The organism is Gallibacterium salpingitidis (assembly GCF_001678495.1).
Classification (GTDB): Bacteria; Pseudomonadota; Gammaproteobacteria; order Enterobacterales; family Pasteurellaceae; genus Gallibacterium; species Gallibacterium salpingitidis.
Genome location: NZ_JTJL01000001.1, coordinates 1 through 57,671 on the forward strand (window position 1 = coordinate 1; position 57,671 = coordinate 57,671).

Annotated in this window: 55 protein-coding genes and 1 tRNA gene (1 of these 56 running past the window's edge); 26 read left to right on the plus strand and 30 right to left on the minus strand. The window is 38.0% G+C overall.

Features of this window, described 5'->3' with window-relative positions; genetic code table 11:
* The 3 genes from QS62_RS00005 to QS62_RS00015 form a co-directional block, all read right to left on the minus strand.
* Window positions 1-1,674: filamentous hemagglutinin N-terminal domain-containing protein (locus QS62_RS00005; RefSeq protein WP_156550022.1), on the minus strand; the 1,674-nt coding region annotated here is incomplete at its 3' end.
* Between the two features lie 11 nt (window positions 1,675-1,685).
* Window positions 1,686-3,419 (minus strand): ShlB/FhaC/HecB family hemolysin secretion/activation protein, encoded by a 1,734-nt coding sequence (locus tag QS62_RS00010; protein WP_066103967.1) that lies wholly within the window; start codon window positions 3,417-3,419, stop codon window positions 1,686-1,688.
* Between the two features lie 189 nt (window positions 3,420-3,608).
* On the minus strand, window positions 3,609-4,088 hold the full coding sequence (locus tag QS62_RS00015; protein ID WP_066103970.1) for a carboxymuconolactone decarboxylase family protein: 480 nt from the start codon (window positions 4,086-4,088) through the stop codon (window positions 3,609-3,611).
* Between the two features lie 106 nt (window positions 4,089-4,194).
* On the opposite strand from QS62_RS00015, the gene QS62_RS00020 reads away from it, so the two are divergent.
* Window positions 4,195-5,118: a LysR family transcriptional regulator gene (locus tag QS62_RS00020; RefSeq protein WP_066103972.1), complete on the plus strand. Its 924-nt coding sequence runs from the start codon at window positions 4,195-4,197 to the stop codon at window positions 5,116-5,118.
* A 27-nt stretch (window positions 5,119-5,145) separates the two neighbouring features.
* Here QS62_RS00020 and aroE read toward each other — a convergent pair whose 3' ends face one another.
* The 5 genes from aroE to QS62_RS00045 form a co-directional block, all read right to left on the minus strand.
* Window positions 5,146-5,970 carry a shikimate dehydrogenase gene (gene aroE / locus QS62_RS00025; RefSeq protein ID WP_066103975.1) on the minus strand — a complete coding sequence of 275 codons (825 nt, stop codon included), beginning with the start codon at window positions 5,968-5,970 and terminating at the stop codon, window positions 5,146-5,148.
* Between the two features lie 8 nt (window positions 5,971-5,978).
* Window positions 5,979-6,533: an L-threonylcarbamoyladenylate synthase type 1 TsaC gene (gene tsaC / locus QS62_RS00030; RefSeq protein WP_231923653.1), complete on the minus strand. Its 555-nt coding sequence runs from the start codon at window positions 6,531-6,533 to the stop codon at window positions 5,979-5,981.
* The gene (locus tag QS62_RS00035; RefSeq protein ID WP_066103980.1) at window positions 6,526-7,080 is read right to left on the minus strand and encodes a DNA topoisomerase family protein; all 555 of its coding nucleotides are present in this window, start codon (window positions 7,078-7,080) and stop codon (window positions 6,526-6,528) included. The genes tsaC and QS62_RS00035 overlap by 8 nt, the downstream gene beginning before the upstream one ends.
* Before the next feature lie 2 nt (window positions 7,081-7,082).
* Window positions 7,083-7,484, minus strand: coding sequence for a ribonuclease E inhibitor RraB (gene rraB / locus QS62_RS00040; protein WP_066103986.1), 402 nt, complete (start codon window positions 7,482-7,484; stop codon window positions 7,083-7,085).
* A gap of 71 nt (window positions 7,485-7,555) precedes the next feature.
* Window positions 7,556-7,909 carry a DUF4870 family protein gene (locus tag QS62_RS00045; RefSeq protein WP_066103989.1) on the minus strand — a complete coding sequence of 118 codons (354 nt, stop codon included), beginning with the start codon at window positions 7,907-7,909 and terminating at the stop codon, window positions 7,556-7,558.
* 245 nt (window positions 7,910-8,154) lie between these two features.
* Here QS62_RS00045 and adhE point away from each other — a divergent pair, with 245 nt between their 5' ends.
* Window positions 8,155-10,770 carry a bifunctional acetaldehyde-CoA/alcohol dehydrogenase gene (gene adhE / locus QS62_RS00050; protein WP_066103992.1) on the plus strand — a complete coding sequence of 872 codons (2,616 nt, stop codon included), beginning with the start codon at window positions 8,155-8,157 and terminating at the stop codon, window positions 10,768-10,770.
* A 106-nt stretch (window positions 10,771-10,876) separates the two neighbouring features.
* Here adhE and phoR read toward each other — a convergent pair whose 3' ends face one another.
* From phoR to uvrD, 8 genes are all read right to left on the minus strand, one after another.
* Window positions 10,877-12,181, minus strand: a complete 1,305-nt coding sequence (phoR, locus tag QS62_RS00055; protein WP_066103995.1) for a phosphate regulon sensor histidine kinase PhoR — start codon at window positions 12,179-12,181, stop codon at window positions 10,877-10,879.
* 3 nt (window positions 12,182-12,184) lie between these two features.
* Window positions 12,185-12,874, minus strand: a complete 690-nt coding sequence (gene phoB / locus QS62_RS00060; protein WP_066103997.1) for a phosphate regulon transcriptional regulator PhoB — start codon at window positions 12,872-12,874, stop codon at window positions 12,185-12,187.
* Window positions 12,875-12,902: 28 nt separating this feature from the next.
* Window positions 12,903-13,679, minus strand: a complete 777-nt coding sequence (gene pstB / locus QS62_RS00065) for a phosphate ABC transporter ATP-binding protein PstB (RefSeq protein WP_066104001.1) — start codon at window positions 13,677-13,679, stop codon at window positions 12,903-12,905.
* A 6-nt stretch (window positions 13,680-13,685) separates the two neighbouring features.
* Window positions 13,686-14,543 (minus strand): phosphate ABC transporter permease PstA, encoded by an 858-nt coding sequence (gene pstA / locus QS62_RS00070; protein ID WP_066104005.1) that lies wholly within the window; start codon window positions 14,541-14,543, stop codon window positions 13,686-13,688.
* Window positions 14,543-15,493, minus strand: coding sequence for a phosphate ABC transporter permease subunit PstC (gene pstC / locus QS62_RS00075; protein WP_066104008.1), 951 nt, complete (start codon window positions 15,491-15,493; stop codon window positions 14,543-14,545). Before pstC ends, pstA begins: the two co-directional genes overlap by 1 nt.
* Window positions 15,494-15,566: 73 nt before the next feature.
* Window positions 15,567-16,607 (minus strand): phosphate ABC transporter substrate-binding protein PstS, encoded by a 1,041-nt coding sequence (gene pstS, locus QS62_RS00080; RefSeq protein WP_066104011.1) that lies wholly within the window; start codon window positions 16,605-16,607, stop codon window positions 15,567-15,569.
* Between the two features lie 170 nt (window positions 16,608-16,777).
* The gene (gene rpoH, locus QS62_RS00085) at window positions 16,778-17,623 is read right to left on the minus strand and encodes an RNA polymerase sigma factor RpoH (RefSeq protein WP_066104014.1); all 846 of its coding nucleotides are present in this window, start codon (window positions 17,621-17,623) and stop codon (window positions 16,778-16,780) included.
* Between the two features lie 131 nt (window positions 17,624-17,754).
* Complete coding sequence (gene uvrD, locus QS62_RS00095) at window positions 17,755-19,923, minus strand: DNA helicase II (RefSeq protein ID WP_066104019.1); 2,169 nt, start codon at window positions 19,921-19,923, stop codon at window positions 17,755-17,757.
* Window positions 19,924-20,126: 203 nt separating this feature from the next.
* Here uvrD and QS62_RS00100 point away from each other — a divergent pair, with 203 nt between their 5' ends.
* From QS62_RS00100 to QS62_RS00110, 3 genes are all read left to right on the plus strand, one after another.
* Entirely contained in the window at window positions 20,127-20,939 is an 813-nt protein-coding gene (locus QS62_RS00100; protein WP_066104022.1) for a shikimate 5-dehydrogenase, read from the plus strand.
* A 69-nt stretch (window positions 20,940-21,008) separates the two neighbouring features.
* Window positions 21,009-21,962: an FAD:protein FMN transferase gene (locus QS62_RS00105; protein ID WP_066104025.1), complete on the plus strand. Its 954-nt coding sequence runs from the start codon at window positions 21,009-21,011 to the stop codon at window positions 21,960-21,962.
* 270 nt (window positions 21,963-22,232) lie between these two features.
* The gene (locus QS62_RS00110) at window positions 22,233-27,080 is read left to right on the plus strand and encodes an autotransporter outer membrane beta-barrel domain-containing protein (protein WP_066104029.1); all 4,848 of its coding nucleotides are present in this window, start codon (window positions 22,233-22,235) and stop codon (window positions 27,078-27,080) included.
* A gap of 39 nt (window positions 27,081-27,119) precedes the next feature.
* Here the strand turns inward: QS62_RS00110 and QS62_RS00115 are convergent, their stop codons facing one another.
* The gene (locus QS62_RS00115; protein ID WP_066104032.1) at window positions 27,120-28,121 is read right to left on the minus strand and encodes a LacI family DNA-binding transcriptional regulator; all 1,002 of its coding nucleotides are present in this window, start codon (window positions 28,119-28,121) and stop codon (window positions 27,120-27,122) included.
* A gap of 163 nt (window positions 28,122-28,284) precedes the next feature.
* Between QS62_RS00115 and QS62_RS00120 the strand changes: the two genes are divergently transcribed.
* The 5 genes from QS62_RS00120 to QS62_RS00140 all read left to right on the plus strand — a co-directional run bounded on the left by QS62_RS00120 (window position 28,285) and on the right by QS62_RS00140 (window position 33,024).
* A complete protein-coding gene (locus QS62_RS00120; RefSeq protein WP_066104034.1) occupies window positions 28,285-29,307 on the plus strand; it encodes a zinc-binding dehydrogenase in 1,023 nt (340 codons plus the stop codon).
* A gap of 2 nt (window positions 29,308-29,309) precedes the next feature.
* Window positions 29,310-30,074 carry a gluconate 5-dehydrogenase gene (gene idnO, locus QS62_RS00125; RefSeq protein ID WP_066104037.1) on the plus strand — a complete coding sequence of 255 codons (765 nt, stop codon included), beginning with the start codon at window positions 29,310-29,312 and terminating at the stop codon, window positions 30,072-30,074.
* A gap of 191 nt (window positions 30,075-30,265) precedes the next feature.
* Window positions 30,266-31,099 (plus strand): sulfate ABC transporter permease subunit CysT, encoded by an 834-nt coding sequence (cysT, locus tag QS62_RS00130; RefSeq protein WP_066104040.1) that lies wholly within the window; start codon window positions 30,266-30,268, stop codon window positions 31,097-31,099.
* Between the two features lie 8 nt (window positions 31,100-31,107).
* A complete protein-coding gene (cysW, locus tag QS62_RS00135) occupies window positions 31,108-31,944 on the plus strand; it encodes a sulfate ABC transporter permease subunit CysW (RefSeq protein WP_197496251.1) in 837 nt (278 codons plus the stop codon).
* A gap of 9 nt (window positions 31,945-31,953) precedes the next feature.
* Window positions 31,954-33,024, plus strand: a complete 1,071-nt coding sequence (locus QS62_RS00140) for a sulfate/molybdate ABC transporter ATP-binding protein (protein WP_066104046.1) — start codon at window positions 31,954-31,956, stop codon at window positions 33,022-33,024.
* Window positions 33,025-33,039: 15 nt separating this feature from the next.
* On the opposite strand, the gene QS62_RS00145 is transcribed toward QS62_RS00140, so the two are convergent.
* From QS62_RS00145 to QS62_RS00155, 3 genes are all read right to left on the minus strand, one after another.
* On the minus strand, window positions 33,040-33,951 hold the full coding sequence (locus tag QS62_RS00145; RefSeq protein WP_066104048.1) for a DMT family transporter: 912 nt from the start codon (window positions 33,949-33,951) through the stop codon (window positions 33,040-33,042).
* Between the two features lie 22 nt (window positions 33,952-33,973).
* Window positions 33,974-34,762: a M48 family metallopeptidase gene (locus QS62_RS00150; RefSeq protein WP_066104051.1), complete on the minus strand. Its 789-nt coding sequence runs from the start codon at window positions 34,760-34,762 to the stop codon at window positions 33,974-33,976.
* A 111-nt stretch (window positions 34,763-34,873) separates the two neighbouring features.
* Entirely contained in the window at window positions 34,874-35,773 is a 900-nt protein-coding gene (locus QS62_RS00155; RefSeq protein WP_066104054.1) for a cupin domain-containing protein, read from the minus strand.
* Window positions 35,774-35,896: 123 nt separating this feature from the next.
* On the opposite strand from QS62_RS00155, the gene QS62_RS00160 reads away from it, so the two are divergent.
* The 3 genes from QS62_RS00160 to QS62_RS00170 all read left to right on the plus strand — a co-directional run bounded on the left by QS62_RS00160 (window position 35,897) and on the right by QS62_RS00170 (window position 38,577).
* The gene (locus tag QS62_RS00160) at window positions 35,897-36,229 is read left to right on the plus strand and encodes a carboxymuconolactone decarboxylase family protein (protein WP_066104058.1); all 333 of its coding nucleotides are present in this window, start codon (window positions 35,897-35,899) and stop codon (window positions 36,227-36,229) included.
* A gap of 121 nt (window positions 36,230-36,350) precedes the next feature.
* Window positions 36,351-37,241: a LysR family transcriptional regulator gene (locus tag QS62_RS00165; RefSeq protein ID WP_066104061.1), complete on the plus strand. Its 891-nt coding sequence runs from the start codon at window positions 36,351-36,353 to the stop codon at window positions 37,239-37,241.
* Window positions 37,242-37,377: 136 nt separating this feature from the next.
* Complete coding sequence (locus tag QS62_RS00170; protein WP_066104064.1) at window positions 37,378-38,577, plus strand: multidrug effflux MFS transporter; 1,200 nt, start codon at window positions 37,378-37,380, stop codon at window positions 38,575-38,577.
* A 112-nt stretch (window positions 38,578-38,689) separates the two neighbouring features.
* Here the strand turns inward: QS62_RS00170 and QS62_RS00175 are convergent, their stop codons facing one another.
* The 7 genes from QS62_RS00175 to argE all read right to left on the minus strand — a co-directional run bounded on the left by QS62_RS00175 (window position 38,690) and on the right by argE (window position 44,316).
* Window positions 38,690-40,258, minus strand: coding sequence for a multicopper oxidase family protein (locus QS62_RS00175; protein WP_066104067.1), 1,569 nt, complete (start codon window positions 40,256-40,258; stop codon window positions 38,690-38,692).
* An 11-nt stretch (window positions 40,259-40,269) separates the two neighbouring features.
* Entirely contained in the window at window positions 40,270-40,731 is a 462-nt protein-coding gene (locus QS62_RS00180) for a DUF411 domain-containing protein (protein ID WP_066104070.1), read from the minus strand.
* A gap of 160 nt (window positions 40,732-40,891) precedes the next feature.
* A complete protein-coding gene (locus QS62_RS00185; protein ID WP_066104073.1) occupies window positions 40,892-41,212 on the minus strand; it encodes a TfoX/Sxy family protein in 321 nt (106 codons plus the stop codon).
* 121 nt (window positions 41,213-41,333) lie between these two features.
* The gene (gene ppa, locus QS62_RS00190) at window positions 41,334-41,861 is read right to left on the minus strand and encodes an inorganic diphosphatase (protein ID WP_066104076.1); all 528 of its coding nucleotides are present in this window, start codon (window positions 41,859-41,861) and stop codon (window positions 41,334-41,336) included.
* Window positions 41,862-41,949: 88 nt separating this feature from the next.
* The gene (locus tag QS62_RS00195; protein ID WP_066104079.1) at window positions 41,950-42,576 is read right to left on the minus strand and encodes a LysE/ArgO family amino acid transporter; all 627 of its coding nucleotides are present in this window, start codon (window positions 42,574-42,576) and stop codon (window positions 41,950-41,952) included.
* 2 nt (window positions 42,577-42,578) lie between these two features.
* The gene (trmL, locus tag QS62_RS00200) at window positions 42,579-43,058 is read right to left on the minus strand and encodes a tRNA (uridine(34)/cytosine(34)/5-carboxymethylaminomethyluridine(34)-2'-O)-methyltransferase TrmL (protein ID WP_066104082.1); all 480 of its coding nucleotides are present in this window, start codon (window positions 43,056-43,058) and stop codon (window positions 42,579-42,581) included.
* 109 nt (window positions 43,059-43,167) lie between these two features.
* Window positions 43,168-44,316 (minus strand): acetylornithine deacetylase, encoded by a 1,149-nt coding sequence (gene argE / locus QS62_RS00205; RefSeq protein WP_066104085.1) that lies wholly within the window; start codon window positions 44,314-44,316, stop codon window positions 43,168-43,170.
* Between the two features lie 79 nt (window positions 44,317-44,395).
* Here argE and argC point away from each other — a divergent pair, with 79 nt between their 5' ends.
* The 3 genes from argC (at window position 44,396) to argH (ending at window position 47,617) form a co-directional block, all read left to right on the plus strand.
* Complete coding sequence (argC, locus tag QS62_RS00210; protein ID WP_066104088.1) at window positions 44,396-45,403, plus strand: N-acetyl-gamma-glutamyl-phosphate reductase; 1,008 nt, start codon at window positions 44,396-44,398, stop codon at window positions 45,401-45,403.
* A 1-nt stretch (window position 45,404) separates the two neighbouring features.
* Entirely contained in the window at window positions 45,405-46,178 is a 774-nt protein-coding gene (gene argB / locus QS62_RS00215) for an acetylglutamate kinase (protein WP_066104091.1), read from the plus strand.
* A 65-nt stretch (window positions 46,179-46,243) separates the two neighbouring features.
* Window positions 46,244-47,617, plus strand: a complete 1,374-nt coding sequence (argH, locus tag QS62_RS00220; protein WP_066104094.1) for an argininosuccinate lyase — start codon at window positions 46,244-46,246, stop codon at window positions 47,615-47,617.
* Window positions 47,618-47,691: 74 nt separating this feature from the next.
* Here the strand turns inward: argH and QS62_RS00225 are convergent, their stop codons facing one another.
* Window positions 47,692-48,597 carry a LysR family transcriptional regulator gene (locus QS62_RS00225; RefSeq protein ID WP_066104098.1) on the minus strand — a complete coding sequence of 302 codons (906 nt, stop codon included), beginning with the start codon at window positions 48,595-48,597 and terminating at the stop codon, window positions 47,692-47,694.
* Between the two features lie 131 nt (window positions 48,598-48,728).
* On the opposite strand from QS62_RS00225, the gene QS62_RS00230 reads away from it, so the two are divergent.
* From QS62_RS00230 to QS62_RS00275, 10 genes are all read left to right on the plus strand, one after another.
* Entirely contained in the window at window positions 48,729-49,253 is a 525-nt protein-coding gene (locus QS62_RS00230) for an SRPBCC family protein (RefSeq protein WP_066104101.1), read from the plus strand.
* 3 nt (window positions 49,254-49,256) lie between these two features.
* Complete coding sequence (locus tag QS62_RS00235; RefSeq protein ID WP_066104103.1) at window positions 49,257-49,583, plus strand: YgiW/YdeI family stress tolerance OB fold protein; 327 nt, start codon at window positions 49,257-49,259, stop codon at window positions 49,581-49,583.
* Between the two features lie 306 nt (window positions 49,584-49,889).
* A complete protein-coding gene (locus tag QS62_RS00240; protein WP_066104106.1) occupies window positions 49,890-50,837 on the plus strand; it encodes a tagatose 1,6-diphosphate aldolase in 948 nt (315 codons plus the stop codon).
* Between the two features lie 10 nt (window positions 50,838-50,847).
* Complete coding sequence (gene gatZ / locus QS62_RS00245; RefSeq protein ID WP_066104109.1) at window positions 50,848-52,119, plus strand: tagatose-bisphosphate aldolase subunit GatZ; 1,272 nt, start codon at window positions 50,848-50,850, stop codon at window positions 52,117-52,119.
* Window positions 52,116-52,562: a PTS galactitol transporter subunit IIA gene (gene gatA / locus QS62_RS00250; protein WP_066104112.1), complete on the plus strand. Its 447-nt coding sequence runs from the start codon at window positions 52,116-52,118 to the stop codon at window positions 52,560-52,562. Before gatZ ends, gatA begins: the two co-directional genes overlap by 4 nt.
* A 9-nt stretch (window positions 52,563-52,571) precedes the next feature.
* Window positions 52,572-52,856 carry a PTS galactitol transporter subunit IIB gene (gene gatB / locus QS62_RS00255; RefSeq protein WP_066104116.1) on the plus strand — a complete coding sequence of 95 codons (285 nt, stop codon included), beginning with the start codon at window positions 52,572-52,574 and terminating at the stop codon, window positions 52,854-52,856.
* Window positions 52,857-52,898: 42 nt separating this feature from the next.
* Window positions 52,899-54,263 (plus strand): PTS galactitol transporter subunit IIC, encoded by a 1,365-nt coding sequence (locus tag QS62_RS00260; protein WP_066104119.1) that lies wholly within the window; start codon window positions 52,899-52,901, stop codon window positions 54,261-54,263.
* 11 nt (window positions 54,264-54,274) lie between these two features.
* Complete coding sequence (locus QS62_RS00265) at window positions 54,275-55,318, plus strand: alcohol dehydrogenase catalytic domain-containing protein (protein WP_066104121.1); 1,044 nt, start codon at window positions 54,275-54,277, stop codon at window positions 55,316-55,318.
* Between the two features lie 82 nt (window positions 55,319-55,400).
* The gene (locus QS62_RS00270; protein WP_066104122.1) at window positions 55,401-56,186 is read left to right on the plus strand and encodes a DeoR/GlpR family DNA-binding transcription regulator; all 786 of its coding nucleotides are present in this window, start codon (window positions 55,401-55,403) and stop codon (window positions 56,184-56,186) included.
* A gap of 160 nt (window positions 56,187-56,346) precedes the next feature.
* A complete protein-coding gene (locus QS62_RS00275) occupies window positions 56,347-56,895 on the plus strand; it encodes a flavodoxin family protein (protein WP_066104123.1) in 549 nt (182 codons plus the stop codon).
* Between the two features lie 103 nt (window positions 56,896-56,998).
* On the opposite strand, the gene QS62_RS00280 is transcribed toward QS62_RS00275, so the two are convergent.
* The gene (locus tag QS62_RS00280; protein WP_066104126.1) at window positions 56,999-57,526 is read right to left on the minus strand and encodes a metallophosphoesterase; all 528 of its coding nucleotides are present in this window, start codon (window positions 57,524-57,526) and stop codon (window positions 56,999-57,001) included.
* A gap of 59 nt (window positions 57,527-57,585) precedes the next feature.
* Window positions 57,586-57,671: transfer RNA gene (locus QS62_RS11955), tRNA-Sec, on the minus strand; it runs 9 nt beyond the window's last position.

Genomic DNA, 57,671 nt, shown 5'->3' on the forward strand with positions numbered 1-57,671 from the left:
GCCTTGTTGATTATTAAAGTGAGCACCTTGGTAATTTAAATCACCGAGTGTACGTAACACACCTTGCTGATTATTTAATCCTTGCGCCAATAGAAAATCTAAACGATTGGTACCGGTTTGTTGCCAATAACCTTGTTGATTGTTGAGATAATTGGCTTGGATAAGAAAATGATTAGCCAATAATTTTGCATTAGGTGTCGCAAGTGTCGTTGGTGTACGCAATGTTGCCGTTTTATCAATAAAGATTTCACTATTGGCTAACGTAATATCATCTTGTTTAGCGAGTAATGTCAGACGATTTGCACTGGTTTGGCTTTGGGATAAATCAATCTCTGCCGCTTCAATATGGATATGATCAGAGGCAAGATTTTGTCCATGTGCAGCGGTATGTTGTTCGGCAACAAGGTGGAGAGTTTGTCCTTGATCATTATGTGGATTAATCGTTTTCTCTTCTGTTGTTGCGGTTGGCGTAAAACGTACACCTGCTGCCAGTACAGAGGTCGTTGAAGCATCAATATTCTTCGCCTGATAAGCGATATTACCTTCTGCCAAACTCTCACCGGATTGGTTGATGGTTTCTTTGGCTTTTAGGGTGATATTGCCTTTACTTTGGGCTTTTCCTTTGGCAAGCAAACTACCTTGTTGTTGAATCCCTTTCTGTTTACTGGTAGCTTGCAGATTTCCTTGTTGAGTATAAACTGTTCCTGTGTTTCCGATTTGATGTTGGCTTTGCAGAGTAATATCTTGAGGAGCGCCAATATACCCAGTATTAATCAATTCTCCTGTAGTAGTAATTTTTACTTCACCAGCTGCCGCACCAATATGTCCTGCATTGCGTACCCCTAGACCATCTGTGTTGTCAATGAGTCTAATTTGTCCAGCATACATACCACCTAAATGACTTACATCGACTGAATAATGTGTTTCTGTTGTAGATTTATTGCGATCACCAATATATACGACGCCATTTTGGGTTGTAGCGTGAGGAATGATTTGATTTTCTCCCGTAATGACGGTTAATTCTTTTGCCCAAACACCAGCATCAATTTGCACATTTTTCGCAATAATATCGGTATAGTCTGAACGTGAACTATCTAAACCTTTTCCTGTAATAGCAATCTTGCCGTTATTGACTCGATAATGCGTGATTTCTTGCTGTTGAATGTGAGGTTTACCAGTGGTTAATGTTGTGCGATTAGCATTAATAATGCCGCAGCTATCACAATGAATACCATTAGGATTAGCGATTATCACTTCCGCTTTTTGTCCTGCAACTTCAATATAACCTTTTAGTTCGCTAGGACGTAAGCTATTCACTTCATTAAGAATAATTTTGGCTTCGCCAGCTAATAAATTAGGGTTGGCTTGCACCCAACCAGCAAGTTGAGTTTCACTGTTTTTACGACCGTTATTTAAGATTGCCCCTTTTTGACCAACATCGAATTGACGATATTGATTATGAGATAATCCTTTACTGTTGGGAGTTTGAATATTGACTTGTGGAATCCCATTTGCTGTGTTCACTACTGTAGGACGCTGTGCAATAGGGGCATTTTTATCTGGCAATATAGCAAGTTGTTCAGCTGTGGCTGTTGAGATAAAGAAATAACCAAGTAAACCAAATAAATTTGTAGCTAAAGGTGTTAAGCGATAAGGGAAGTTGGTGTTAAACATAAGATCCTCCGCTAAAACTGATAACTAAGATTAAAGCCTGTGGTAATACGGGATGTTTGAAAACCTTGCGGTTTATTGATTGGTGCTCCAGCAAAAACGTCGTAATTGAAACCGAACAAATTTCCTTTTAAGCCAATAGCACCGCCAGTGAGTTGTTTACCTAAAAGATCTTCGGTGCTGCGTCCATCAACACGACCATGATCAAGTGCGAAATACAGTTGATGTCCTCGATTAGCAATATTCCAGGCTAATTCATTGCGCCAAAACCAACCGCGTTCGCCCGATAAGGTTAATTCCCCATCGAAACCACGAACAGTATAACGACCACCAATACTAAATTTATCTTGTTGAATTAACGGAGTTTTATTCCATTGTGCTTGCCATTCACTGTGTAGTTGCCAAGGTTGTTTACCAAGCATAAATGGATAGGTAAATTGAATTTTTGCATTAAAGATTTTGGGACGAGAGGTACCTTCATTAAATAATTCTTCTGGTGCAGCTAAAGCACGATCTGCACCAGTACCTTGTTTATAGCCAAGTTGAAATTGCCAAATTGCATTACCTAAATATTCGGTATGGTTTAAATGAGCTTGCCAACCTGCCATACGTCTGCGTTGAATAGCTAATTCGTCGCCATCGACATAGTTAAAAGATCGTCTTGACCAGAAACCTGCAGTAAGTGTGGTTTTACGTTGTGCATCTCGATAGAGTAAACGACTTAAATTCGCCTGCCATTGAATACTCTTACCTGAAAACTCTATTTTTTCAAAAGCACCTGGTATGGTTTGGTGGTAATTAAAGGTTGAATGGGAAAGGGTGAATAACCAGTTTTTCCAAGGTAAAGCATAATAAAAACTAAGATTCTGGCTGCCATGATCCTCTTTATTATCATCGTTATTGGTTTTGATGCTACGAGTGACACTACCATAAAGTAGATCATTCCAAGAAAATAGATTTTCTGCCGATAACGCTGCACTTGCTTGAAAACGACCAGTAGCTTTGCTGCCAGCATCATCTAAAGAGAGTGTGAAGGAAAAAGGATTACCTTGTTGAAATGCAATGACGACATCAGTACCACCAATTTGTTCTGGATGAGCAAATAACTCAATATTAGCTTTCACCGAAGAATTACGCCGTAAATTTTCTAAGCCAGTTTCCAAATCACGTAAATTTAACAGATCTCCCTGTTTCATTGGCATAGCAAACCAGATTGTAGCATTAGTGGCTTTTGGAAATTCGCTTTGATCTTGTAACTGTAATCTGCTAATTCGACCTAATACGACAGTGACAGTTAATTTGCCTTGGCGTAAATCTTGTGGTTGAACCAACACTCTAGTGGTAATAAAACCGCGATCAATGAGTTTATTTTGCCATTGTGTCAGTAATTGATTGAGAATTTGTTCTGTTAGGCAGATTGGTAATGTGGTGCTATTTTTGAGTAACGTAGAAAATCGGCTTGGTGAAATTTCTGGTTTAGTTGATGAAGGTTGCGCATCATAGTCAATAACATCAATGTGTTGAATTGGAAAACAAGGCGTATTCGATATAGCTGTATTTGTATCATTAACAGTAAGGTGTTCTGTCGATAAGCGTACTGCTGGTGTTTCAGTGAGTTGCTCAAATTTCTGTTGCTGCTCTAATTGTTGACGTTGGAACTGTTGATCTGCATGTACAACGGACTGTGCAGCAATACCAGTTAATGGAAAAAAAGATACTATCAGTGAAAGAGTCAATCTGTTGTGCATCGTCACCACCTAACGAACAAAATAGAGTGGCTCGATTGTAGGTTGATATATTGAATCCCCAAGAGATTGGATGAAAAATTGCGAGTTGTGTCGTAAAAATAAAAAATTTTTAAATATTAGTTAAATATAAAAGGAATACGATAATACAGGCTATGTATTCCTTTTATCGTTTTAGTATTTAGTACAATTTTATGATAATTGAGCTTTATCTAAACCAAATAAGTTATCCATTGATCCAGCTTTAGGCAGGCTTAATAACATTAAACGATTCCAAGTATTAATTAGAGAAATCTTGAATGTTAATTCAGAAATTTCAACGTCAGAAAAATGTTGGCTGACATAAGCATATAACTCATCATTGACACCTAATCCATCAATTTGCGTTAGCGTTTCTGTAAGTGCTAATGCTGCTTTTTCTCGATCGCTAAAAAGATGTGATTTACGCCAAGTGGTTAAGTGATATAAACGTAATTCACGTTCTCCATCAATTTTAGCTTCTTTAACATGCATATCCAAACAAAATGCACATTGGTTAAGTTGCGATGCTCGAATATCTATTAAATGTTGCAATGATTTTTCTATTGAAATTTTTGCTGTTTGTTCAGAAAAATTTGTAATTGCTTGAGCTAATTGAGGTACTGTTGCAAAGTGATTTACACGTTTTTTCATTTAAGATCTCCTTAATTATTTGTTCTTGATGATTTATTGTAATAAGCATAATACCTATTTAAAATGATTAAATTGGAATAGGATTTTCAACAAAAAGTTAAAAAAGATGATGAATGAACAGTTATTAAAAAATCTGCCATGTTTTGTTCAAGTGGCTAAATTAGGAAGTTTTTCCGCAGCAGCAAGAGCAATGAATATTACTCCTGCTGCTGTCAGTAAGAATGTTTCTATTTTAGAGAATTTGTTAAAAGTGAGATTATTTAATCGTACGACAAGAAATTTGAATTTAACGCAAGAAGGTTTTCGTTTACTGCAAGAAGCAGATAGTGCAATAACTTTACTAGAAAATGTTTTTGATCATTTAAAGTTTCAACCTGATTCACCAATGGGAACAGTTAGAATTTCTGTTGCAAATGTTGTAGGAAAACATTTGGTTTTACCTTTGTTGCCAGAATTGCATCAACGTTATCCTAATATTCAATATGATTTGGATTTTGAGGATAGATTAGTTGATGTTGTTAAGGAAGGATATGATTTAGTAATCCGCGGTGCTAAAGTTGCTGATTCTTCACTAATTTTACGTCCTTTGATGCCATTAGATATTCGTCTTGCAGCTTCTCCAGAATATTTGAATCTCTATGGGGAGCCAAAAACATTAGATGAATTAAATCAACATCGTCATATTTTTAGACGTTTTGCTAATGGGCAAATCGTTCCTTGGCGATTTCGTTGTGCTGATGGTTCTTTTAAGTTGTATTATCCATCTAATCAATTATTAACAGTTTCTGATCCGGAGGCTGTTATGATTGCTTTACTCAATAATATGGGGATCGGTGAAGTACCGAATTATTTATTAGAACCAGCATTAAAAGCAGGAAGGTTAAAGATTATTTTGCCTAAATTACATGATAAAAGTGAATATCAATTAGTAATGCTTTATCCTCATAAATCCTTGATATCTGAACGTGTAAAATGTGTTATCGATTTTTTTGTAGAAAAATTTGCTAAATATCGGTCATTTCTGAAATGAATGAGTGTGGCTGATGCCACACTATTCTTACTGATGTAACCACTCTCGATTGGCCAAGAGCTGATCGATTTCAGGCATAACGCCTTCCCATAAATAGAATGCATGAGCAGCTTGTGCAACTAACATTCCTAAACCATCACTGTATTGCTTGATCCCTAAATTTTGGCAATGTTGAATAAATGGTGTTACTCCATTTGGTGTGTATTGCATATCATAAATATGACTGCATTGAAGTAATATGTTATCGGCAATTGGCGCAACTTGACCATGTAATCCGCTTGAAGTGGCATTAATGACTAAATCAAAGGATTGCGCTGGAATTTCGGTTAGCGTGGTGGCAGTAATTTCACCATAAGCGGAAAATTTTTCAGCTAAATCAATTGCTTTCTCTAGAGTACGATTCGCTAAGACAATTTTTTGCTGCGCTTGTAATAGTGGGAAAAGTACGCCTTTTGTTGCTCCGCCAGCACCCAATAATAAAATTTTTTGTTGGGGCTGCAACCAATCTAAATGTTGTAAATGGGTTACCAAACCGGCGCCATCAGTGTTATCCGCGTAGAGTGAGCCATCAGCTAATCGTTTTAAAGTGTTACAGGCTTGTGCAAGCTGGCAACGTTCACTATGTTGATTTGCTAAAGCAAAGGCACGTTCTTTAAATGGCGCAGTAATGTTGCAACCATTCGCTCCTTGTTGGAAAAATTGCATTAGCTGTTGTTCAAATTGGTCTAAATCACCTAATTTGGCAGTATAAGTGAGGTTTTTGGCGGTTTGTTGTGCAAATAGTTTGTGAATCAGCGGAGATTTGCTTTGTGCGATAGGGTTACCCCAGACGGCATACTGATGTTGCTGCATAATAATTATTATCCTTGTCTAACGATTTGATTAGTAAAGAGATCACGAATTTCTGATGGATTTTTTGCTGTTCCAACTTCTGCTTTCAGGACAGGAAAATCTTCACCAAATTGAGCCAATACTTCTTGATAATGGCGGCAAGGTGGCTGCCCAGATAAATTAGCGCTTGTTGAAGTGATCGGCATATTAGCTTGTTGGCAAAGTTGCACTACTGCAGGATGTTGGCATAAACGAATCGCAATACTATGAAATTTTCCGGTTAATAAAGACGAAACAGTGGATTTAACCGGTACGATCCAAGTTGTTGGACGTTGATAAATTTGTTGCAAACGTTGTAATTGTTCTGTAGAAATCTTTGCAAAATCAATAATTTGATCGAAATAATTTAATGTTGGTGCAATTAAGATTAATCCTTTTTCAACAGGGCGTTGTTTAAGTGCTAATAATTTTTTTATCGCATTATCGTTAAAAGGATCGCATCCTAAACCGAAAACAGCTTCAGTTGGATAAGCGATAACTTCACCTTGCTTTAATTGCGTAATAATATAGTCTAAGTTATTCATTTGATTCATAAAAAATATGTTTACAACTTCTATTTAAACATTGATAACTAATTTGTTGATCGGTCATTTTTTTTAGAAATACTAATGGAAAATGACACTTCGGACAGCTTTTTTCTATTGGTTGTTGTGCAACATTAAAGCGGCATTGTGGATAATGGTTACAAGCAAAAAAGACTTTCCCTTTAGCGCCGCGTTTAGCAATAAGCTGACCTTGTCGGCACGCTGGGCAAGTAACTGACTGATAATCGTTTTTCTCCGGTTCATCATTCACAATAAAATGGCATTGCGGGTAATTGCTGCAACCGATAAACATGCCAAATTGACCGCGGCGTAATACTAGTGAATGTGAACATTCGGGACATTGTTCTGGCAATACTTTTAGAATTTCGCCCAAAGTTTGTGAATGCAAGGGGCGAAGATAATCGCATTCAGGGTATTGGCTGCAACCTAAAAATAGTCCTTTTTTGCCACGCTTTAATTGTAAAAAATGCCCACATTGCGGGCATTTTTCGACAGACTTTTGTGCTGTAAAAAGTGTATCACGCATAATTAATCTTCATCATCGAAAAATTCGCCGTCTTCACCATATTCATCTTCATCATCATTAGGATCTTCAAAATAGGTGCCCCAACCGTCATAAGTTCCTTGATGTTTTTTTATCATTGGCAGCAATTCCGCTTGTTGTGCATCAATTAGTTCGGCTTTTAGAGCGATTTCACTAATAATATCAAAACAGTAAACTTCAGTATCATCTTCTGTTTCTAACTCTTCAGCTTCTGATACTTCATAACCTAATTTAAATGCTTCTACTGCGATTTTTTCTAATTTATCGAAGTCGTGATGAGAAATATGGTGTTCAATAATATATAACGCATCAGGATCGCTGCCGTCATTTAAAAGTTGATCAATAATTTCTCTAGTTTCTTGCTGCAAAGCGGTAAGTGCGGACATAGTTAAAGCCTCTTTTTGCGTGATAAAGACAATATTCTAGGCACTAAAAGCTTGCTTCACAAGCAACCAGATCAAAATAACCACGTTTTTTCATTCAAGATAGGTTGTTCTTTGCCGAGTGCGCGTAATCCTTTAATAGAACGCACTAATAGCCAAATCAAGGTAAATAACAGAATGAAATAGCCAATAAAAATGAGTGAAAGTACAACGCCGATAAAACTGTATAGTAAACCAATCCAAAAGGTTCTGATTTGGTAAGTGAAATGGCTTTCTAAGATAGAACCGCGGGCGTCATCACGAAAGATATAAGCAATGACAACACCAACAATACTTAAAAAACCAACGAGAAAGGAGAGAATGTAGAGCCAATAAGCGATAGTTGCCCATTTTTTGGTGTTATCAGTGTTATAGATCATCGGTTCCATAAAAGCATCCTTATTTAAGATAAATTCTTTCTTAATATAGAACGAAAATTCATAAAGATCACATAAAAAATAGCGATTTATTAAGAATTAAAAACGATACTTCAACAGGGTTTAAACGACTGTAACAAATGGGTAACACAGAAATTGAGCTAGATCAGATAATGATGTAATACCCCAAAAAGTTTAACTTCAAATAGATATAATTTTATCAGTTAAAATAATTTTTAATTTTTGGAGAAATCATTATGAGTAAAACAACTGAAGTTGCTGTAAGTCCTGCTCAAGCAGAAGTGGATCAACTCGTTGCAAACGGTTTAGTGGCGTTAGAAGAGTTTCGTCAATTAAACCAACAACAAGTCGATTACATCGTAGCTAAAGCTTCTGTCGCTGCACTTGATCAACATGGTGTGTTAGCAATGCACGCTTATGAGGAAACAGGTCGCGGTGTATTTGAAGATAAAGCAACCAAAAACCTTTTTGCTTGCGAATATGTTGTCAACAATATGCGTCATCTTAAAACTGTTGGTGTTATTAAAGAAGATGATGTTACAGGAATTACAGAAATTGCTGATCCAGTCGGTGTTGTTTGTGGTATTACCCCAACAACAAACCCAACTTCAACTGCAATTTTTAAATCTTTAATTGCTTTAAAAACCCGTAACCCAATCGTATTTGCGTTCCACCCGTCAGCACAACAAAGTTCCGCTCACGCTGCAAGAGTAGTTTATGAAGCTGCGGTGCAAGCTGGTGCGCCAAAAAATTGTATTCAATGGATTGAGCATCCATCAATGGAAGGTACACAAGCATTAATGAAACACCCTGGTATTGCAACTATTTTAGCAACTGGCGGTAATGCGATGGTGGAAGCTGCTTACTCTTGCGGTAAACCAGCACTTGGTGTTGGCGCAGGTAACGTACCAGCATATGTGGAAAAAAGTGCTAATTTAAAACAAGCAGTACACGATATCGTAATGTCAAAATCATTCGATAATGGAATGATTTGTGCGAGCGAACAAGCGGCAATCGTGGATAAAGAAATTTACGATGATTTCATCAAAGAGATGCAATCTTATGGCGTTTATTTGGTGAATAAGAAAGAAAAAGCATTATTAGAAGAATATATCTTTGGCGCAAAAGCAAATAGCACAAACTGTGCATCAGCAAAATTAAATGCAGCAGTAGTAGGTAAACCAGCTGCGTGGATTGCTGAACAAGCTGGTTTCAGTGTACCGGCTAATACCAATATTCTTTTAGCAGAATGTAAAGAAGTCGGTGTAAAAGAGCCGTTAACTCGTGAAAAACTTTCTCCGGTATTGGCATTATTAAAAGCAGAAAGTGTGGAAGATGGTTTAAATAAATCAGAACAAATGGTGGAATTCCATGGCTTAGGACACTCTGCCGCAATTCACACTTCTGATGCAGCATTAGCGAAAACTTTCGGTGAACGTGTTAAAGCCATTCGCGTTATTTGGAACTCTCCGTCAACCTTTGGTGGTATCGGTGATGTGTATAACTCATTCTTACCATCATTAACATTAGGTTGTGGTTCATACGGTAAAAACTCTGTTGGTAACAACGTAAGTGCGGTGAACCTATTAAATATCAAACGAGTTGGCAGACGGAGAAATAATATGCAATGGTTCAAAGTGCCTTCAAAAATCTATTTTGAACGTGATTCAATCCAATATTTACAATCAATGAAAGGCGTTGAACGTGTTGTGATTGTAACCGACCGAGTAATGGTGGATTTAGGTTTTGTTGAGAAAATTGCAAAACAACTTACTATGCGCGGTGATCACGTTACTTATCAATTATTTGCTGATGTTGAACCGGATCCAAGTATTGCAACAGTACGTCGTGGTGTTGAATTACTCCGCAATTTCCAACCAGATACTATTATTGCATTAGGTGGTGGCTCTGCAATGGATGCAGCAAAAGTAATGTGGTTATTCTACGAACAACCAGAAGTGGATTTCCGCGATCTTGTACAAAAATTTATGGATATTCGTAAACGTGCGTTCAAATTCCCACAATTAGGACGTAAAGCGAAATTTATCGGTATTCCAACCACTTCAGGTACAGGTTCAGAAGTGACACCATTTGCGGTAATTAGTGAAGGCGATAAGAAATATCCAATTGCAGACTACTCATTAACACCGACAATTGCGATTGTTGATCCAGCATTAACAATGACTGTACCAGCTCACGTTGCTGCGGATTCTGGCTACGATGTGTTAGTTCATGCAACTGAAGCTTATGTATCAACTTTAGCAAATGATTTTACTGATGGTTTAGCATTGCAAGCAATTAAATTGGTATTTGAGTTCTTAGAACGTTCTGTGAAGAATGGTGCAAGTGATCCAGAAGCAAGAGAAAGAATGCACAATGCTTCAACTATCGCAGGTATGGCGTTTGCGAATGCGTTCTTAGGTATGACTCACTCATTAGCACATAAAGTCGGTGGACGTTTCCATACTCCGCACGGTAGAACCAATGCGATTTTAATGCCATATGTCATTCGTTATAACGGTACTCGTCCGACTAAGACTGCGACTTGGCCGAAATACAATTACTATAAAGCAGATGTGAAATATCAAGAAATCGCTAGAATGCTTGGCTTGCCTTGTGCGACTCCAGCAGAAGCTGTTGAAGCTTATGCACAAGCATGTAAAGAATTGGGACAAAAAATTGGTATCAAGATGTCTTTCAAAGAACAAGGTATCAACGAGCAAGAATTTATGGATGCTCGTCGTGATCTTGCATTACTTGCCTTTGAAGATCAATGTTCACCAGCAAACCCACGTTTGCCAATGGTTGAAGATATGATGGAAATTCTCACAAAAGCGTACTACGGTGAATAATCGTTAGTCGTTTTTTCTCCCCAATAATCCCCGCGTAATGCGGGGATTTTTTTAGGTGGAATATCGCTTAATAGATACGATTTATTTTAATCATATAAATTGCAAGTTATTGATTTGTAGCGGAAACTAACAAATCTGCTTTAATGATAAAGGAAAATTCACTACCTTTACCGATTTCACTTTCAATTTCTAAAACAGTATGGTGTTGTTCTAAAGCGTGTTTCACAATCGCTAGCCCTAAACCACTGCCGCCAGTTTTATTACTGCGTGATTCATCAACGCGATAAAAACGCTCGGTTAGATGGGCTAAATGTTGCGGTTCAATACCAATGCCGTTATCTTTAACGCTAAAACGCACCCCTTGTTTACAAGGATGCAGACTAATTTCAATAGTGGCTTGATCGCCTGCATGGCGAATAGCGTTATAAATGAGGTTTGATACCGCACTTTGTAATTGGTGTTCATCTCCCATCATTTTGATATCAGGTGTAACGGAAAAAATAATTTGTTGTTCGGCGTGATTGATAATATCGGTATTTTTTTGGAACGATAAAACTAATTGAGAAAGATCGACCAATTCGTGTTCTGCATTATTAATGTTTTCAATTTTTGCCAATAAGCTAAGTTGTTGTAATAAATTTGCCATTCGTTGGCTTTGTTCTTTCATTGCTTCAATAGCTTTTTGTTGCAACATTGGGTTATCCAAGTCGCCATCTAGCATTTCCAAATAACCTTGTAAGACAGTTAATGGTGTGCGTAATTCGTGGTTCATATTAGCAAGGAAAGTTTGACGTGAATGCATTAGACGAATAAAGGAAGTCACGTCACGAGCCACGATCAGATAAGACTCACTGTCATAGCTGTTAAGATTAAATTCAATATAGCGTTTATTGTGCGTTAACAGCACTAATGGACGGTTACGTTTGCTTAAACGAGGTTGGCGGAAATAGTGTTTAAATTCAGGATAAAAGATCACTTTAAAAATATTTTTATCGCTTTTTTTATCCCAGACAAACTCAAACATTTCTTGAGCAACCTGATTACACCACGAAATATCACCATTATGTTCACAGATGATAATTGCATCGGGCAGATATTGAATATTCTTATTTAACTTAGAAAGTAAGCGTAAGGTTTTAACTTTTTCTCGTCGAGAACGTTGATTGTAATAAGCTGCTGTTTGTGAGATATGGTCGATAGCGGAGAGGGCTTTGATCGATTTTGTGGATTTGTTTGGATTGAGCAATTCTAATAAACGATATTCATTGTAATGGTGCCAAATCAGTAATAACACTAAGAAGATCAAGAACCAAAAGAGAAAATTTTCAGAAAACAGGCTAAAGATAAAAGCAATACCAACAGCTAATACAATTTCTAAAATGAGATGTTTTAGCGAAAGATGGAGCTTCATAAATTAATCCTGAAAATGGTTAGAAAAGCGATAACCGAAACCGCGCACTGTTTGTACATAGCGATCACATTGATAAGGTTCTAAACTACGGCGTAAGCGACGGATATAAGAATCGACAGTACGATCTTCAACATAAATATCATTACCCCAAATAAAATCGAGGAGTTGTTCCCGAGAATAGACCTTTTCTGGGTGAGTCATAAAGAAATGTAACAAGCGATATTCAGTGGCACTTAATTCAACCGTTTTGCCCTCAATGGTGACTCGTTGAGATTTTTCATCAAGTAAGAGGTTATCCATACTTACCAAATGACTTGGAGGATCGTAACTACGACGCCAGAGTGCTTCAATACGGGCTAACAGAATTTTCGGGGAAAATGGTTTGGTAATGTAATCATCAGCACCAGCATTGAGGCAGGTAATACAATCCTCTTCGGCGCTACGAGCAGTAAGCATAATAATTGGGATTTTAGCAGTTGCTTCCTGTTTCTTTAGATAATCAATAAACATAATGCCTGGACGTCCTGGCAACATCCAATCTAATAAAATCAGCTCGGGATTTTCTGCCATTTTATTGACTGCACTTTGATAATCTTCCGCTTCAATCACTTCATATTGTTGCTTGAGTAAATAGAGTACAATCATTTCACGAATTGCACGTTCATCTTCTACTACTAAAATTTTACCAGGCATAACTATCCTCGAGCTGTTTGGTGGGCAATTACCCCATTTTACCCTTAATGTAATCTTCTGTCCGTTGGTATTTTGGCTTGTCGAAGATCTTCGTGGTTTCGTCAAATTCAACTAATTCACCAAGATACATATAGGCGGTGTAGTCGGAACAACGCGCAGCTTGTTGCATATTATGAGTAACGATAGCAACGGTGTAATCGTGTTTTAATTCTGTAATTAATTCCTCGATTTTCATCGTAGAAATTGGGTCGAGAGCAGAACAAGGTTCATCTAATAATAAGACTTCCGGTTTTACGGCAATACCACGAGCGATACAAAGACGTTGTTGCTGACCGCCAGAAAGGCTATCACCACTTTGATTGAGCTTATCTTTCACTTCATTCCATAAAGCAGCTTTAGTTAATGCCCATTCAACACGATCGTTGAGTTCTGATTTTGGTAATTTTTCAAATAGACGAATACCAAAAGCGACATTGTCATAAATTGACATTGGGAATGGGGTTGGTTTTTGGAACACCATACCGACTTTTGCGCGGATAATCGCAATATCAATATCAGAAGTAAGTAGATTTTCATCATCTAAATTAATTTCACCGGTGGCACGTTGGTTTGGATAAAGCTCAAACATACGATTAAAGGTGCGTAATAAAGTTGATTTCCCACAACCTGATGGCCCGATAAATGCAGTGACTTTATTTTTGGCAATTTGCATATTGATATTTTTTAACGCATGAAAATCGCCATAGTAGAAATTGAGATTATTAATAGTGAGTTTTGCATCTACATTGCTAGGTAATTGATTCATGAATGATTATCCTCGTTTATGATGTTTTTTGGAGCAAGTGCGAGTAATGATATTGAGTGATAAGACGAACAACGTAATTAAGGTTGCGCCTGCCCAAGCTAAGTTATTCCAATCTTCAAAAGGACTTGCTGCATATTGATAGATCACCACAGGTAAGTTCGCCATTGGTGCATTCATATCGAAAGAAGTAAATTGATTCGAAAGTGCTGTAAATAATAGTGGCGCTGTTTCGCCAGAGATACGAGCAACCGAGAGTAACACGCCGGTTAAAATCCCTGAACGAGCCGCACGATAACAGATCATGGTAATAACACGCCATTGTGGACAACCTAAGGCTGCTGCGGCTTCACGTAAATTATTAGGCACTAAATTCAACATACTGTCGGTGGTTCTTACCACAACTGGAATCACTAACATTGCTAAAGCTAAAGAGCCTGCCCAGCCTGAGAAGTGTTTGACTTGCGATACATAGATGGCATAGATAAATAAGCCGATAATGATCGATGGTGCTGACAGCAAAATATCGTTAAGGAAGCGGGTCACTTGTGCTAAACGGGTATAGCGCCCGTATTCGCTTAAATAGGTTCCTGCCAAAATACCAACCGGAGTAGCAATAAAAGTAGCAACTGCGACCATTAATATCGACCCAATTAAGGCGTTAATTAAACCACCCGATTCGTTTGGTGCTGGTGTCGGTTTAAGGAACAACTCAAATGAAAGTGCGGGAACACCTTTCAATACTAAAGTAGATAAAATCCAAATTAACCAAAAAAGTCCAAAAACGACAGCAAGATAGGCAAGCCCCAACATAAATTGATTTTTGATTTTACGCCAGTAGAAACGTTGGTTTTGATAATCTTTCATTATTTTCTTCCTTCATGCTTAGTCATTCGCATCACTAATAAGCGTGCTGCGGCAAGGACAATAGTTGTAATTAAGAAGAGAATTAAGCCAAGCTCCATTAAGGCTGATTTTTGTAAGCCACCTGCTTCGTTAAATTCGTTAGCGATAGCGGAAGCGATAGAAGTAGATGGAGCGAAGATAGAATCTGGTAATTGGAACGCGTTACCAATAACGAAAGTGACCGCCATTGTTTCACCTAAGGCGCGTCCTAGACCGAGCATAATACTGCCGATTACGCCAGTTTTAGTGTAAGGTAAAATAACTTTCCAGACGACTTCCCAAGTTGTTGATCCTAATCCATAAGCAGATTCTTTTAACATTGGCGGCACAACGCTGAATACATCACGCATTACAGAAGCAATAAATGGAATAATCATAATGCCGAGTACTAAACCGGCAGTAAATAAACCGATGCCGAAAGGTGCGCCAGCGAATAACAAGCCAACAAATGGCAGATCACCTAAACATTCGATTAAATAAGGTTGAATATATTCTTGAAATAACGGTACGAAAACGAATAGCCCCCACATCCCATAAATAATTGAAGGAATTGCTGCTAACATTTCTACGGCAGTACCAATAGGGCGTTTTAGCCATTCAGGTGAAAGTTCGGTTAAGAAAGTTGCAATACCAAATGAAATAGGTACAGCGATTAATAAAGCGATACCGGCAGAAATAAGCGTACCGATAATAGGAACTAAGGCACCATAATTTTCCTGCACAGGATCCCAGTCATTTGTCCATAAAAAAGCAAGACTAAACTTGCTGATTGAATCCCAACTGCCAACAATTAAAGAAATTAAAATCGCGCTGAGTACTGCGAACACAAGCAACGCAAAAAAGAGGGTGGTGTGTTTAAAAGCTTTTTCCAGCCACGAGTGATTAAGACATTTATTATCAATTTTGTGCATCGTGTTTATCTCGATGAGGTAAAGACTGTGAACATTTTTAGTTCACAGTCTTTGTTCTTATTTTATTACTGAATTAGTAAAGTGATTTTCCTTGTGCATCTTTCACATCAGCACTCCAACGTGCTTTGATTTGTGTTACTACACTGTCTGGTAAAGGAACATAATCAAGTTCTAACGCTGCATCTTTACCGTTTTTGAAAGCCCAATCGAAGAACTTAAATACGTTTTTGGTATTTTCTGCATTGACTGCATTTTTGTGTAATAAGATGAAGCTTGCTGCAGTGATTGGCCAAGATTGATCGCCTGGTTCATTGGTTAATACTACGCCCATACCTGGTGCACTATCCCAATCTGCGTTAGCGGCAGCAGCCATAAAGCTGTCACGAGATGGTTGAACAAATTTGCCAGCTGCATTTTGTAGTGATACCCAAGCAAGTTGGTTTTGTTTTGCGTAGGCATACTCAACATAACCGATAGAGTATTTTAATTGTTTCACATAAGCAGCTACGCCCTCATTTCCTTTACCACCTTGTCCAACAGGCCATTTAACTGATTTACCTTGACCTACTTTTTCTTTCCATTCTGGTGAAACTTTAGAAAGGTAGTTAGTCCAACCGAAGGTTGTACCTGAACCATCAGAACGACGTACAACTAAGATATTTTTCTCTGGTAAAGTTTTACCTTCATTAAGGGCAGCAATTGCTGGATCATTCCATTTGGTGATCTTGCCTAAGAAGATGTCAGCGATAACAGCACCAGAGAGTTTTAATTCGCCAGCTTTAACTTCAGGGATATTAACGACTGGTACGGTACCACCGATGATAGCTGGGAATTGGAGTAGTTGATGTTCATTTAATGCGTCTGGTTTCATTGGGTCATCAGAAGCACCAAAGTCGATAGTTTTGGCGATAATTTGTTGTTGACCGCCACCTGAGCCGATAGATTGATAATTAACTTTATTTCCTGTTTCTTTTTCGTAAAGTCCTGCCCATTTTGCATAGATTGGATATGGGAAAGAAGCGCCGGCGCCAGTGATTTCAGATGCGTTTGCTTGAGAAAGGATTGGTAATGAAACTGCTAAAACGGCGAGTTGTTTAAGCACTTTGGATAGCATATTTTTCTCCTCATTAAGTGAATTAACTTTCTACGCGGAGCAGTTTATGCAACAAATATGACAGAATGATGACAAAAACAAAAAAAGAGGAAATTTGTGTGAAGAATAAAAAGAAACCCACATTCTTTACGAGCAATGTGGGTTTCCAGGGGGTAAATCTAAATAGTTAATTAAAAAGTTACTGCATTTCTTAGTTTTTTCAATGCGTTATTTTCTAATTGTCTAATCCGTTCAGCAGATACGCCATAATGATCTGCTAATTCTTGTAAGGTTGCTTTGTTTTCATCTAACCAACGTGTTTGAATAATATGGCGACTTCTATCGTCTAATTGTTCTAACGCTTCACTTAATTGTTCTGTCGCTTGGCTTTCAAAGTTTTCTTCTTCTAAGTCAGCAGCAAAGTTAGAACTTTTATCTTCCAAATAAAGCGCTGGTGCGTAAGCTTCTTCTGCGTCATCAACTGGCAAGTCGAATGCCATATCAATACCGCTCATACGAGATTCCATCTCTTGTACATCTTCCGCAGATACACCCAATTCATTGGCAACCATATCAACTTCACCAGCATTAAACCAACCTAAACGTTGTTTGGTTTTACGTAGGTTAAAGAAGAGTTTACGTTGCGCTTTGGTAGTCGCAACTTTCACAATACGCCAGTTACGTAATACATATTCATGAATTTCAGCTTTAATCCAGTGAACCGCAAAAGAAACGAGGCGCACACCAACTTCAGGATTAAAACGTTTTACCGCTTTCATTAGCCCAATATTACCTTCTTGGATTAAATCTGCTTGCGGTAAACCGTAACCTGAATAGCCACGTGCGATATGAATTACAAAACGTAAGTGAGATAAAACTAATTTTTTAGCTGCATCAACGTCTTGATGGTAATACAAACGTTCTGCAAGCTCCTTTTCTTCTTCTGCAGTCAGCATCGGATATTCGTTTGCTGCCCTGATATAAGCTTCTAAACTACCTTGTGGAACAAGCATCATGCTTTGCATTTCTTTTGTCATTATTACCTTCTTAATTAAAAAATTCGTTACAGTTATAACACAGTTACCTTTCAATGTAAAAAAGCCTGTGTTTCTGGAACGGCTGCTTGGACATATTATAATGCAAAAAGTTTCATATGGATCGCAAAAGATCACAATTTTTCTAAGTTGGCTAATTTAGCGATTAGCCATTTAATTCCTTGATTTTGAAATGCGACTTGTAATCTCACGTTTGCTTCACTGCCTTCAATATTAATAACAGTGCCATAACCAAATTTGGCGTGTTTCACTTTTTGTCCTAGTTTCCAATCTTGATTTGCAAACAATGGTTTGGCAGAGCCAACCGCTTCACGATTGATTGCACGAGTAACCGTACCACGTAAACGAATTTCCTGAATATTTTCTTTTGGTAATTCATTGATAAATCTAGATACAATGCGTTTTTCTTCTTGAGAATAAATACGACGTTGCTCAGCATAGCATAAGGTTAATTTTTTCTTTGCTCGTGTGATACCAACGTAAGCTAAACGGCGTTCTTCTTCGAGTCGCCCCTCTTCACCAGAAGAAATGCCACTTGGGAATAAACCTTCTTCCATACCCACAATAAAGACACGATCAAATTCAAGCCCTTTAGAAGAGTGTAATGTCATTAAATCAATACATTGTTGATGCGGTGAAGCTTGTCCTTCACCTGCTTCTAATGAAGCGTGGGTTAAGAAAGCAAGTAAATCGCTCATCTCTTCTGCTTCATCAGGCTTTTGGAAATCCTTTGCAGCAAAAACGAGCTCTTCTAAGTTTTCTAAGCGTACTTCTCCTTTCTCACCCTTTTCATTTTTATACATCTCTTGTAAGCCAGAGTGTTTAATCACAAATTCGGTTTGTTCAGATAGTGACATTGCTTCAGTATCTGTTTCTAACGCATTAATTAATTCGATAAAGCGTAATAAAGCGGAAGAAGCACGCCCTTGTACTAACTTTTCATCGATTGCTAAATGTGTTGCTTCCCAAAGTGGGATAGATTGTTGACGAGCAATTTGACGCAGAATATCTACAGTACGATCACCAATACCGCGTGTTGGGGTATTAATCACACGTTCAAACGCAACGTCATCTTGGCGATTTGAGATTAAACGTAAGTAGCCTAAAGCATCCTTAATTTCTTGGCGTTCAAAGAAGCGTAAGCCACCATAAATACGGTAAGGTAATCCAGCCTGAATTAACGCCTCTTCTAATACGCGTGATTGACGGTTACTACGATATAACACCGCACATTGATCATAACTGCCACCATCTTCAACCCATTGTTTGATTTGTGAAGTGACAAAACGAGCTTCATCTTGTTCATTGAATGCTTGGTAAATACCAACAGGTTCGCCTTTATTGCCCTCTGTCCATAGATTTTTACCTAAGCGCCCTTCATTATTAGCGATAAGGATATTAGCTGATTGCAGAATATTTTCTGTCGAACGGTAGTTTTGCTCTAGGCGGATTGTGTCCGCATGATAATCGGTAAGAAAACGGTGGATATTTTCCACTTGTGCGCCACGCCAGCCATAAATAGATTGATCGTCGTCACCAACAATCATCACCTTGCCAGTTTGTCCTGCGAGTAATTTTACCCAATTGTATTGGATATTGTTGGTATCTTGGAATTCATCGATCAGAATATGTTGGAAACGTTGTTGATAACGCTGCAAGATTAATGGTTTTTTCAGCCATAATTCGTACGTACGCAGTAATAGTTCGGCAAAATCGACCAAACCTGCACGATCACACGCATCTTGATAAATTTGATAAATTTCCACCCATTTGCGCGACTCTGCATCTTTGGTTTCGATTTGTTCTGGACGTAAACCTAGATCTTTTTTGTTATTAATAAACCAACAAGCCTGTTTCGGCGGATATAAACCCTCATCAATATTATAAGATTTGATTAAGCGTTTAATTAAACGTAATTGATCTTCAGAATCAAGGATTTGGAAATCTTGTGGTAAGCCTGCGTCTAGAGCATGGCGGCGCAATAAACGGTGCGCCAAACTATGGAAAGTACCAACCCACATTCCAAAAGGAGGCTGGATATGATCTTTTAATAAGTCTTCGATACGATGACGCATTTCTGCGGCGGCTTTATTGGTAAAAGTAACCGCCATAATTGAGGCTTCACTTACACCTTCAACACCAATTAACCAAGCGATACGATAGGTGAGCACTCTGGTTTTACCGCTGCCGGCGCCTGCTAACACTAAATAGTTGCCTAATGGTGCCGCAACTGCTTCACGTTGGCGATCATTTAAACCATCTAATAATTCTGAAAAATCCATGCAAAATCCTTTGTTATTACAGCATTTGTTGGTGTTTTGGCGAAATTATAGCATTAACCAGTGATAAATCTGGCGGTGATTGTAAGAAATAATCCTACAATGGTTAAAGATAATGCTAAAATTTGCCGATGAAATAAATAAGGCGTTAGTACAATAAGGTGCTAGTAGTTTTACTTCATTAATGATCTATTAAGGATAAAAGAATGATTAATAAAGATACGCAACTTTGTATGTCACTTGCTGGCAGACCGGGTAATTTTGGTACACGTTTTCATAATTATCTTTATGAAAAATTAGGCTTAAATTTTATTTATAAGGCGTTTACTACCCAAGATATTGAACATGCGGTGAAAGGGGTGCGTGCTTTAGGAATTCGTGGTTGTGCAGTATCAATGCCGTTTAAAGAGAGTTGTATGCCTTTTTTAGACGAAATTTCTGCATCTGCGAAAGCGATTGAATCAGTAAATACTATTGTTAATACCGACGGTTATTTAAAAGCATACAATACGGATTATATTGCGATTGTTAAATTAATCGAAAAATATCAATTAGATAAGAATATGTCTGTGATTGTTCATGGTAGTGGTGGTATGGCGAAAGCAGTAGTAGCGGCGTTTAAAAATTCAGGTTTTTCTCGTGTGTCTGTCTATGCACGAAATGTGGAAACTGGAACCTATTTAGCCAATTTATACGGTTATTCTTATATTAATAAATTGGATCAGCAAAACGCTGAAATTTTGATTAATGTTACTCCAATCGGTATGAAGGGTGGTAAAGAGGAGTTTAGTTTACCATTCCCGGAAGCGTTGATTAATCAAGCGAAAGCCGCATTTGATGTGGTAGCACTGCCGGTAGAAACACCATTTATTCAATATGCACGCCAACAAAATAAAGTGATTATTTCTGGTGCAGAGGTGGCAGTATTACAAGCGGTAGAACAATTTGAGCTTTATACTGGTGTTCGTCCTGATGAAGCATTAATTGCCGAAGCGGCGGAATTTGCGAGAAATAGTTAAAAGTTTTTTATTAATAGTTATTTTACTGTTTATAATGAGAATAATTCTTAATTATTCGGGAGGTATAAAATGGTCACCTTTTCTGGCGAAACGATGGCATCTCAATGGACAGTAAAAATTGCAGAATCTATTCCAGATGAACAATTGCACGCGATTCAATCTGGAATAGAAGATGTATTAGCGGTAGTAAATCAACAATTTTCTCCATTCCTTCCACAATCAGAAATTTCTCAATTTAATCAAAATTTAAATATTAATTCTGCTATTCCTATTAGTAATGAAATGCGTTATGTGGTTGAAAATGCACTAAAAATCTGTACAGAAACTAAAGGAATATACGACATTACTGTTGCGCCATTAGTAAATTTATGGGGATTTGGTACAACAGAAGTTAATGAACATCCTCAATCTGAACAGATAAAACAAGCCTTGCAACACGTTAATTATCAAGCATTGACATTGAATGAATTAGGCTTGTGTAAACAACATCCAAATATCCAGATCAATTTATGTTCTATTGCGAAAGGTTATGGCGTTGATCAGGTAGCAATGTTTTTAGAAAAGTTAGGATTTCATCATTACTTAGTTGAAATTGGTGGTGAATTGAGATTATCAGGTAATAATGATGGGAAAACTTGGGTGGTTGGATTAGAACGTCCACAATGGGGTGGTGGCGTTTATGAACAAATCTTAACATTTAAAGATATTACGATGGGGATCGCAACATCGGGGAATTATCGTAATTATTTCAAAGATAAAGGAAAAATAGCAGCTCACGAAATTAATACTAAGACAGGTTATAGCAGTATCTCACGAATTTTGTCAGTCACTGTTTTGGCTGAAAATTGTATGCTAGCAGATGGTTATGCAACGGCACTTTTTCTTCTTGGGAATGAAGCGTTGATGTTCGCAGAAGAGCATCAAATTGCGGCACTATTTATGGTGTCTTCATCAGATAATGCCGCTGGTTATCGAATCCAAATTACTAATTCCTTTTCCAAAATACTCCATTCTCAAAATTAGCAATCACATTTTTTGCATATCAACTTTTCTTTATAAAAATGATATTAATTCTTATTTGCATAAAGTAAAGTTGTATGCTATTTTTCGCTTGCTAAACTAGATGATAACTTTTAGTAATTAATGTTTAACAAAAAGAATTTTATCCTTTTTTACTTTTTAAAAAGTAATTTTGTAGACATTAATATTTCTAGCTCCAAATCTTTCAACTAATTCTTATTTATCATTGATTTAGCAGGTCTTTTTTTCTCTTTTTTATGTATAAGGCACTATATGAAAAAATTCACTTTTCCATTAAAAGCGACAGCATTGATCGTATTAACCACTTTAAGTCAACAAGTATCAGCAGTCCATCCTGTGTATAACGAAGAAGATTTATATGTACAAGATAGAGATGTGCCTTATGCACTGGTGAAAGATTATTTAACAGTGACGACGTTGGCAGAAATTACAGAGCCAGATAATAACTATAGTGGTTTATTTCTAGGAGTACATAATCGTACAGGTAATCCAGTCCGTATTAACTGGTATGGAGATATGGATGGAAAGAATCCACAGATTGGGGCGATCAATAACGGACGTATCTATGGGCGAATGTTTGTGAATGCACTAGATTCGTTTGATACCTATGAAGCCGTACTGAATAACTCGAAAGTCACCTTAAAAGACTATCGCAGTAGTATCGCTCCTGATGGACAAGCCAACGGTATTGATGCTTATGGCTGGGTGCCTGTCAGTAATGAAAATGATATGACGTTTGCCCTAGATAAGGTTGAGAATACAGGGGTAGTGTCTGGATTTGCACAACTGCAAACTGGTGCCGGTACACATCGTAGTTTGGTGGTAGTCAATGCTTCTGCCAATGGGGTTTCACTCTACGGGTTTGGTGACTACGGTAAATATATTATCGGGGCTGATGGTAGTGAAGTCGCCGTAGATGCGGCTACAGGCGGTTCTCGCAGTGCGCGTTCGGTACGTTCTGCCAACGAGGCTGCAGCGACAGGTGTAGATGGGGTTGGTGTGATTCCAGCATCACTTTCCTCTGATGACAAGAATTTCTATGGTAAAAATATCCGCGTGGCTCTAGAAGCAAAGGATAAACAGGCAGTTGCCTTAAAAAATACAGGAACCATTCAAGGTCAGGTAGTGGTTAGAGGAAATACTGGAAGCAAAGCGGTGAGTGATGAATATGGTCAGGATTATTCTTTGACGAGCAAGGCATCAGGGAATGGTGTATCTCTATTCACTCAGATTATGACGCAGGATCGTCGCACTTATTCTTATGATAAGGTAACCGAGTCTATTCTGGGTAATGTCGAAAACTTAGGCACTATCTCAGGTAATGCGAGCTTATCAGGTATTGCCCCTGTAAGCAATGGTGGCTCAACCAACTATACCCGTTCTTATGATTCTGGTAACGGTATTAGTGTGGCTGCACGCACCACTCGATTTAGTAAAAACGTAACGGAAGCAGCCATAGGCAATGTGGTCAATGATGGACGTATCACAGGTAAGCTTATTCAGGTATCAGGTGATAATACGGCTAAACGAGGAACTTCACCTACCAATATTAAGCACGTTTACTCTCAAGCAGAGGCAGAAAATGGTGGTAATGGTGTCGGTGTGTTTGTGCAAGTGGATCAACATGTGGCAGGTAGTGCTGATGAAGATGGTATTCATAGTGATGGAGCAACGTTAACACTAGGGGATATTACCAACAGAGGGCGTATTACGGGTTATGCGGATTTGGCTGCAGGTAATGGTTATGACTTTATTCGCATGGGTAAGATTGATGCGACAGGCATCATCGGTGTAGGTAATGGGGTATCTGCTGCGATGAATGCAGGTAGCGTTCCTAGTACGACCTATAGCATCGGTAAAGTGAACAATAGCGGTGTGATTTCGGGGTATTTACGTGCCAAAGCGGGACAAGGTGTGGCTAAGAATGGTCAGCCTGCTTTGGAAGAAGTGAAATTGTTGATTACGGATGAAAAGACTTTTGGTAGCTATAATCAACCCGAGGTGTTACCTAAGAGCGTGGGAGGTAGTAGTGGTCCATGCTGGACTGCTGCGGAGTGTGCCAATGCAAATGGAGACACTGCCGACGCTATTTCTACCATTAAAGCCAGTGGTAATGGTCTCTCTTTCTTTGCTAATCGTATCAGTAGCAGCCAAAACGGCGATACCTACAGCATGGGTGATATTTTCAATAAGGGTGTGATTAGTGGCTATAGCGAGATGTATCATGGTTTCCAAGGGACGAATTATGCCCGAGTAGATTTCCTTGCGACAGGTATTGGTATTGCAGCCGATCGTGAATTTACGGCAGCGGTGAATAACCTTGGTATTATTTCGGGTAACCATGCGGCGTTATTGGCGAAATCAGAGATTTCTACAGCATATAGCTCTTGGGAGCCTGATTATCTGTCAGGCTATAAAAAAGCTATCAATAACTACGGGGTAATGGCAGGTACCTTAATTGCTGCGAATTATCAGGCTAATGGTAGCAATTCTAATGGCAAATATCAGCAATATCAGTACTTTAATGCTTCGCAAGATCCTGTGAATAACCTAGGGACATTGGTGTATTTAAAAGAGGGAATTACTAAAGCAAGTAAGTACTCTAGCGCAGTGCGCAATGCTGATGCAGGTGTTATTAGTCGTATCGTCGCAGGTACTGGTGGTGAGGTCAGCATTGATGACGGTCAGGGCAATCAAGTGACATACACTGTGGTCAACGGTAAAGTAACGGGTAAGGACAGTAGCTACACCGTAGCAGCAGATGCGTTAGACCACCATATTATTAATGGTGTGGGGGCTGCTAGTGGTGCAGCTGTTGTGACTAAAGACTTAAGCTTAACTAATAGCGTTGTGAACGGTCTAGTTACTGCGGTGGATTTACAAGGTGCGAGTGCATTAACCCTAGATAATACCGTTATCAATACCAATGGTTTTGCGGTAAGAAAGTCGGCTACGGAGTTTTATACCCCTAACGCCATCCTCGGTGATGACGCTGCTAATACGGTGATTCTACGCAACGGCAGTACCATCAATGGCGATGTACACCTTAATGGTGGTAACGATAAGTTCGTGGTGGGTGATGAGTCTGTCCGTATTAACGTCACTGAGCATACCCTAGACTTAGGTGAGGGTGAGGATGAATTGGTATTAGGTGAAAAAGTCACTGCACCAACCGCCTCTCCGATTGTAGTTGACTACACCGTATCTGGCGTAGAGCGTTTGCTCGTTAATCAGCCTAGCCGTATTATGGCAAATAAGATGGAATTACCGTCTTATATGGAGCTACATAACAAGCTTGTCTATCAAGCTCCTAATAGTATGGCGACCTCTTTGCATCCAGATAATGCAGAGCAACCTGTGGTGAGCCTAGCAGGCAAGACATTAAAAGTTGGTATTCGCTCTCAAGAAGCCTATGGGGCGTTGGAGGTGGAAAATGCTAATCTTAATGTAGACGGTGCTAATTTGGTTGTTGATTCGTCTTTATTGGATAAAGCCACTGTGGAAAAAGAAAATTGGGTGATTAAAGATGTGATTGGTGTAAAACGCACGATTTACCAATGTGGTGATATGGCTACTGCGGGACAAAATTGTGATGGTTATGATCGCGATCCCCGTATTGCAGATAGTTATTCATTAAAGGGCAATTTTGCTAGCATTGAAGATACGAGTGCGATTTTTGCTTTTGAAGAATATCATCAAGGTCGTGATAAAGAGGGTAATCAAGTAGATATTGATGATATTCAAGCAGCAACATTAGCGATAAATTTACGTATCAAACAAGTGAAGAAAGTTGAAGATATTGTTACTGGTAAGGATATAGATGAATCAGAAACAGCTCCAACTAATGAACAAGCTAATAATGACTCAATATCAAAGCAAGAAACACCAGATACGAAAGTGTCAAACAAAAATGATATAGCTCCTGTATCTACACAAAATGAGCCAAGAAAACAGGTTAATGCAATAGTAGATCCTATAATAAACAATAGCGCAACAAGAGCCGTTGCTAGGGCAATGGATGTGGTGATTAATAATGCTGTTAATGGTGATACTGCGGCCGTAGAGTTAGCGAAAGCTTTGGGAGGATTACAAAATAATCAACAAATTATCACTGCTGTATCTGATGCTGTTCCAGCAATTAATAGCAATGTAAGTGGGCTTATTACAGGAGCGAGTCGCTTTATGATGTCTAATGTCTTGTCGGGTGCAACAGGTATCATTAACCCTCCAGTTACTACAGCTTCATTGAATACTTGGGTACCACAAGATAATTACCGCGATCATTATGTTTGGGGTAAATTTATCAGTAATTGGAATAAGCATAATGCTGATAATGGTATTGCTGGATATAAAACTGATAATCGAGGCTTTATTTTAGGCGGAAGTAAGCGTGTTACTAAAGATTTTAATATCGGTGCAGTATTAGGCTATATTCGAACTTCATCACACACGATAGATTCCACACAACAGCAATCACTTACTGCTGAAACGTGGCAAGGTGGACTATATAGTGATTGGTTCTTTATGCCAAATGTAGCGTTAGAAACACAATTAGGTTATGGGCATAGTTCAGTTAGTGCTAAACGAGATCAAACCGTATTTAATCAAGTCGCTAAGGCTAAGTATGGAGCTAATCTAGGTTATGCGTCTATTGGAGTTCGTTACTATCAAGGTAATGATGATTATTTGATCACACCATTCTTCCGTGCGAATTATAATGTTGTTAAAACAGATGCTTACCAAGAAACAGGTGCGGTTACAAGTTTGAAAGTGAAAGCTGACACGGATCAATCATTGACTTTACAAAGCGGTATTGATGCTGAAATGATTGTTGGTGAGCGTTGGAAAGTTGGTAGTACATTAGCAGCTGAGGTTGAAACATTAAAAGTGAATCAATCAATTAAAGCATCATTTACTGCTACACCATCAGAAACATTTGTTGTTCAAGGCTTAGATAAACAACGAGTACAAGGTATTTTTGGTGTGCGTACTGAATATACCATTACACCATTTAGTGCGGTAACATTACGTTACAATGCTAATGTGGGTAAAAAATATTTAGGACAACAAGTAGATTTAAATTTCCGCTTTGCGTTCTAAATAAATTGAATTGGGAGGCAGTGTTAAGCTGCCTCTTTTTTAAGCACTTTGCCTACGCATAAACTTAAATGGTAGTTCAATAATTCGTTGCGTTAATGGTTGTCCTGCTAGAAATTGGAGTAATGTTTGTGCACCTAATTGACCTATTTCAAAACGCGGTGTCGCGATAGTAGTTAAGCTAGGGTTGAGTACTTTAGCAAAATCAAGATCATTGAAACCTACAATATCAAGTTCTTTGCCAACTTTGATACCGCGACGTGAACATTCCAAAATAGCGCCTGCCGCAATGTCATCATTAACGCAGAAAATAGCATCTGTTTCTGGCCAACGGAAAAGAATCTCGATTAATGCTTCCGCTCCTGTGCTGATAGAGGTTTTAGTAGTCATTTTGTAATGACGATCAGTGGATAATTGATGGGCAGTGAGCATATCCTCCCACGCGTTTCTTCTTAATAACGCCCGACTATCTAGCCAAGCAGAACAAAGTACAATATTTTTGCGTTGTTTCTCTTGTATTAAAAAACGCATAAGCTGTTCTGCAGCAGCATACTGATTAATACCGATATTGGCGAGAAAGTGCGGATTCGCATCAATATTCATCAATTCTACGGCAGGGATGTTGGCACTATTTAATAAATCAATCGTTTGTTGAGTATGTAATGTTTCGGTCAGAATAAAACCATCTACATTTTGTTGCAGATATTTTTCAATAATGCGTTGTTCTTCTAGCGGTGTATAAGAGAAATCACTAATTAACAAATTGTAGTTCTGTTGATCGCAAACTGTTTTAACGCCATCAATAACATCATTAAACACATCATTGCTAAAAGAAGGAATTAATAAAACGATGGAGTTCGTTGATGAGGAAGCAAGCGATTTTGCAATACTATTTGGTATGTAATTCATTTTCTTACATATCTTCGCAACTTTTTCCCGCATTTCTGCAGAAACCAAATTAGGATTATTAATAGCGCGAGAGACTGTAGATTTATTTACCCCCAGTTCCTTTGCAATATCATCAATAGTGGCGCGTTTTTTCATAAAAATAGCTCAAAAATCATTAAGTTAAATTAATTAGGCATTCTAGCTTAATTATTCAATTTTAGAAATCGATCACAGTTTGTACAAAAAGTAGTTGCAAGTTAATTATAAAATTATTATTTTAATTGCAAGCGGTTGCATAAAGTATAAAGTGAGGTATGAAATGACGCAACATATTCAAGCAAAATGTATTAAGGTTTCTGGTGCACATCAAATTCAATTAACAGAAACAGAAGTAAAAACAATTTATCCTAATGATATTATTGTTAAAATTGTTAGAGGTGGAATTTGTGGTTCAGATATTCACTATTATAATGAAGGTGGAATAGGCAATTTCAGTTTACAGCATCCGATGATTTTAGGACACGAGGTGGTTGGTTTTTTACCCGAAAATAAACAATCGGTTGCAATTAATCCAAGTAAACCATGCTTGCAATGTAAATATTGTCTTAGCGGTAAATCGAACCAATGTTTAAATATGCGTTTCTTTGGTAGTGCAATGTTAAATCCGCATGTTGATGGTGGTTTTGCTGAATATGTTGCTGTAAGAAAAGATCAAGTCATCCCTTATGACGATAAAGTACCAAGTAAAGTAATGGTGTTTGCTGAGCCGTTAGCAGTAGCAATTCATGCGGTCAATCAAGCTGGCTCATTAGTTGGTAAAAAAGTATTGGTAACGGGGTGTGGTCCGATAGGTTCTTTAGTAGTGGCAGCATGCAGACAAGCTGGTGCGGTAGAAATTGTTGCTGCGGATATTCAAGCTTCTTGTCGTGAAAGTGCGGTAAAAATGGGAGCAACTTCAACTATTAACCCATTAGATAACCACGAACATTACTTCCAAGATAAGGGTTATTTTGATGTTTCTTTTGAGGCTTCTGCAGCGCTTAGTGCTATTCAATTTGCTATTGATGCAACAAAAGCAGGCGGCACTATTATTCAAATTGGTATGGCAAAAGGTGATGTCCCTATCCCAGTTACGAAATTCTTAGCAAAAGAGATCACTTATCGTGGTGCTTTCCGTTTTACCAGTGAATTCGAAGTGGCAGTGCGTTGGTTAGAACAAGGATTAATTAATCCATTACCGTTACTCTCGCACGAATTCCCATATCAAGAAGCAGAAAAGGCGTTACAAACAGCCGGAGATAAAAGCACTGCGATTAAAGTACAACTTACATTTGAGGAATAATTATGAAAGATCTTTTTGATTTACAAGGAAAAAGAGCATTAATTACTGGTTCAACTCGAGGTATTGGCTTACTTCTTGCGAATGGCTTGGCTGAATATGGTGCAGAAGTCATCATTAATGGTACTAATCGTGAAAAAGCATTAGCTGTAGCAGAAGAACTAAAACAAAAAGGTTTTAAGGCTCATGCGGTTCCCTTTGATGTAACCAATAAAGAGGAAATTGAAAAGAATATTGCATTGATTGAACAAGAAATTGGCCCGATTGATATTTTAGTCAATAACGCAGGCATTCAACGTCGCCATCCAATATTGGAATTTCCAGAACAAGATTGGGATGACATTATCAATACTAACCAGAAAGCAGTGTTCTTAATGATACAAGCTGTAGGCAAATATATGGTGCAACGTCGAGCAGGTAAAATTATCAATATTGGCTCAATGCAGAGTGAATTAGGGCGAGATACGATCACGCCGTATGCAGCATCTAAAGGTGCGGTGAAGATGATTACACGCGGTGCTTGCGTAGAACTTGCTCGCTATAACATTCAGGTAAATGGTATTGCACCAGGTTATTTCAAAACAGAACTAACACAACCGTTAGTGGATAATCAACAATTTACGCAATGGTTATGCCAAAGAACGCCAGCGAATCGTTGGGGTAATCCTGATGAATTAATTGGTTCTGCGGTATTCCTTGCTTCTAAGGCATCTGATTTCGTCAATGGCCATCTGTTGTTTGTTGATGGTGGAATGTTAGCGGCAGTGTAATCAGTTTGTCTGGCTTTAAACAAGCATATAGTTTTAACCCCTCTTTATCTTCTTAAAGAGGGGTTATTTATTCTTCACCTTATTGCAAAATGGCATATTAATTAATTTTTTGTTCTTTGCTTATCGTGCATGGCTCGTTCATATTGATTAACCATTAATTTAGCTGTTGATAAGAGTGAAAGTAATTGTTTATGAAAATTTTGAATGCGCCTGCAGTATTAGGGGGATTTAAAACCAGTTTTACAGTGAGTTTTGTCTGGGTTGGCAGTATGGTACTGCTGCCTTTGACTATGTTATTGCTAACGGTATTACAATTGGAATGGCATTCATTTTGGCAAATTATTTTTAGCCAACGAGTGATTTCTTCCATTCTCTTATCTTTTCAAATGGCATTAATTGCCACATTGGTCAATTTAGTTTTTGGCACATTGATTGCTTGGGTTTTAGTTCGTTACTCCTTTCCCGGTAAAGCTTTTATTAACGCTCTGATCGATTTACCTTTTGCGTTGCCGACGGCAGTAGCGGGTATTGTATTGGCGACTTTATATGCGCCTAATGGCTTGATTGGTCAATGGTTTGCACAAATTGGTTGGCAGATTGCTTTTACACCGATTGGTATTGCTATTGCGTTAGTTTTTGTGAGTTTTCCATTTATTGTACGTGCAGTACAACCCGTATTAGCAACGCAAGAACGAGCTTTAGAAGAAGCTGCAGATATTTTAGGTGCAAATCGTTGGCTGACAGTAAGAAAGGTAATTTTACCAACGTTATATCCAGCAATTGTCAACGGCGCAGGTATGGGGTTTGCACGAGCCTTAGGCGAATATGGTTCAGTGATTTTTATTGCTGGCAATATTCCATTAGTGTCGGAAATTGCTCCACTGATGATTATGTCAAAATTAGATATTTATGATGTTAAAGGTGCGGCAGCAGTGGCCTTTGTGATGCTCGTTTTATCTTTTGCTGTGTTGTTATTGTTTAATCTTTGGCAGAACTATCTTAATCGATTCTTTGTGAGTAAATAGAGGTTAATATGCAAAGTAAATCTATTAATTGGCCACGTTATCTTGCAATTTTTATTAGTCTTGCTTTTTTAGCTATCGTCTTAATTTTGCCATTATGCAGTATCTTTTATTATGGATTACAAGCGGGTTGGCATGTATTTATTCAATCATTGAGTCAAGTAGAAGCACGTCACGCGATTTTTTTAAGTTTGACGGTGATTGCAATCGTATTACCGATAAATTTGTTCTTTGGCTTGATGATGGCTTGGTTATTGGCAAATTTTGACTTCAAAGGCAAAGCATTACTAATTTCTTTTATTGATCTCCCGTTAGCGATTTCGCCAGTAGTAGCTGGATTAATGTTTGTATTGTTATTTGGTGTGAATGGTTTATTTGGCGGCTGGTTAGATCAACAAGGTATAGAAGTTATTTTTGCTTTACCTAGCATTATTTTGACAACGCTTTTTGTTACCTTCCCCTTAATCGTGAAATCGTTATTACCAACGATGAAAACATTAGGAAATCAAGAGGAACAAGCTGGTCTAACTTTAGGGGCATCGGCATTAACCATCTTTTTTCGCATTACCTTACCAAAAATTAAATGGGCATTGTTATATGGCGCTATTTTAGCTAATGCGCGTGCTTTAGGAGAGTTTGGTGCGGTAAGTGTGGTATCAGGCAATATTCGAAATCTTACTAACACTATCCCATTGCATATTGAGATTCTTTATAACGAATATCAATTCACTGCGGCATTTGCTTGTGCTTCTCTGTTAGCTGCCATAGCGTTGATGACCCTATTGGCACAGCATGGCATTGTCTATTGGCAAAGACGTAAAACATTAATTCTGAATCAAAGTAGATAAGAGGCTGTTATGACAATTCAGATTGAGAATTTAAATAAAACATTTGGGCAATTTAACGCGTTATCCAATATTAATTTAGCCTTTCCTGAAGGAGAATTTACTGCTTTGTTAGGGCCAAGTGGTTGCGGAAAAACAACTTTATTACGAATTATTGCTGGTTTGGATTTTGCGGATACAGGGAAAATTATTTTCTCAGGAAGAGAAGTTAGCCATTTAAGTGCAAAAGAGCGCAAAGTGGGTTTTGTCTTTCAACATTATGCCTTATTCCGTCATTTAACTATTTTTGAGAATGTTGCGTTTGGGTTACGTATTCAGCCACGAAAAACAAGGTTATCTAATGCAGAAATTGAACAACGGGTAATGGAGTTATTACGTTTAGTGCAACTAGAAAAGTTTGCAAAAAGTTATCCTGATCGCTTATCAGGTGGTCAGCGCCAGCGTGTGGCTTTGGCGCGTGCGTTGGCAGTCAAACCCGAAGTATTGTTATTAGATGAACCTTTTTCTGCATTGGATGCTCAAGTGCGAAAAACTTTACGCCGTTGGCTAGCGCAATTACAAAAGGAGTTAAATATCACCAGTATTTTTGTAACGCACGATCAAGAAGAAGCGTTGGAAGTGGCTGATCGTATTGTGGTGATGAATCAAGGAAAAATTGAACAAGTGGATCAACCGGAAAATATTTATCACGCACCGCGTAGCCAGTTTGTAAACGCCTTTGTTGGTGATAGTAATGTTTTTCATGGCATTTTAGATGATGAGAATTTTGTGGTGGGAGATTTTGCATATCGCCTTGCACCAAAAAATCGCACCATTAAACAAGCAGGCGAAACTACCGCCTATGTTCGTCCATATGATCTAACCATTTCGCGCCAAGCGGAAAATGCGTTAGCGAAAGGCGAAATTTCACATATTTATTCAATTAGTTTCTTAGCTCGGATTGAAATTATTAGCCCACAAAGTGAACAACCAATAGAAGTTTTACTCACGAAAGATAAATTACAGGCGGAACAATTTAAGGTAGGCGAAACGGTATTTTTAATCCCAGATAACTTAAGTTTATTCCAAAATATGAATATTTAACCGTTTCGCTGCGGATTAATGATGTTTTTTCTTGATGGAGCGAATTTTTGCCTTTCTTGGTTGTGAAGAAACAGAACCGAGATAGATGGCAAACATAGTAACGGCGGCACCGCCCCACTGAATTAAATTAATTGGTTTATCTAAGATCGAGTAATCGATAACTAATGCAGCGATCGGTTCTGAAAGCAGTAATAAACCTGTTAGTGCAAGCGATAGTAATGGTACACAATAGGCGATCATCCCCCAAGCAAAACACTGCATTACCGCGCCATAAACAAAAATCCAGAACCAATCTAGGGCATTAGTTGGATAAAGATTATCGGCGTTAAAGAGTAGTGAAGGCAGAATAAGGATAGCTGCGCCACCAAGGCTGATCAGCAACATCATCGGGAAAATTGGGGTTGGTTCAACTTCGTGTGTTTTACGAATAAAGACCATTGATAATGCTAATAATAGACTTGAAATAATGCCAGTGGTAAAGCCCCATAAAGCATTTTCGTTATAAGCAAATTCGCTACCAGTAATAAAATAAACCCCAATAATTGCCAGTAGTAAACTGATCAGCTGCATAATAGAGAGTTTTTCTTTGAAATAGAAAAAACTAATTGCCGATAGGAAAAAAATTTGCAAACTGTTAAGTAAGGTAGAAATTCCAGGGCCCACCGCATAAACACTTTCGTGCCAAAAAGCTAAATCAAACGCCAAGAAAATACCTGAAGTTAATGCGAAACCGATCGCTTTTTTCGATTTCGGCAAGCGTTGTTTAAAACATTTAGCGAGCAGAAAAAAGATAACTGATGCAATTAATAATCGCCAAAAAGCGATAGCATAGGCGCCAACTGGCACGTGAGCAACAATTAAACTCCCTAATCCAAACACCACACAACCGATAATGATACCAGGTATGGCAAGACGTTGTTTTTGCATATTTTTTCCTAATGATTATTGATTATGATATTTTGTTTTTGGCAACACTATAAAGCTCCATTGCTTTTGGCATTAAGCGTTCTAAGTTTTCTTTACGAGTTTTGTCGCTTGGGTGAGTAGAGAAAATTGCTGGGATTGATCCGCCACCACTCATTTTTTGCATTTTGTCCCATAGATTTGGTGCAGCCTGAGGATTAAATCCAGATTGTGCACTTAACATTAAACCAACCTCATCAGCTTCGCTTTCAGCGCTGCGTGAGAAGGGTTTCATAATGCCAAGATCAGCAACACTGCCTACTAAATCTTGTGAAGCGCCTACACTAACACCTTGTGAAGCTAACGCCCCCATAGCGATAGTAGCAGCTATTGAAACAGCAGTTTGGCGATTAGCTTGACTTTTACCATGTTCAAGTAACGCGTGAGCCATTTCGTGCCCCATCACCACTGCAATTTCATCATCGGTTAAATTTAACTTATTAACTAGACCGGTATAAAACACCATTTTTCCACCCGGCATTGCCCATGCGTTGATTTCATTGGACTTAATAACCGAAATTTCCCAATCAAATGGCACGCCAGTTTTATTATATTGACGTGCATACGGTACCATTCTGTTAAAAATACGGTGAACACGTTGTGCGGTCATTGATGAAGTATCAAGGGTTCCTTTGCTTCTTTCAGCACTAATTGCTTGGCGATATTGTTGTGCAGAGGATTGATTGATAGAACGGGTATCGGCACAGCTAGCCACTAAAGTAGTGATAAATAATGCAGCCAGAATACGTTTAATTGTTGGCGATAATTTGAACATTTTTTGCGTGCTCCTATATTCGTCATTAAGTAGATGTTTCAATCAACAAATAGTTATAGCAGGTATCATTTCGTTTTTTATCATAAAGATCAATAGCAAATATTTAACAATTTATGCATTTTCTGCTAACTGTCTCCGATAACGCGCTGGCGTGGTGGCAAATTGCGCTTTAAAACTGTCAATAAAGGCAGTTTCGGATTGATAACCTAAGGTTGTGATGATTTGGCTAAGCGGCATAGTGGATTGTTGTAGCATTTTTGCTGCCATAGACATTTTGAGCATACGAATAAAAGTTTGAATGCCCATACCTGTTGCTTGATTAAATTTGCGGGCAAAAGTGGCTCGTGACATATAAGCCATATCGGCTAATTGTTGCGTAGTATAAGAAATCGAAAAATCTTGCAAAATTTTGGTAATAACTTTACTTAATGCAGGATCGGCAAATAAACCAATAAGATTTTGTTGGTTCGGTAATATGCTTTGGTGGCGTAAAGCAAACAACAGCAATAATTCACATAATGATTTAATTACAGTGGCACTACCTAAATGGCGGGAAGTCGCTTCTTGGTAAATTAAAGTGGAAACGGCTTGTAGTTGGGGTAGATCGCCAAGAGAAACGATTAAAGGTTCTGGCAATAAAGTTAATAAACCTGCGGCCGCATTATTGCCTGCTTGATAATGGCCACAGAGCATTTGTAATGAAGGATCATCGGAACAATTGTGTCGATATAAAATACCGTTTTGTTGTTCTATTTGTAATGGTTGATTGGAAGGACGATCACCAATTTTATGTACTCCGCCTTGTGTCCACAAACAAAAATCGCCTGCTTTTAAATGATAAGTTTCGGTCGCTGAACGCATTTGGCAACTCCCTTTCAGTAAGAGATGAAAATAGGCTGTCCCTGGTGCAGCTTGATTATGTTCCATTAAATAGGGTGATTTAAAGCTGCAAAAGACATCAATGGTTGTTTTAACATCGAGAAGTTCTAAAAAGCGATCTATACTATCCATAATGATTATAGTGAGATGATAACGTTATTTTTTGCGATTCTAACATCTTTATAGTCTTATAAGAAAGGTGCAGAATAGCCAACATTAAATAAGCAATGTGTTAATTCATTAAGGAGAATCGCTATGTTAGATTGGAAAAAATATCGTACTCAACTAATGGGACGTTTGGGTATTTTAGGTAAATTATCACCAGATACTATTAAAGGCTATCAAACTTTAAGTAAAGCAGAGAGCGTATTAGATCCGAAAACTAAAGAGTTGATTGCGTTGGCTTGTGCAGTGACAACTCGTTGTGATGGTTGTATTGATGTCCATACTGATGCAGCGATTAAAGCAGGTTGTACCCAAGAAGAGATTGCCGCTGCATTAAATGTTGCAATTGCGATGAATGCAGGCGCAGCAGTGGTGTATTCAGCGAGAGTGCTTGATGCTTATGAAGCATTAAAAAGTGAATAATCATTAGTGAAAGGCCTATTAAACTCATCATTTAATAGGCTTCACATCCTCAAAACCTATTTGCATAACGTATTTATCGGCATTAGAGTAAATAAAAACTAAATTTACTAGGTGTCATTTTATGCAAGAAAACCTGAATGATTTACGTGCATTTTTATTAGTTGCTCAGACAGGAAGTTTTACTAAAGCAGCAGCACAAATAGGTGTATCGCAGTCTGCGCTAAGTCATACCATTCGTAGCTTAGAAGAACGCTTGAAAATTAAATTATTTCATCGTACCACTCGTAGCATTTCTACTACAGAAGCTGGAGAACAGCTATATCAGCGTTTATCCCCTTTATTCGATACTATTGATAAGGAAATTGATGAATTATCTGCAATTCAAAATACGATTAAAGGTAATTTACGCATTAATTCAACGGAATTTGTTTTTAGTTATCTTGTCTGGGATAGGTTGCAACAATTTATGCATCAATATCCTGAAGTTAATTTAGAACTTACCGCTGAAACACGTTTTACCAATATTGTTGCTGAACGTTTTGATGCAGGTATTCGTTTAGGTGATGATGTTGAAAAAGATATGATCGCGGTAAAAGTGGCGGATGAATTGAAAATTTGTACGGTAGCGAGCCCTGCTTACTTAGCGCAATATGGTACGCCGCAAATGCCAGATGAATTAACAAAGCATCGCTGTTTACATCTACGCTTACCAACGAGTGGTGGACTTTTAGACTGGGAGTTTAAGCATCCTCAAACAGAAGAAATCTTAAAAATGAAACTTAGTAGTTATTTTATTAGCAATAATAATAACTTATTGAGAAAGGCTGCATTATCTGATTTGGGTATTACTTGGATTCCTTATGAAATAGTAAAAGAGGATATTGCTGCTGGGCGCTTGGTAAGCCTGTTAGCGGATTGGAATATGCACTATCAAGGGATCTATTTGTATTATCCTAATCGTCATGGTAATTCCACCTTGTTCAAGGCTTTGGTAAAAGCCTTAAAACAGTGAGTTTCAGCGGCAATATTTAGCAAATAAAGTGCGTTATTAATGAATAGAATTCATAACATTATTCTGATTTTGCTATCTAATTAAATAAATCCATCCTCGTTATAATTTTCACTCTTCATTTGCAACAGGAGTGAAAATGACAACTTACCAAACAAAACAAGGGATTGGTCTTGTCGTTATTTTATCGGCATTAATGGCAATTACTTCTTTAGCCACAGATAGTTACTTGCCAGCGATGCCGGAAATGGCAAGAGATTTACAAGGTAATGTTGAGTTTACCATTACCGGTTTCTTAATCGGTTTTGCAATTGCGCAATTATTCTGGGGACCAATTAGCGATCGTATTGGACGGAAACGTCCAATGTTGATCGGTATGGTTATTTTTATTATTGGTTCCATCGGTTGTGCACTTTCAACAAGTATCGAGCAAATTGTCTTTTGGCGCATATTTCAAGCGTTTGGCGCTTGTACCGGCCCGATGTTAGCAAGAGCAATGGTGCGTGATTTATTTTCTGCCAGTCGAGCGGTACAAGTGCTTTCTACGCTTACGATTATTGTGGCAGTCGCTCCGATTGCAGGGCCATTAATCGGTGGTCAGATTGTTGGATTTGCTTCGTGGCATTGGAATTTTTGGTTTGTCGCGGCGTTAGCTGTGTTGATGTTTATTTCAATATTCCGATTGCCTGAAAGTTTAACGCCAGTGATGCGTACAGAAAAATCGTTGCTGGCGACTTTCGCCAATTATGCTGTTTTGTGCAAACAGTTATCTTATATGCGTTATGTCTTGTGTGTGACATTTTTTTACGTAGCTGCCTACGCTTTTATTACCGCATCACCAGAGGTTTATATCCAATATTTTGGCGTTTCACCAAAACACTTTGGCTTGTTATTTGCATTGAACGTCATTGGTATTATGGTAATGACGGCATTAAATCGTCATCTGCTAAAGCACTTTTCTATTCACCAAATGTTAAAAGCCACCACCTTGTTTAGTGTGCTTGCTGCATTAGTTTTAATGGCGGTTGTTTGGTATCAATTAGGTGGTTTATTGGCAGTTGTTATTTTTGTGGTGTTATTTTTCTCGATGACAGGCGCTATTGCTGCTTGTTGTACAGCTGCGGCACTTAATCAAGTTGAGCCTAATATGGCAGGTTCTGCTTCGGCATTGCTAGGTTCATTACAGTATGGCAGCGGTGTGATTTCTTCAGTGTTATTAGCTTGGTTTTCCGATGGTACACCATGGGCAATGGCGTGGATTATAGGGCTGTTTGCGGTATTAAGCGCCAGTATGGTGTGGGTAAATTTAGCAACTAAAAAGCCAAATATTGTTCAATAATTTAATTATTGGAAAAACATAAATTTTTAAAATCTCATAACCCCACTTCAGGATTGAAAATGGGGTTATGTTGTTAAGTACACATTTCTATGTTTTTTGAATTGGCAGATTGTTATTCCACCTTAAATTGTCCCATCATTCCCAAATTCTCATGTTCCAGAATATGGCAATGGAACATTTTTAACCCTGTATGATGTTGTTTAAAACGTATTACCACTTTCTCATAAGGGCGAAGATTGACCACATCTTTTAAAGCACGATATGGTGCTGGATTTGTCTTACCATTTAATGTCGTTTGGATAACTTCAAATTGTGTACCATGTAGATGGAATGGGTGATCCATATGGCTTTCGTTAAAGATTTCCCACTGTTCTACTTCATTGACTTTACCAACAAAATCTATTCTCGACATATCAAATGATTTGTTATTAATTAAGAACATCCCCTCCATCATTGTCGGTACTGAGTTATCTGTCATCGCTTGCTGATGTGTGGAATGATGTTGCGCCATCATTTGTTGATGATCTTGAGATGACATTCCATTATGGTTCATCATCTGCTCACTAAAGCGAATTTGTCGAGTAACTTTTGCCTCTTCTTTGGTTGGGAAGGTACGTAATTGCTTGGGTAAAGTTGGTTGTTCTGCATTAACTACAATTTGAGCCAAAGTTAAATCTGTTGCGGTTTCCTGTACCATCATTTTGTGCCGTTCATAGTACAGACTTTGTAATACTGCAGTACCTTGTGTTTTGCCTACCATCACAACTTCGATACGTTCTGCTGGTGCCAAAAAGAGTTCATCTTGTGGCGATAATGGTTGTTCTAATAATCCGCCTTCAGTACCGACAACAATCCATTGCACTCCAGCTACCTTTAAGCGTAAATAACGTGCACTGGTTGCGTTCCAAATACGGATGCGTTGTTGTCCTTTTACTTGGATTTTTGGTTGATATTGACCATTAATCAGTACGATTTCACCTTCACGACCATTCATCCAGTCGCTCATATTATTGGCTGGAATAGAACCGTCTGAGGCTAAATGTAAATCAGAAATAACCCAATGTTGTTCTGGTAAATCTGCTAATGGATCATTTTTTGCTTTTACTACTAAAGTTCCTGCTAATCCTTTATAAACTTGTTCTGCTACATAGCCATGTGGGTGTGGATGATACCAATAAGTTCCAGCACTCCCTTCTGGAATAGTAAAGCGATAGATCTTGCTGCTATTTGGTGCAACTGGATCTTGTGGATTACCGTCAGCTTCGGACGGAACATCTAGACCATGCCAATGAATCGTTGTCGGTTGTGTTAAATGATTGGTGAATTCAATTTCGACACTATCTCCCTCAAATACTTCAATTTGCGGTCCTGGCAATTGCCCATTATATGCCCAAAATTCGGTTTCTTTTCCTTCTGCAAAACGTAATTTAATCGGTGCAGCAACTAGCTTCGCTTTAAACACATTAGCTTGAGTGGAAAGATTAGCTAACTTTGGCAGAGCAGTTTGCAAAGACTGCCCTTGAGGAAGTTGATCAAATGGCATCAATGCTAACGTATTATTGTGCATTGCCATCATCGTTTGATGTGCGGAATGGCTGCTCATCATATTAGCTAATGCATAGAATGAAGAACTTGCTAAACTTAAACCAACACCATAACGTAATAAATCACGACGTTTCATTAAACCAACTCCTATTGATTATGTGAACTAAACACAATACTTTCGCCATTCTTTTGTAACAACAGCACATCATAAGCATCTTTACGACCTTGATAAGTTGGGCCATCCATACCTGGTGATCCTACTGGCATTCCTGGTGCAGAAAGGCCAATTGCATCTGGTTTTTCGGCTAATAAACGTTTTACGTCTTCAGCAGGGACATGTCCTTCAATCACATAACCATCAACTACTGCGGTATGGCAAGAAACATAGTCGTCTTTAATACCAAATAATTGATGTTGTTGGTTATTGCCTGTCTCATGCACTTTGACTGCAAAACCATTCTTTTCCATATAACGAATCCATTCATTGCAGCAACCACAAGTAGGACTTTTCCAAACTTCCATTGTTAAATTCTGTGCTTGAGCCATCACTGCGACAGCAGACGTTCCCACTAGTATTAATTTGCTGAAAATATGGCGAAGATTGTACATAGTTACCCTCCTAGTATCGTACAAAAATTGAAAATACCCAGGATGGTAAAGTTTTCCCTAAGGTGAAGGTCAAGCGGAAATTGAGAGAAGAATTTAGTAAGAAAGAATACGGTGGTCAGACTGGCGGGTCGTTTTATGACTGGCGCAGCCTGTTCGTGTTCTAGCGCTTCTTGGTTCGCGACTTGGGTGCGGGTAGTTCGGACAGCATGGCTATGATTGTTTTGGCAATCTGCTCTGGATTATCGGTATCAACGAGTATCATGTCCTTCGCGCCAGGATACGGAGATTCCAATCTGGGTTGTTCGAGAAGGGCTCTAGCGGCGGGCGTGTCTTTTAACATGAAGCGGTTGTCATAGATTCCACCGAACAGGATGCCGTTGGTGTAGAGAAGGTATTCCCCCATCATCTTTCGGCTTGACACCTGCTCAACGTCAGAAAGCAAATCAAGGACGTACTTCAAATATGACTCGTCACTGGCCATGTCACGCACCTCTTTTTCTTGTTTCGCTTTGTTTATTCCAGATAAGTAGGAAGTAAGAAATGTAAGATGGAATAATAAACAATAAATGTGTGAACTAAGTTCACACATTTATTAATATCAATTATTTTTTCGCACGTTCAAATGAAGCTAAGATTTCTTCACGAGCTGCAGCAGCGTCTGCCCAACCGTCAACTTTCACCCATTTACCAGCTTCTAATGCTTTGTAGCTTTCAAAGAAGTGTTGGATTTGTGCTTTTAATAATGCAGGAATATCGTTTACATCTTTAATGTGATCATATTCTTTAGTTAATTTGCTGTGTGGTACAGCGATAACTTTTGCATCTTGACCTGATTCATCAGTCATTTTTAATACGCCAACTGGACGGCAACGAATCACTGAACCTGGTTGTAATGGATATGGAGTTGGTACTAAAACATCAACTGGGTCGCCATCTAAAGAAAGAGTATTGTTGATATAACCGTAGTTTGCAGGATAGAACATTGCAGTTGCCATAAAGCGGTCAACGAATAATGCGCCGGTTTCTTTATCTACTTCGTATTTAATTGGATCTGAGTTGGCTGGAATTTCAATTACTACATAAATATCATCTGGTAATTCTTTACCAGCAGGTACATTTTTTAAACCCATTGTGTATTCCTTCTAATAAGTGTTAATAATAAGGGTGAAGTAAAAAACGTTGCGATTATAGCCCTATTTGTTACAAATTGTCGAGATTTTAGCTGGCTAACAACCCCATTCCATATTGATATAATCCCCATGCAATCATCAACATAATAATACCGATCACAAAATCGAGGATTCGCCAAGTGATTGGCTTTTTGAACAGTGGAATTAATAAGGCGGAACCATAAGCTAGACCAAAGAACCAACTGCCAGAGGCAAGGACTGCACCTAACAAAAACCAAATTTTTTCGCTTAATACTAAGGTTCCTGCAACTCCACCAATAATCACAACAGTGTCTAGATAAACGTGTGGATTAAGTAATGTAATGCTTAATGTCATCAAAATGGTTTTTAGCAAATGTTGCTGAGGGTTTTCAGTGGAAATTTGTAAGCTACTGTTACCGCGATAGGCACTGCGCCAAGCACGTAAAGCATAGATAAATAAAAAGCCAGCGCCGACAAATGCTAAGGTAATTGATGCCATTTGATGTTCACTAATAAAAGAACCTAAACCCAACACGCCAAGGTTAAATAAGATAACGTCACATAAAAAACAGATTAATGCGACAGCAAAAACGTGTTGTTTTAATAATCCTTGTTTGAGAACAAACGCATTTTGGGCACCAATGGCAACGATTAGTCCGCCAGAAACCAAAAAACCATGAATGAGTGATTGCATTATTACTCCTGATAGAGATTGATTGCGCCTTGATAACCGAGTTGCCGCCATGCTTCATAGACGGTGACTGCAACTGAATTGGATAAATTCATACTACGACTGTTTGCACACATTGGAATGCGGATTTTGCGTTCAATTGGCATAGTATTCAGAATATCCATGGGAATACCTCTGGTTTCAGGACCAAACATTAAATAGTCGCCGAGTTGGAATTGTACTTGACTATGTGCAGGGCCGCCTTTTGTTGTCAACGCAAATAGGCGATTCGGTTTTTCACTATCCAAAAATTCAGCAAAACTTTGGTGATGCTTAATTGTCGTAAATTCGTGATAATCCAAACCAGAGCGGCGCAACTTTTTGTCATCCCATTGGAATCCAAGCGGATGAATTAGGTGTAAACGAAAGCCGCAGTTGGCGCAAAGACGAATAATATTCCCTGTATTTTGTGGGATTTCAGGTTCATAAAGGACGATATCTAACATAATACTTCTAATTTTAGTGATAAATAAAAACGCAGTATTTTTCTACTTCTTTGCCAAATTGGCAACTATTAATCAGACGGTAAATAGTGGTTTACCGCCCGACTTGTGATTAAGCACAAAAATGTTGAATTAATTTAGCTAATAATTCTCTGGTTGGTTGGATAAACTCTGCTGCGAGGAATTCATCTGGTTGGTGAGCCTGTTCGATTGAGCCAGGGCCTAAAACCAATGTTGGGCAAAGTTGTTGAATAAATGGTGCTTCAGTACAGTAATTCGCTGATACACAAGGCTTACCTAATAATTTTTCCACTACTGCAACAACTTCGGCTTTATGTGAACATTCATAACCAGGAATACCTTCATGCAAATGTTTTATTTGAATCATATCGCCATATTGTTCAATCAATGGTTGCAGCTTTTCTTGAACCATTTCGTCTAACGATTCTAAGCCCATATTTGGTAGCGGACGAATATCAAATTGTAGTTCGCAGCAACCGCAGATACGATTTACTGCATCACCACCATGAATAGAACCGAAATTCATTGTTGGGTGTGGTACTGCAAAAAATTCATTATGAAATTTTTCTTTTAACTCATTACGTAGCTGCATTAAATGGCCGGTCGCTTGATGCATAATTTCAATTGCATTGACGCCTTTATCTGGATCGCTAGAGTGTCCAGAGCGCCCAATTACAGTAACAGCATCACCAAAATGACCTTTATGTGCTCTTACAGGTTGTAATGAAGTTGGTTCACCAATAATCGCGCAATCAGGGCGAATTTCTGCGTGTTGCGCAAAAGTTCTTGCCCCTAGCATAGTAGTTTCTTCATCAGCGGTTGCTAAAATCCGTAACGGTTTTTGTAGTTTAGTCAGATCGAGATTGCGTAAGGTATCAACAATAAAGGCAAAAAAGCCTTTCATATCGGCAGAGCCTAAACCGTAAAAACGGCCATTTTGTTCAGTTAATTTAAAAGGATCAAATTGCCAGCGTCCTGCATCGAAAGGAACAGTATCGGTATGACCAGATAAGAGCAAACCGCCCTCGCCGGAACCATATGTTGCTAATAGATTGTATTTTTGATTTGAGCCTTCAATCGGTAGTACATCGACTTTAAAGCCAAGATCTGTAAGCCAGTTGGCAAGTTTATCAATAAGCGGTTTATTCGAATGATCTAAAGTAGGATTATCTGAACTGCTGATAGTTGGAATTTCAATAAGTTGAGAATATAAAGAAAGAAAATCTGGAAGATTTGCCATAGTTACCTCAAATAAACATTGATTCAAATAAAATAATTATGCAAAATATTAGCATAATTAATCACTATTTTATGAAATTATGCTAAAAACACTCATCATTGGTGCGAGCGGCTATACAGGGGCTGAACTCGCAAACATCCTTGTCAAACACCCTAATTTTGAACTTTGCGGGCTATATGTTTCGGCAAATAGTCTGGATAAAGATAAACCTATTTCTGAGATTTATCCACAATTAAAAACAGTCGTTGATTTGGTATTACAACCTTTGCCAGAAGATTTGACTGCCTTAGCACAACAAGCAGATTGTGTTTTTTTGGCAACAGCACACGAAGTCAGCCATCAATTAGCGCCGATTTTCTTAGCTAATAACTGCAAAGTATTTGACCTTTCTGGTGCATATCGTGTTAATCAAGCGGATTTTTATCCGAAGTTTTATGGCTTTGCGCATCAATACCCTGAATTATTACAACAAGCGGTGTATGGTTTAGCGGAATGGAATGAAGAGCAAATTAAACAGACAGATTTAATTGCAGTACCGGGTTGTTATCCAACCGTTTCGCAACTTTGTTTAAAACCTTTGATTGAGAACGATTTATTAGATGATGTACAAGTACCAGTTATTAATGCGGTAAGTGGTGTGAGCGGTGCAGGGCGTAAAGCGAGCTTAACCTCTAGTTTTTGTGAAGTGAGTTTAAATCCGTATGGCATTTTTAATCATCGTCACCAACCAGAAATTTCTACCCATTTAGGTCGTGAAGTCATTTTCACCCCACATTTGGGTAATTTCAAACGTGGTATTTTGGCAACCATTACTGCGAAATTAAAAGCAGGAGTAACAGCTGAGCAAGTGAAGGCGGTTTTTGCACAAGTTTATGCAGATAAGCCGTTAGTGCGCGTCTATGATAAGGGTTTCCCAAGCATCAAAGCGGTAGAATTTACGCCATATTGTGATATTGCATTTGCTGTGCAAGATCAGCACATTATTGTTGTTGGTGCAGAAGATAATTTATTGAAAGGGGCGGCAGCACAAGCGGTGCAATGTGCCAATATCCGTTATGGATTTAAGCCGACATTAGGATTGATTTAATATGAAACCATTAATTATTAAAGTAGGCGGTGCATTATTAGATACACCGCAGGCAATGGAAAATCTATTGACCACTTTGGCACAATTTAAACAAAAACAGCAGCGTGATATTGTCATTGTGCATGGTGGTGGTTGTATTGTTGATGAATTAATGCAACGTTTGCAGTTACCTGTGCGTAAGAAACAAGGTTTGCGAATTACACCGCCAGATCAAGTGGAAATTATTACTGGCGCATTAGCTGGCATAGCGAATAAAAAGTTAGTTGCAACTGCAAAAGTTGCAGGTTTAAATGCAGTTGGTTTCAGTTTGGGTGATGGTGATGTAACGTTGGCTGAACAACTTGATCCAGAGCTTGGTCACGTTGCAAAAGTTGCACCAAATCAAGCAGCATTATTAACCACATTATTAGCAAACCAATTTTTACCAATTATTAGCTCCATTGCGATTGATGCAGCAGGGCGTTTAATGAATGTTAATGCAGACCAAGCTGCAACAGCGATTGCAACTCTTTTGCAAGGTGAATTGGTGATGCTGTCTGATGTTGATGGCGTGTTGGATCAACAAAAAAATCTATTGCCAGAGTTAAATTCATCACAAATTCAAAAATTAATAGATGATCATGTGATTACAGATGGTATGATTGTCAAAGTTGAAGCGGCATTAGTCGCTGCGCAGGCATTAAATCAAGCTGTCGAAATTGCCAATTGGAAAAAGCCTGAAAAATTAGCTGATTTATTTGCAGGCCAATGTATTGGCACCAGAATTCTGCCTTAACTAAGGTATTTGTTTAATTTAACTTCCGCCATTTATTGGCGGTTTCATTTTTTATTGAGGTAATTATGGCACTTTGGGGCGGCCGTTTCACACAAGCGGCAGATCAGCGTTTTAAAACCTTTAATGACTCACTACGTTTTGATTATCGTTTAGCTCAACAAGATATTGACGGTTCAATTGGTTGGTCTAAAGCATTAGTTAGTGTAAATGTATTTACCGCAGCAGAACAAAAACAAGTAGAAGCTGCATTGCTTGAATTAAAAGAGGTTGTTGCCAACAACCCAGAAATGATTTTGCAAGATGATGCAGAAGATATTCATAGTTGGGTGGAAAGTAAACTCATTGAAAAAGTTGGTGATTTAGGCAAAAAGTTACACACAGGACGTAGCCGTAATGACCAAGTTGCATTAGATATTAAACTTTGGTGTAAACAAGAAATTACCTCATTGCAACAAGCCATTCGTCATCTACAAAGCCAACTTATCTTTACGGCTGAAAATAACCAAAACACAGTGATGCCGGGTTATACTCATTTGCAACGTGCCCAACCTATCTCGTTTGCACATTGGTGTATGGCCTATTTTGAAATGTTAGAACGTGACTATTCTCGTTTGGCGGATGCGTATCGTCGTTTAGATACTTGTCCATTAGGTTCGGGAGCGTTGGCTGGAACAGCGTATGCCGTTGATAGAGAACAATTAGCGAAAGATTTAGGCTTTACACGTGCTACTCGCAACAGTTTAGATAGCGTTTCAGATCGTGACCATATTATGGAGTTGTTATCTGCCGCTTCTATTAGTATGGTGCATCTCTCTCGTTATGCAGAAGATTTAATTATCTTTAACAGCGGTGAAGCGAACTTTTTAGAACTTTCTGATCGTGTTACTTCAGGTTCTTCTTTAATGCCGCAAAAGAAAAATCCTGATGCGTGTGAGCTAATTCGTGGTAAAGCTGGACGTGTGATTGGTTCATTAAACGGAATGTTGGTAACGGTGAAAGGTTTACCATTAGCCTATAACAAAGATATGCAAGAAGATAAAGAAGGCATTTTTGATGCTTTAGACACTTGGCATGCTTGTTTAGATATGGCAGCGTTGGTGTTAGAAGATATTAAAGTACATCACGAAAAAACGCGTAATGCAGCGTTAAAAGGCTATTCAAATGCGACCGAATTGGCCGATTACCTAGTTGCTAAAGGAGTGCCGTTCCGCGATTCACATCATATTGTTGGTGAAGCTGTTGTTTATGCAATTAGTAAAGCAAAAGCGTTGGAAGAATTACGTGTTGATGAATTCAAACGCTTTAGTGATGTGATTAGTGAAGATGTTTATGCGATTCTTTCCTTAGAATCTTGCTTAAATAAACGTTGTGCGAAAGGCGGTGTTTCACCACAACGTGTTGCTGAAGCGATTGCTGAAGCGAAAGCGTTAATTAAGTAATTAATATTTATCATTGAAGAAAGAGTTGTCTTGCTAAGTAGCAGGACAACTCTTTTTTATATTTTGAAAGTTTTTTAAGCTGATAACTGACAAGCTTCTACAACTTTCTCTCTAAGCCATTGGAACGCTGGATCACGATGTGTGCGTTCGTGCCAGACTAGCATTTTACTGAAGCCTTGGATTGGGATTGGCGGTTCAAACAATTTAATGTTATCGAGATGATGGACTAAGCGTTTTGGTACGACAGCCAATAAATCACTATTTTGTAGAATATCTGGCAACACAATAAAATTTTGTACAGAAAGCGTAACGTTCCTGCTTAATCCTTGTTTTGCTAAAGCTTCATCAGTTACCCCTGAAAAACTGCCACCATGATAGGAAACTAATGCTTGTTCCAATTGACAGAATTGTTCGAGAGATAATTGTGTTTGCTTTGCAATTGGGTGATCTTGCCGCACTGCGCAAACATATTGTTCATCATATAAATGTTTAGCATAAATATCAGGTGCTTTAAATTCCGGAGTTACGATCGCGAAATCAATAATATTTTGTTCTAATTGCTTTTGCACTGTGTTATCCAAAATAGCTAAAACAGCAACTTTAATGTTTGGAGCTTGTTGTTTGAGTAATTTCAAGAATGGAACAATAACCGCACGCATTGCATAATCAGTACAAACAAATCTAACGGTCATTTCAGCGGTTTTAGGATCAAAAATCGCTGGTTGCAGTAATAATTCAGCTTCGGCTAATAGATTCTTAATTCTTGGCGCTAATTCGAGTGCACGATTGGTAGGTTGCATACCGCGTTGTACACGCACAAATAGAGGGTCATCAAAACTCTCACGTAAACGAGTTAATATTCCGCTCATTGCTGGTTGAGTTATGGCTAATTTATGTGCCGCTTTACTAACACTTTTTTCTTCCATTAAAGCATTAAAGGCTTTTAGCAGATTTAAATCTAGAGTACGTAGGTTCTTCATATCATCCTCAAGAGCATTTTCTAATATCAGATAAAGTAATACGAGGTATTGTGAGAGCTGATTTAACTTATCTTTGAAGGCTAATTATACTGCGCAATTAATAGATTAGTTTTAGATAAAGGAATGTATTAATGCAAAATTCAATTAATTGGCCGAAAGATTATACACCTGGTTTTACTGATAATTTCTGTTCAAATGAAGTGATTGTTGCAGGATTAACTACTGCAGATGTCTGGAAATATCTTAATGATAGCAAGTATTGGCCGCATTATTACAGCAATGTATCAGATATCCAGTTTCACAATGGTTATCAAGGTACTGCGTTGTATGAAAATGCACGTTTTTTCTTTAGAACTTTTGGTTTTCCAATTGAGGCTGAAATTACCGAATATGTCGCACCAGCAGCTGGACAACCAGCAAGAATTTCTTGGCATGGTTGGGATGGTGAAATGGGTAGTGAACAACGTTTAGATGTGATTCATGCATGGTTAATTGAAGATCTGGATGGCGGTCGTGTACGTATTTTGACGCAAGAATCGCAAAAAGGAAAACCAGCGCAAGAGTTAGCGAAGACAGTTCCAAATCCAATGATTAATGGACATCAAGAGTGGTTAGATGGGATTGTACGTAGTGCGAAAAATCAATTGGAAGTGTAGAAAATGAAAAAACTTTCTTTCCTTGCATTATTGGCCTTTGTGGTGAGTATAGCGCCATCAACATATGCCGCGGAAGCAACACATACTGTCGCACAAGCGATGAAAGCAGAACAATACAGTACTGTCAAATTATCAGGAAAAATCATTAGCCGTATCGATGAGAAACGTTATCTATTTGAAGACGATACAGGCATATTAGAATTAAAAATTGATAAAAAGGTACAGCAGTATTCAACCATTCCCACAAAAGAGAAAATCTTGATTTATGGCAAAGTTGATCATTATGGTAAAAAAACGGAGGTGGACGTAATAAGTATTATCAAACAATAACATTTAATTAGATTACTCATTCATTCTGTGTTTAAGTGAACAGCTATTTTCTTGAGGGAAATAGCTGTTTTGTTTTTCTATTCTGATTACATAGTAGAACTTAGTTAAATATTAATATCAGTTTCGACTCCTTTCCATCATTTTATCTTTTGTTATCTTTCGATATTCTTTCGTATAATTTCATTTATTTTGTGATCTAGATCTTAAATTTGAAAAATTTCACTTTAAATAATAAAAAATAAGAATATGATTGCAATATCAAAAGATATTGAAAGTAATTAAAAAATCGAAAGGGAGAGAAATCTTATGCCTACTTTGAAACAGCAGCGTTTACAGAAACTTTATGGGGAAGACAAAATTTTTCGTGCTCTTGCCATTGATCAGCGAGGGGCACTAAAGAGAATGTTAGGTGAAGATGCAACAGATACACAATTGCAAACCTTTAAAGGACTAGTAGCAAATACATTAACGCCATATGCATCAGCAATTTTATTGGATCCTGAATATGGTTGGAAAGGTGCTGAATTAAAAGATAAAAACTGTGGTCTGATTATGGCTTATGAGAAGACTGGCTATGATAAAGCTAAGATTGGTCGTTTCCCAGACTTAATTGATGGAGTATCTGTAAAACGGTTAAAAGAGAAGGGGGCTGATGCAGTCAAGTTATTACTTTATATCGATATTGATGAAGGGGCAGTCATTAATGATGTAAAGATGGCTTTTGTTGAAAGAGTTGGTGCGGAATGTGTAGCCGAAGATATGCCATTTTTTTTAGAAATTTTAACTTATGATTCTTTAGTTTCGGATAAAAAAGAATTCGAAAAGTTAAGACCACGTAAAGTGATTGATGCGATGAAATTATTTTCTGAATCACGATTTAATGTTGATGTATTAAAAGTAGAAGTACCTGTAAATATGAATTTTGTGGAAGGTTTTGGCTCTGAGGTGCTTTATACGCAGGCACAGGCGAAATCTTTTTTTAAGGAACAATCAGAATCTACCCATTTGCCCTTTATTTTCTTGAGTGCTGGAGTTTCACCAGAATTATTTCAGGAAACATTGAAATTTGCGAAATCAGCAGGTTCACATTTTAATGGAGTGCTATGTGGGCGAGCAACATGGGCTGGCGCTGCAGAAGTATTTAAAACAACAGATGCAGAAAATGCAAAAGTCTGGCTGTTAGATCAGGGGGTAAAAATTATCAAACAGTTAAATGTTGTTTTATCAGCGACAGCCAATGCAATTACAAAATAGGGGGATAACAATGAAAAAATTATTAAGAAATCATAAATCAGGTCAAGCGGTAGGGATTACTTCAGTGTGTTCTGCACATCCTTTGGTGATTGAAGCAGCATTTCGTTTTGATTTGAATTCACAAAATGATGTGTTAATTGAAGCAACATCAAATCAAGTCAATCAATTTGGTGGTTATACAGGGATGAAACCGGTAGATTTCAAAAATTTCGTGTATAGCATTGCAGAAAAAGTTGGATTTCCAAAACAACGATTGATTTTGGGAGGAGATCATTTGGGGCCTAATTGTTGGCAAGGAGAAACGGCTACTGAAGCAATGAAAAAAGCCAAAGAATTAGTAGTGGAATATGCAAAAGCAGGTTTTACAAAAATTCATTTAGATGCATCAATGTCGTGTGCAGATGATCCAGTTCCATTGGATCCATTGGTAGTTGCAGATCGAGCGGCAGAATTATGTTTGGCAATTGAAAGTGCATTATCGCCAGAACAGACAGCAAATATTAGCTATATTGTAGGTACAGAAGTACCTGTTCCAGGAGGTGAGGCTCATGCTATTTCAACAGTAGATGTAACAACAGTAGAGCGTGCAAAAGAAACCATTGAAACACATAGAGAAGCATTTGAGAAACGTGGTTTACGAAGTGCCTTTGATCGAGTTGTAGGTGTGGTTGTGCAACCAGGTGTAGAGTTTGATCATTCAAAAGTCATTTTATATAAACCAGAATTGGCAGCTGAATTATCAAAATTTATCGAGGAAACACCATATATTTTCGAAGCGCATTCAACTGATTATCAAACACCAGCTGCATATCGTAATTTAGTGAAAGATCATTTTGCGATTTTGAAAGTTGGACCAGCTTTAACGTTTGCGTTACGTGAAGCATTATTCGCTTTAGCTCGTGTTGAAGATGAATTGATATCACCTGAAAAAAGGAGTTATTTATTAGGTGTAATTGACCAAGTTATGCAAGATGAACCAAAATACTGGAGCAAATATTATTCATTGCAACATTCAAAAGCCATAATTGATCTACATTTCAGTTTATCTGATCGTATCCGTTATTACTGGCCGAATGAACGTATTAATGCGGCGGTAGAAAAACTTATCGATAATTTATCACGAGAAGAAATACCATTAGGTTTATTAAGCCAATATTTACCTGATCAATATCGTAAAGCGATTAAAGGTGAAATTGCTGTAAAACCGACAACACTTATTTTCGATAAAATTCAGCAAGTTCTTGCTGATTATGCCTATGGCTGTTATGGAGAAACAGTATGACACCAAATCTATTTATCAAAACCAATATTGAATTTGCGTCTTATGATGAAGTGTTTCATCACTTAGCAGATACTTTCATTAAAGAAGGAATTGTGAAAGAAAGCTATCGTGAGGCGATTTTTGAGCGTGAGGCCGATTTTCCAACAGGAATAATGTTAGAACATCATGCCGTTGCTATTCCGCATTGTGATGCAAGTCATGCACTTAAACCTGCTATTTGTGTGATTCGCCCTAATCAAGTTGTGAAATTTAATCGACCTGATGAGGATGGTACGGTGAATGCTGAATTAATTATTGCTTTAGTGGTGACCGATCCAAAAGATCAATTGGTTATATTACGTAAGCTCTTCGGTAAATTACAAGATAATGATTTTGTCGAAGATTTGATCAAAACGGCTGATATAGATTTACCAAATCTAATTCAGCAAAACTTACAACTTTAGGAGTGGATCATGAAAAAGAAAGTTATTGTCGCTTGTGGTGGTGCAGTTGCAACTTCAACTTTGGCTGCTGAAGAAATTCAGGAGTTATGCAAAGAACATGGAATTTCATTGGAATTAGTGCAATGTCGTATTAATGAAATTGATACTTATCTGGATGGAACAGACTTAATTTGTACTACTTCAAAATTGACTCGTGATTTTGGTGATATTCCATTAGTTCATGGTATGCCATTTGTATCTGGTGTAGGTATAGATGAACTTAAGGAAAAAATAGTGGGTATTTTGAAAAACTAATAATGAGTTAGTTAAATAACCGATGACATAAGGGGGTAAATTATGTTTTCTGAAATCATGCAGTATATTTTGGATCTTGGTCCTGCGGTAATGCTACCAATCCTAATTATTATTTTCTCATTAATACTAGGGATGAAATTTGGCGATTCCTTCAAATCTGGATTACAAATTGGTATTGGCTTTGTTGGGATTGGATTGGTAATCGGTTTGATGCTGGATAGTATTGGGCCAGCCGCAAAAGCTATGGCTTATAATTTTGATATTGATTTACAAGTAATTGATTTGGGGTGGCCAGGTACAGCACCGATTACATGGGCATCGCAGATTGCATTAATTGCAATTCCAATTGCTATAGCAGTTAATATTTTAATGTTAGTGTTGAAAATGACACGTGTTGTAAATGTGGATATCTGGAATATTTGGCATATGACTTTTACTGGCGCAATTGTGCATATCGCGACAGGTTCATATTGGTTGGGTATTTTAGGAGTCGTGATACATGCGGGATTTGCTTATAAATTGGGTGATTGGTTTAGTAGAGATACTAAGCATTATTTCGAATTAGATGGTATCGCAGTTCCACATGGTACATCAGCCTATTTGGGACCAATTGCGGTATTGATTGATAGTATTATCGATAAAATTCCTGGATTAAATAAGATTAATTTCTCAGTAGATAATTTACAGCAACGTTTCGGTACATTAGGTGAACCTGTTACTGTCGGTTTCATCATCGGGGCTATCATTGGTATCTTAGCTGGTTATCCGATAAAAGATATTCTTCAATTAGCAGTAAAAACAGCGGCGGTTATGCTATTGATGCCTCGTGTCATTAAACCAATTATGGATGGTTTAACTCCAATCGCAAAACATGCTCGTAAGAAATTACAAGCGAAATTCGGTGGTAAAGAATTTTTAATCGGTTTGGATCCTGCGTTATTACTTGGTCACTCTTCAGTTGTTTCGGCAAGTTTACTCTTTATTCCAGTCACAATTTTAATTGCAGTGTTGTTACCAACAAATAAAGTATTGCCATTTGGGGATTTAGCGACTATCGGTTTCTTTGTTGCTATGGCTGTGGCAGTACATAAAGGTAATTTGTTTAGAACATTAGTTTCTGGAATCATCATTATGTCCATTACTTTATGGGTTGCTACACAAACTATTCCGTTAGTAACACAATTAGCAGCGAATGCTGGTACTTTAAAAACAGGCGAATTAGTTGGTTCAATGGATCAGGGTGGTGCGCCAATTACTTATCTACTGGTACAACTTCTAACTTTTGAAAATGTTGCTGGGCTGCTTGTCCTTGGTGTGGTGTATTTCTTAGCAATTTTCATGACATGGAAACGGGCAAAAGCAGCTGAAAAAGCAGAATTAGCGACACAAAATGTGGTAGAGAAATAAGAGGTGTAGATATGAGAGCAGCTGTTGTAAAAGCTAATCGTGAGTTAGTAATTGAAAATATTGAAACTCCACAAATTGAAAACGCTGAAGATGTGTTAGTCAAAGTAAAATTTTCTGGAGTGTGTGGCTCAGATATTCCACGCATTTTTCATGAAGGTACGCATTTTTATCCTATAGTTTTAGGTCATGAATTTAGTGGATTTGTTGCTGAAACAGGGTCAAAAGCAACAGAGTTTAAAATTGGTGATCAAGTTATTTGTGCACCTTTATTACCATGTTTTGAATGTGAGGAGTGTAAAAAAGGATTTTATTCTCTTTGTAAAAATTACACTTTTGTTGGATCACGACGTAATGGGGCTAATGCGGAATATGTTTGTGTTAATAAACATAATTTAGTTAAAGTAAATGCTAAATCTAATCCGCTGTATAACTCATTTATTGAACCAATTACTGTTGGGTTACATGCAATTAATTTAGCAAATGGTTGTGAAAACAAGAATGTCATTATTGTTGGCGCAGGTACTATTGGCCTGCTTGCTGCTCAAGCAGCAAAAGCACTTGGTGCAGAAACAGTAAGTGTGATTGATATCAATCAAGAGAAGTTGGATTTAGCCGAGGAGTTAGGTGTAGATAAAACATTTAACTCGATGAATTTAAGTGCAGAACAGATTTATGAGCAACTGAATGATAATCGGTTTGATCAGTTAATTCTGGAAACTGCTGGTGTGCCAAAAACAGTTGAATTGGCAATTCAGATTGCGGGGCCACGTGCGCAAATTGGTTTAATTGGCACTTTACACCATGATTTAACTTTAAATCAAAAAGTTTTTGGTCAAATTCTGCGTAAAGAATTGATGGTTTTAGGGTCTTGGATGAATTATTCAAAACCATGGCCAGGTTCGGAATGGACAAAAGCTGCGGAATTAGTGGATAAAGGAAGTATTAAAATTGATCAACTAATTCTATCTGTCAATGATATTGAAGATTACATTGATGCAGTTAAAAAGCTTGATGGCAAACCGATGAACGGAAAAATTGTTCTAAAATTTGATTAATTGAATGCTGAAATCAGCTATACTACCTCGAAAAGCCGGGAGCGTGTATATCTAAATAACACGCTCTTTCCAAGGAGTTTATATGAATACGTTTGAACGTCGAAATACGATAATTGAATTATTACGCGAAAAAGGTTCTGTTGTAGTAGCAGAATTAGCGAAACAATTTAATGTTTCTGAAGTATCTATTCGTACAGATTTACGTGTTCTTGAAGAGCAAAATCTGCTGGTACGCTTTCATGGTGGCGCCGGTTTACCAACAAATCTTTCTCAACCACAAGCCCAGCAGGTACAGCAAGAAGAAACCTTGTTAGATGAACGTTATCAGCTTTCACGTGATCCAAAAATTGAAATTGCTAAAGTGGCAGTAGGCCTCGTAAAAGAAGGCGATACCATTATTCTTGATAGTGGAAGTACTACAATGATGCTTGCGATGGAGTTGGTGAAGGTGAAAAATATTACAGTGATTACGAATAATTTGCCTGCGGCTTCAATTCTTTCTGATTCACCTGATATTACATTAGTTATTTGTGGTGGTTATGTTCGCCATAAAACTCGTTCTATGCATGGTACGATGACAGAGAATTCTTTAAAAGGTATTCGTGCTGATCTTATGTTTGTTGGTGCTGATGGAGTAGATCCTAAAGTAGGATTAACAACTTTCAATGAAGGGTACGGTATCAGTGTGGTAATGGCAGATATTTCAGCAAAGGTTATCTGTGTAGTAGATTCTACGAAGTTTAATCGAAGTGGCTTTAATTTAGTATTACCGATGAATAAAGTTGATTTGCTCATTACTAATAGAAATATCTCTGAACAAACTAAATTAGAATTAAGTAATTCAGGTGTTGAATTCAAATTAGCTTAATTTATTACCACTTATTATTTTGTTCTAAGTCTTGCATTTTAATTATTTCTTATTTGGAAACGATGTTTTGCAAAAAACATCATTGTTCCCTGTGCCACAGTTATCTAAACTGCAACAATCTTTTTATGATTTCTCATATTTTTTAATGGAGTATTTTTAAATGAGCAAATTAGCAATTGTTTATTTTTCAGGTTATGGTCATACCCGTAAAATCGCCGAAGCGGCAGTAAGACCAGGTGTAGAATTAGTTGAAATCGATCAAAATGGTGAATTAACAGAGGCACAATGGCAAACATTAAATCAAGCTGATGCTATTGTGTTTGGTGCGCCAACTTATATGGGTAATGCACCATGGCAATTTAAGAAATTTGCTGATGCGACATCTAAAATTTGGTTTGTTAGAGGTTGGCAAGATAAAGTTTTTGGTGGCTTTACTAACAGTGCAAGTTTTAATGGTGATAAACAAGTAACCTTAATTTCAATGCAAACTTTAGCTTCACAACATGGTGGTATTTGGGTGAGTTTAGGCTTGGCTTCGGCAAATAGCAAAGCAGCACAACGTACTGATATTAATAACTTAGGTGGTTCAGTTGGTGCATTAGTACAAACTCCGGCAGATGCTTCTGTTGAGGAAATCCCACAAGGTGATATCGAAACAGTTAAGGCTTATGTTGCACGAGTACAACAAATTGCAGATAAATTAGCGTAATCCATATTTATACTGCAACAAGGAATGTGCAGTAATATTGGTGAAAGGAGATCAGCAACAAGAAGTTGGACTATTTTGCGTTATACACAAGATAGTCCAATTTTTATGCCTCACTGAAAAAAGCCAAAATGGTTTCTATACTAACGGGTTTCATTTGATTGGCATCGACACCAACATCATATCGTAATAGCTTGTTGGCACGATTATTAAAATTGTATTCGGCGCGATTGTGCTGATGACCATGTAAATGGTAAGCGCCACGATAGAAGCCGTCCCATTCCGCAATTGGATAATGAAATAACACAAAAGCTGCATTTTTATAATGTAGAGTGTAATAGTCTTTTACCCAAACAAATAAACTGCGGTCAAACTCTTTTTGCTCCAGATAATGTTCATGATTACCGCGAATCAGATATTTTTTACCATTTAATTGGCGCAGAACAGTATTAGCACGTTCCGCGCCTTTTAAGGTGAGATCGCCTAGAATATAAATTTCGTCTGATGGTGTAACAGTGTTATTCCAATTACGAATTAATGCACTATCCATTTGTTCAGCATTACGGAATGGTCTATTGGTATGTTTGATAATATTGTCATGGTAAAAATGGAGATCAGAAGTGAAATAAATCATAACAGATACCTTTTGATGTCGAAGGATTTATTGGTTAGGAGCTTATCTGGCAATATTTCTGGCGGAAAGTCATGGGAGTCGAACCCACCCAAGACTGCTGGCAGCCTTAACAGGATTTGAAGTCCTGCCGCCTCACCGGAGACGA

Coding starts and splice junctions, on each gene's coding strand:
- QS62_RS00010 (WP_066103967.1), bottom strand. CDS start 3,419: ATGCACAACAGATTGACTCTTTCACTGATAGTATCTTTTTTTCCATTA.
- QS62_RS00015 (WP_066103970.1), bottom strand. CDS start 4,088: ATGAAAAAACGTGTAAATCACTTTGCAACAGTACCTCAATTAGCTCAA.
- QS62_RS00020 (WP_066103972.1), top strand. CDS start 4,195: ATGATGAATGAACAGTTATTAAAAAATCTGCCATGTTTTGTTCAAGTG.
- aroE (WP_066103975.1), bottom strand. CDS start 5,970: ATGCAGCAACATCAGTATGCCGTCTGGGGTAACCCTATCGCACAAAGC.
- tsaC (WP_231923653.1), bottom strand. CDS start 6,533: ATGAATAACTTAGACTATATTATTACGCAATTAAAGCAAGGTGAAGTT.
- QS62_RS00035 (WP_066103980.1), bottom strand. CDS start 7,080: ATGCGTGATACACTTTTTACAGCACAAAAGTCTGTCGAAAAATGCCCG.
- rraB (WP_066103986.1), bottom strand. CDS start 7,484: ATGTCCGCACTTACCGCTTTGCAGCAAGAAACTAGAGAAATTATTGAT.
- QS62_RS00045 (WP_066103989.1), bottom strand. CDS start 7,909: ATGGAACCGATGATCTATAACACTGATAACACCAAAAAATGGGCAACT.
- adhE (WP_066103992.1), top strand. CDS start 8,155: ATGAGTAAAACAACTGAAGTTGCTGTAAGTCCTGCTCAAGCAGAAGTG.
- phoR (WP_066103995.1), bottom strand. CDS start 12,181: ATGAAGCTCCATCTTTCGCTAAAACATCTCATTTTAGAAATTGTATTA.
- phoB (WP_066103997.1), bottom strand. CDS start 12,874: ATGCCTGGTAAAATTTTAGTAGTAGAAGATGAACGTGCAATTCGTGAA.
- pstB (WP_066104001.1), bottom strand. CDS start 13,679: ATGAATCAATTACCTAGCAATGTAGATGCAAAACTCACTATTAATAAT.
- pstA (WP_066104005.1), bottom strand. CDS start 14,543: ATGAAAGATTATCAAAACCAACGTTTCTACTGGCGTAAAATCAAAAAT.
- pstC (WP_066104008.1), bottom strand. CDS start 15,493: ATGCACAAAATTGATAATAAATGTCTTAATCACTCGTGGCTGGAAAAA.
- pstS (WP_066104011.1), bottom strand. CDS start 16,607: ATGCTATCCAAAGTGCTTAAACAACTCGCCGTTTTAGCAGTTTCATTA.
- rpoH (WP_066104014.1), bottom strand. CDS start 17,623: ATGACAAAAGAAATGCAAAGCATGATGCTTGTTCCACAAGGTAGTTTA.
- uvrD (WP_066104019.1), bottom strand. CDS start 19,923: ATGGATTTTTCAGAATTATTAGATGGTTTAAATGATCGCCAACGTGAA.
- QS62_RS00100 (WP_066104022.1), top strand. CDS start 20,127: ATGATTAATAAAGATACGCAACTTTGTATGTCACTTGCTGGCAGACCG.
- QS62_RS00105 (WP_066104025.1), top strand. CDS start 21,009: ATGGTCACCTTTTCTGGCGAAACGATGGCATCTCAATGGACAGTAAAA.
- QS62_RS00110 (WP_066104029.1), top strand. CDS start 22,233: ATGAAAAAATTCACTTTTCCATTAAAAGCGACAGCATTGATCGTATTA.
- QS62_RS00115 (WP_066104032.1), bottom strand. CDS start 28,121: ATGAAAAAACGCGCCACTATTGATGATATTGCAAAGGAACTGGGGGTA.
- QS62_RS00120 (WP_066104034.1), top strand. CDS start 28,285: ATGACGCAACATATTCAAGCAAAATGTATTAAGGTTTCTGGTGCACAT.
- idnO (WP_066104037.1), top strand. CDS start 29,310: ATGAAAGATCTTTTTGATTTACAAGGAAAAAGAGCATTAATTACTGGT.
- cysT (WP_066104040.1), top strand. CDS start 30,266: ATGAAAATTTTGAATGCGCCTGCAGTATTAGGGGGATTTAAAACCAGT.
- cysW (WP_197496251.1), top strand. CDS start 31,108: ATGCAAAGTAAATCTATTAATTGGCCACGTTATCTTGCAATTTTTATT.
- QS62_RS00140 (WP_066104046.1), top strand. CDS start 31,954: ATGACAATTCAGATTGAGAATTTAAATAAAACATTTGGGCAATTTAAC.
- QS62_RS00145 (WP_066104048.1), bottom strand. CDS start 33,951: ATGCAAAAACAACGTCTTGCCATACCTGGTATCATTATCGGTTGTGTG.
- QS62_RS00150 (WP_066104051.1), bottom strand. CDS start 34,762: ATGTTCAAATTATCGCCAACAATTAAACGTATTCTGGCTGCATTATTT.
- QS62_RS00155 (WP_066104054.1), bottom strand. CDS start 35,773: ATGGATAGTATAGATCGCTTTTTAGAACTTCTCGATGTTAAAACAACC.
- QS62_RS00160 (WP_066104058.1), top strand. CDS start 35,897: ATGTTAGATTGGAAAAAATATCGTACTCAACTAATGGGACGTTTGGGT.
- QS62_RS00165 (WP_066104061.1), top strand. CDS start 36,351: ATGCAAGAAAACCTGAATGATTTACGTGCATTTTTATTAGTTGCTCAG.
- QS62_RS00170 (WP_066104064.1), top strand. CDS start 37,378: ATGACAACTTACCAAACAAAACAAGGGATTGGTCTTGTCGTTATTTTA.
- QS62_RS00175 (WP_066104067.1), bottom strand. CDS start 40,258: ATGAAACGTCGTGATTTATTACGTTATGGTGTTGGTTTAAGTTTAGCA.
- QS62_RS00180 (WP_066104070.1), bottom strand. CDS start 40,731: ATGTACAATCTTCGCCATATTTTCAGCAAATTAATACTAGTGGGAACG.
- QS62_RS00185 (WP_066104073.1), bottom strand. CDS start 41,212: ATGGCCAGTGACGAGTCATATTTGAAGTACGTCCTTGATTTGCTTTCT.
- ppa (WP_066104076.1), bottom strand. CDS start 41,861: ATGGGTTTAAAAAATGTACCTGCTGGTAAAGAATTACCAGATGATATT.
- QS62_RS00195 (WP_066104079.1), bottom strand. CDS start 42,576: ATGCAATCACTCATTCATGGTTTTTTGGTTTCTGGCGGACTAATCGTT.
- trmL (WP_066104082.1), bottom strand. CDS start 43,058: ATGTTAGATATCGTCCTTTATGAACCTGAAATCCCACAAAATACAGGG.
- argE (WP_066104085.1), bottom strand. CDS start 44,316: ATGGCAAATCTTCCAGATTTTCTTTCTTTATATTCTCAACTTATTGAA.
- argC (WP_066104088.1), top strand. CDS start 44,396: ATGCTAAAAACACTCATCATTGGTGCGAGCGGCTATACAGGGGCTGAA.
- argB (WP_066104091.1), top strand. CDS start 45,405: ATGAAACCATTAATTATTAAAGTAGGCGGTGCATTATTAGATACACCG.
- argH (WP_066104094.1), top strand. CDS start 46,244: ATGGCACTTTGGGGCGGCCGTTTCACACAAGCGGCAGATCAGCGTTTT.
- QS62_RS00225 (WP_066104098.1), bottom strand. CDS start 48,597: ATGAAGAACCTACGTACTCTAGATTTAAATCTGCTAAAAGCCTTTAAT.
- QS62_RS00230 (WP_066104101.1), top strand. CDS start 48,729: ATGCAAAATTCAATTAATTGGCCGAAAGATTATACACCTGGTTTTACT.
- QS62_RS00235 (WP_066104103.1), top strand. CDS start 49,257: ATGAAAAAACTTTCTTTCCTTGCATTATTGGCCTTTGTGGTGAGTATA.
- QS62_RS00240 (WP_066104106.1), top strand. CDS start 49,890: ATGCCTACTTTGAAACAGCAGCGTTTACAGAAACTTTATGGGGAAGAC.
- gatZ (WP_066104109.1), top strand. CDS start 50,848: ATGAAAAAATTATTAAGAAATCATAAATCAGGTCAAGCGGTAGGGATT.
- gatA (WP_066104112.1), top strand. CDS start 52,116: ATGACACCAAATCTATTTATCAAAACCAATATTGAATTTGCGTCTTAT.
- gatB (WP_066104116.1), top strand. CDS start 52,572: ATGAAAAAGAAAGTTATTGTCGCTTGTGGTGGTGCAGTTGCAACTTCA.
- QS62_RS00260 (WP_066104119.1), top strand. CDS start 52,899: ATGTTTTCTGAAATCATGCAGTATATTTTGGATCTTGGTCCTGCGGTA.
- QS62_RS00265 (WP_066104121.1), top strand. CDS start 54,275: ATGAGAGCAGCTGTTGTAAAAGCTAATCGTGAGTTAGTAATTGAAAAT.
- QS62_RS00270 (WP_066104122.1), top strand. CDS start 55,401: ATGAATACGTTTGAACGTCGAAATACGATAATTGAATTATTACGCGAA.
- QS62_RS00275 (WP_066104123.1), top strand. CDS start 56,347: ATGAGCAAATTAGCAATTGTTTATTTTTCAGGTTATGGTCATACCCGT.
- QS62_RS00280 (WP_066104126.1), bottom strand. CDS start 57,526: ATGATTTATTTCACTTCTGATCTCCATTTTTACCATGACAATATTATC.